The sequence below is a fragment of the Streptomyces sp. NPDC057010 genome, from assembly GCF_042673805.1.
Lineage (GTDB): Bacteria > Actinomycetota > Actinomycetes > Streptomycetales > Streptomycetaceae > Streptomyces.
Window position 1 is genome coordinate 1 of record NZ_JBHUSC010000029.1, and the last position, 55,083, is coordinate 55,083.

Here is a 55,083-nt window from a genome sequence, read left to right on the forward strand (position 1 = left end):
GCCTCGCTGCGCTCGGCGGGGCCCCGCTTCGCGGGGCAAGGCCGGCCTTCGGCGGGGGGCCCCGCGCTTCGCTTGGGCCTAGGGGAGCTCCCTCGCTGTGCTCGGGGGGCCCGCTTCGCGGGCCAGGGTCGCCCTTCGGGCGAAACCCCCCGCTTCGCTTGGGGGTTAGCGGAACCGCCTCGCTGCGCTCGGCGGGGCCCCGCTTCGCGGACCAAGGCTGGCCTTCGGCCGGGGCCCGCGCTTCGCTTGGGCCCAGGGAATCCCCTCTCTGTACTCGCGGGAGGCCCGCTCCGCGGACCAGAATCGCCCTTCGGGCGAAACCCCGCGCTTCACTTGGGGCGTGTCCGCTCGCGGACCAGAGCCAGCCTTCGGCCAGGGCCTCGCGCTTCGCTTAGGCCTGGGGAAGGACAGGAGTCCGCTTCGCAGACCAGGGCCAGCCTCCAGTCGGGTGCCTTCGCCACTCTTCGGACTAAGACGACTGCCTCGTTCCGTCTGTCACGGGACCACTCCCCGGAACTTGAGAAGGACCTCTAGTTCTGGGGTCAGTACAGAGCTGGCTTCCCCTGGTCAGTACCTGTGCTTTTGCTTCGTACAGGAGAGGTGCACCAGGGAGCTCCTGCTGACTGTTTGGCAGAGCCTCCGCTTTTTTCGGAAGTGGATTCTGGTTCTGCTTGGAGAGAGGTTCTTTTGGGGCTTTCTGTTGAGGTGACAACGAGGGTTTGTCAGGGACAGGGCAAAAGCAAGTGATGGGGGTGGGGTTTCGGGGTTGGGTCAGGAGGGGCCTTCGTTTGGGGCCTGGGGTGGCCTGGTCGTGGGGTGTTAACGGCGTTAATGATCGGATGGGTGGGTGATTCAAACTGGGTTGTGGATAGAGATGGGAAATCAGTCAGATTCCGTGGGGTTGGCGACTTGGTGTTGGGGGTGTGGTGGAGAGGCTCTTGGGGGTGTTGGGGGGTCAGGTTGGCGGGGATTGGCGCGCGTTGAAGACGGGCTTTCGTGCGCGCAGCGCGGCAGGGGACGTCCTATAGAAGGTACGGAGATGCGTTGTAGCAGGTCAGGCGGGGTGCGGGGGGAAAGTTATGTCCCCTCAGGAGGGACATAACTCGGGGGATGTGTCGCTGCTAGGGGGACAGAGCGCTTGCAAAATGTCAGTGGTACTGACGGTATTTGGGCTAAAACGTCGGGTGGGCTGACGTTTTAGGGGGGATGTGTCGGCGAACTGCGGGAGGGGGGAGCGGGGTTGGGTGAGGGGGTGGCGGGAAGGCGGTGGGAGGGGGGTGGCCGAGATGTGTCCCTCCTGGGGGGACACAAGACACGCCGAACGTCAACGAGCGTGACACTTGTGTCACCCTTGTTGACATACTCTCCCTGCAGATCAACGAAGTGGAGAGCAGCCTCGTGTCATCAGAGCCACAACGGCGTCGGCGGAGTCCGGCGGGTGCGCCGCGTCCTGATCTCCCCGTTGATGATGCGATCTCGGCGTGGAGTCAGCCGCTGGCTCCGGTCAAGGACCTGGACAGCCTGGCGAGGCGGTACCCGAGCCGGAAGCTGACGCTGGACGGCGAGCGGAAGCCGCTGGAGTTCTACGGGACGCAGAATCAGCCGAATGCGTTCTCGATGGACAGCCTGGAGTTCTTCCTGGTTATCGCCCAGTACTTCAGGGAAGCCTTGCCGTTGAGGCTGATCCTGCTGCTCATCGCGTGTCAGCGAGCGGGGGGGCGGATTCCTCTTACCCAGGAGGAGATGGCTACCATCCTGGACGTCAGTCGGACAAAGACGTCGGAGGCGCTGCACACCGTCATGTCTCATGGGATCGTCTTCAAGGTGCGGCGGGGCGTGTACCAGTTCAACCCGCCCTACAGTTACCGGGTGGCCGAGTTCATCCCTGGTACGGAGATGACGGGTGAGTTCGTGAAGGTGGAGCAGCACAGCACCATCTCGCAGATTCGCAGCGACACGAGCCTGCCGGACCTGGTGCGCTTCCCGTCGCTGGACCACATGCGCCAGGCCATCGAGGAACTGCGGGCCGAACGGGCCAAAGAGCGCGCTGCGCGTCGGCTGAGCCGCGCGAAGCGCACGGAAGAAGGGACAGCTCAGTGAGCACCTTGCGATTCGCTGCGGTCAACGCCGACGGGCTTCTCTCCGACCTCGACCTTCCGCCCGCGGCCTACCGTGTGCTGCTGAAGCTGCGTTCGCTGAGCGAGCCGGGTGGGCGGATCCTCATCGACCAGGCCACCGTCGGCGGGCTGCTGGAGCTCAGCCGGCCGAGTGTCAATGCCGCGCTGCGCAGCTTGGAGCTCGCCAAGCTGGTGCGAAAGGTGCGGAACGGGGTGTACCAGATCAACCCCATGCTGGCCGGGTACAACTCGTTCGAGGACGCTGTCGCCGCCGTGAACGACATGGCGGCCGATGAGCGGCTCGACGCGCGGGGCTATGTCGCCAGCTACCACCAGGCGGTGGCGGCGTATCAGGACCAGCTGGCCGAGCAGCGGAAGAAGCGGGCTGCGCAGGCTGCGGCGAAGAAGGCGGCCGAGTCGAAGCGGCGGAGGACGTTGCACGCCGTGGGATGAGTTTTGTTTGGTTCCGCCCTCGGTTGAGTGGTTCGTCGGCCCGTTGGTTCGGGTCGGCTGGGTGGGGTTGTGAGGGGGGAATGAGGGTCCCGGGGTATCCCGGGACCCTTTTGGGTTTTCAGGGGCTGTGGGGGGCCTTTGAGGGCCTTGTGGGGCCGCTGTTGGTGTTGCTTCGGGGTTAGAAGGCGAAGTCGACGTAGTCGATGTCCGTGAACTCGACCAGGAGGCTCGCGGCGCGGGCGCCGTTGTCCTTGAAGTAGATCTCCTGGAGGGCTTCGGCGGCGATCTGCTGGAGCTGGGGCTCGGCGGCGCCGGCTTCCTGGGCGGCGAAGAGGCGGGCCGCGTACTCCGGGGGGAGGTGCTGCGTGATGCGGCGCATGCGGCCGTCGTCGGTGGTGCCGGGGGCCGCGGTGAAGCCGAAGCGGGCGCGGGTCTCGATGACCAGGCCGGTCGTCTTGGCGGCCTTGGCGCGGGCGCGCTTGCGGACCAGGGGCTGCCAGCGGCGGCGTACCTCCGTTTCGAGGCGGGCGGCCAGCTGGGGCTTGGGTTGCTTGATCTGGTTTTTGACGTAGCGCTCGACGGTGCGTTGGGAGATGCCGAGGGTGGTGGCCACTGCCTTGGTCGACTTGAGCTGCTTCAGCAGGAAGCGCATCTGGGCACCCGCCGACTTGGGGATGGGGCGCGTGAAATGCAGTTCGTCGGCCCGGGTCAGGCTGTCGGAGATGTCGGACATTTTCTCTTACTCTCCGTCTGCCGCTGCGTCGTGGCCCTTGATGTGGCGGGCGGGGTTGAGGCCCTCGTCGAGCATCTGGACGGCCCAGAGGAGGGGTTGGGTGCCCTCGTGCTTGACCATGCCGGGGCTGACGCCCAGGCGGAAGCCGCCGGGGACGGGCTTTCCCTCGGGGGTGTGCGGGAGGAAGTCCAGGGGGCTGGGGCCGTCGGACAGGTAGACCGCGCAGTCGGAGAGGACTGCGATGGGATGGATGTCGGCTGCCTTGGCGAGTTTGAGCATCTTGCGGTGCATGTTGACGCGGGCCGTGGAGATGACGGCCGCGCGGATGTCGGGACGCCAGGTGGGGCGTTCGAGGGCGGGCCAGGGTTCGCCCGGGCGGTAGGCGGCGCCCTGGGGGCGTTCACGGAGCTTGCCGATGCCGCCCTTGACGGTGGACTTGATCGCCGAGAGGACGGATTTGGAGATTTGGGCTTCCGTGGGCGGGTTCGTGGTCGGGTACGTGTTGTGGGACATGGCCTCCAGGAACTCGGGTTCCGTGAGGGACGGGGTGACGCCCAGGTCGGCCATCGTGGCCATGTAGGCGTCGCGGAGGCGGGTGTACCAGGCGTCGAGGTACGGGCCGTTGTCACGGCGGAGCCAGGCCTCGGTGGGGCGCACGTCGTGGCCGAGTTCCTGGGCGTAGGCGAGGGTCGGGGTCGCGTACCAGGCGGGGCCGGTGGGGGGCTTGCCGTGGGGGGTGAAGGGGCTGGGGAGGCGGGGGTCGAGCTCGACGTCGAGGGAGGAGAGGTCCGCCAGCCAGCAGCCGGGGAGCTTGGGGTCGAAGCGGGGGGTGGTCGTGTGCGTTGCCGGGCCCAGGCCGACGACCAGGCGGTTCGCGGCGGCGGCGAAGGCCATGTTCACGTCGATGCCGACGGCGTGGGTGCGGGCGCACTCGGCGTCCGTGAGGAGCTGGGGGTCGCGGATCCAGTCGTAGGCCTCTTCGTCGAGGACCTGGTCCGGGGTGCGCTGGTGGGAGCGGGGGTAGAGGGCGGCGACGACGGGGTGTTCGTCGGGGGCCTCCGGGGGCGCCGGGTCGACGGGGCGGGTCAGGGAGCCGGGGAGGGGGGCCGAAACCCAGGTGTTGGTCGCCTCGTCGCGCACGGCGCGGGTGGGCGGGCGCAGGGCCGTCATGAGTTCGAGGCCCGTGACTGCGGTGGACCCGCGGGGGGTCAGGACGCGGGCGGCGTAGGTGGTGAGCAGTTCGGCGAGTGCGGGGGCCGGGAGGTCGGCGGTGTGCTCGCCCCATGCGCGGGGGTCCAGGGCGCCCCAGGGGAGGATCGCGAGCTGGACGCACTGGCGGCCGGTGGTGGGGGTGGCGGGGCGGTAGATGCGGGGCCAGGGGCCGAAGCCGCGGCGGGTGAGCTGCCATTTGCTCTTGGCGAGCTGCTTGAGGACGGGGTGGTTGTCGGGGAGGCGGAGGGCGCGGCGGTCGTCGAGGGTGAGGGGCAGGCCGAGGCTTTCCACGGCGGGGGCGGTGAGGACGAGGAGGGGGTCGCCGTCCTTGCCGTTGCGGTGGAGGCGGGGGGAGCGGAGGTTCGCCTCGGTGAGGGCCCAGGTGAGGAGGGCCGGGAGGCCGCCGGTGGTGGGGTGGTCGAGGATGAGGCCGGCGGTGGTGTGGGCTTGGCCGGTGCCGGTGAGGACGGCTAGGGGGCCGGTTCCTTCCAGGTGGGTGCGGGGGGTTGCCTTTGGCGGTGCCGCCGTTGTCGTTGTCGTTGCTGCCGCGGTGGTGGGCGTGGCCCGGTGGGGGCGGGGGGTTGGGTGGGGTGCCGGGGTGGGGGCCTGCGGCGCTGTTCCCCTACCCGCCCCTTCCCGAAACTGGGGCTCCGCCCCAGACCCCGGGGTGGGGTGGGGTGCCGGATCGGTGTGGGTGGGGGTCTGGGGCTCCGCACCGGACGCCGGGGTGGGGTGGGGTGCCGGTTCCGTGTGGGTGGGGGTCTGGCGCTCCGCACCGGACGCCGGGGTGGGGTGGGGTGCTGGTTCCGTGTGGGTGGGGGTCTGGGGCTCCGCACCGGACGCCGGGGTGGGGTGGGGTGCTGGCTCCGTGGCGGTGGGTGCCGGGGGCTCTGTCTCCGGGGGTTGGGTGGGTCGTTCGCGGGCCGGCCCGGGGGGCGGGGTGTTAACGGCGTTAACGGGTGCTGATTCCGTAGCCGTGCCTTCGTGAAGCTGAGCGTTAACGGCGTTAATGGCTGCGTTGAGGGGGTGGAGGGCTGAGAGGCCTTCCAGGAGGCGGGCGTAGGCGGCGCGTTTGGGGGGGCGGGGGGAGGTGCGGCCGGTTTCCCAGGAGGTGACCGTTTCGCGGCGGACGGCGAGTGCCTTGGCGATCTGGTCCTGGCTCAGGCCGGCGGCCTCGCGGAGGCGCTTGCGCTCGTCCGGGTGCGGGAGCGGGTCCTGGGCGACTTCTTCGAGCAGGGCGTCCACCGCTGCGAAGAGGGTCTCCTGCTCGTGGGCGTGGGCGTGGGCGTGGGCGGGGGCGTTGGTTGTTGGCTGGGTGTTGCGGGTGTTCGGCATCGGGACCTCCGTAGGGAGCTTATGTGAAACGCACCCTGGAACGCACATGAAACACACGTGGGGGCGTTAACGGCGTTAACGCCGTTAACGGCGCCAGTGCCATCAGCGCCCCCGGCGTGGGTGCCTCAGATGCGCAGCATGAGGAGTTCCGTGACGGCCTTGAGGTCGTCCGGGGTGAGGTGGGCCGTAAGGGCGTCCGCGATCGTTTCCGGGGAGAGCGTGGAGATGGTGATGCGGGGGGTGGGGGACGGGGGCGGAGGGGCGGGTGTGGTGGGTGGGGTTGGGGTGGGGGGCTTTGGGGTGGGGGGGTGGGTGCGTTGGCGGGGGGGATTGATGGATTCCTCTGCGGCGGCCTGCTGGGCCTCCTGGGGGAGGCGGCCGATGCGGCGGGCCGGTTCCACCTTGAGTTCGCCCGATTCGACCTTGTCCTGGAGGGTGGGGGTCAGGTTGAGGAGGGTCAGGCGCTGGGAGACCCAGGCCGGTGTCTTGCCGAGGCGCTTGGCGACCTGGGCCTGGGAGCCGTGGACGTCGACGAGTTCCTGGAGGGCGCGGGCCTGGTCCATGGGAGCCACGTCGACCCGGTGGATGTTGGCGATCAGGGCCGATTCGAGGATGTCGGAGGAGGAGGCTGCCAGGGCGTCGTTGACATGGATCTGGATGGTTTTCAGGCCCGCCAGGTGGGCTGCTGCCAGGCGGCGGTTGCCGTCGATGACGACGTACGGGGCGCGGCCCAGGCCGTCGGTCGCGCCCGGGTGGGCCTCCATGAAGGCCATGCGGGTGGCGACCGCGAGGGGCTGGAGCTGACCCCGGGCGGTGAGGGACGCCGCCAGTTCGTCGAGTTCCGTGAGGTCTTCGCGGAGGTTGAAGGGGTTGTGGGCGAGGGCCTCGATGGGGACCTCGGAAGGGGGAATCACCCCGGAGGTCGGAGCGCCCGTGGCCTCGGCGATGGCCGCGCGGCGGGAGCTGACGCCGACGGGCTGGGCGCGGGCGAAGGATGCCGAGACGCCGAGCTTGTCGGCCTTGCTGCTCATGAGATCTCCCGGGCGAGGGCGCGCAGGGCGACCGCTTGGTCGCCCTTGGGGGCGTAGACGAAGAGGGGCTGCTTCACGCGGACCGCTTCGCGCTGTTCCTTCAGGTCGGGTACGACGGCGACGACGCGCGGATCCTTTATGTCCATCCAGGCCTGGAGGGAGGAGGTCGCGATGTAGCCGCGCCGGCCGTCGTAGAGGTTGACCACGAGGCCGAGGTAGTCGATGTCCAGGCTGAGGTCGTCGCGGAGGTCGTTGATCTGGGAGGTGAGGAGGTCGTAGGCGTCCGCCGAGGAGTCCTCCGCCTGTACGACGATCAGCGCGCCGGAGGCGCCGGGCTGCTCGGTGTCGCGGCGGCGGCCGTAGTAGATGGCCGCGTCCATGCTCAGGCCGAGGCTCGGGGGGCAGTCGACGAGGATGACGTCGTAGTCGGACTCGACGGGGGCCAGGGCGCGTTCGAGGGCGGCCTCGCGGGCGCGGACGGTCGAGAGGCGGACGTCGAGGAGGAAGGCGTCCGTGCAGGCGGGGAGGAGGTGGAGGCGGTCTCCGAACCGCTCGTGCTCGATGGGCGCGATGAGGTCCTTGAGGGGGCCCTTGGCCTCGCCGGCCATGTGGCAGGTGAGGCTGTCGCCGCCGATGGGGAGGGGCTGCTGGCCCAGCTGCTTGGTGAGGTGGCCCTGGGGGTCGAAGTCGATGAGCAGCACGCGCATGCCCAGGCCCGGGAGGTCCTCCAGGTCCAGGGGAGTGGTGACCGCCGGGTCCGGCTGGCCGTCCTCGGTGGCGAGGCGGGCCAGTTGGCGGGCGATGCGGACCGGGTGGAGGGTCGCGGGGTCCTCGGCGAGGGCCTCGGCGGTGCCGGCGGTGACGGCGGTCTTGCCGACGCCGCCCTTCTGGTTGCAGACGATGATGCGGCGGACCACGGAGGGGCGTACGACGGAGGGGGCCGGGTTGAGCTCCAGCCAGAGCACCACGGACTGGGCGAGACCCTGGATGAGGGAGACGCCACGGTGCTTGGAGTCGGTGCGGAAGGACTCCCACTGGCCCGCCGGGAGCCAGGTGGAGAACGATTCGGCGCCGGAGGTGTCGACGGGGGAGGGGGCCGAGGCGAGGGCGCTCCACTGCGCGATGCCCTGGTGGACGGCGTCCTGGATGTCCACCCGCAGTTGGGCGGTGCGGATTTTCAACTCCTGGCGCAGCCACGGGGGGAGCTTGGAGACGACCTTCTCTCGGTCGCTCTGAGACGAGGGCGAAGTCATGAGAGGGACTTTACTAACGTTCTCGGGTGTTCGTGGGCGGCGCGCTTGAGTTTTGCTAACGAAGTTGTTGGTGAGGCGTGTGCGTGGTGTCGGTGAGTGCGCGACAGGGCGGCCTCGCACCCGCCGTAGCGAGCACCCCCGTGGTTCGCCACGGCGTGTGCGAGGCCGCCCTGTCGTTCGTTCTGGTGCGCTGGATGTGCCGTCAGCTGCCGGTAGTAGCCGCTTGCAGACCGAGTTCCGCCCGGCACTCGGGCGAGCCCGTCGGGTCGAAGTGGGGGATGCGGGGGGCGGGCACGATCCCGGGGAGGAGGAAGTTCCAGAGGTCGGTGATCCGGGTGTGCAGGTCCTCGCGGTTCGTGCGGACGTGCGAGGTGACCTGGATGCCGGTGAACGAGCCGACGAGGAACGTCGAGAGGTCGTGCACGTCGAGGGAGGGGAGTACGTCGCCGCGTTCCTGGGCCGGGGTCAGGCAGTCGCGGGCGGTGTCGATCCAGGTGTTGTACGGGGCCGGGTCCGGGTTGGTGAAGGAGCCGAACTCGATGACCAGGCGGATGCCGGCGCGGACGCGGACGTTGGTGCGCAGGCCGTACGCCATCTGGTGGGTGAGGTCGATGACCGTCTGGAGGCCCGGGTTCTCGATGGCGGGGACGCCCGCGGAGACCTGGAACTGCTCGTCCATCAGGGTGCGGGCGAGGGCTTCCTTGGAGGGGAAGTGGAAGTACAGGGCGCCCTTAGTGACTCCGGCGTGGCGGACCACGTCGCTGAGGCTGGTGCCCTCGAAGCCGGCGTGGTCGAAGGCGGTGGCCGCGCCGTCCAGGATGGCCTGGCGGGTGATCTCCGCGCGTTCCTGCCTGACCCTCGCCACGTGCGTTTCTCCTGGTGTGTTGGCTTGCCGTTGGCTTTGTGGTTGCGGCTGCCAGCCCTTGGGGCTTGTGCCGGGGTCAATCTAGGCAGGTCGGGGGGAAGAAAACCAGTCGCCCAGTACTTTTTGGGGAGGGGGTGGGGGGTGTTTGACGGAGTGTGGGGGATTTTGTGGTCGTGGGTGGGGTGCTGTGTTAACGGCGTTAACGCCGTTAACGGGGTGGCCTTCTTGCGCGTGCTTACGGCGTTGCGGTGTTAACGGCGTTAACGCCGTTAACACCGTTGAGCCTCCTCGTTGGGTCGGGCGTGTAGGCGGGGAGGGGGAGTGTGGTGGCGTTTTCCCCGGCCTTCAGCATCCAGTCGAGGATGCGGCGCCGGCCGAGGAGGCCGTTGCGCAGGCGCAGGCCGAGCTTCGTGCCGGGGGCGAGGAAGGGGCCCGTACGGTCGCCGCCCTTCTGGCAGCCCTGGGCGTAGGGGCGGACGAGGGACTCGTAGCGGGCGAAGGCGGCGCGGTGGTCGTGGGGTGAGCGGGAGAGCTCGCCGGCGAGGACGTACGCGGCGACGATCCCGGTGCCGGTGCCCATGCCGCCGATGGTCGCGCCGCAGGCGGCGTCGCCGACGAGGGCGATCCGGCCGGTGGACCAGGTGGGGACGTCGGCGCGGCTGATGGAGTCGAAGTAGAGGTCGTCGGCGTCGGCCAGGGAGTCGAGGAGGTGGCCGACCTTCCAGGGGAGGCCCGCGAAGGCCTGCTTGAGGATCGTCTTTTGGGCCTCGGGGTCGTGGCGGTCGTACGTGAGCTCGTGGGAGGCGAAGACGAGGAAGGCGGCGGCGCGGGTGGGGTCGGTGCGGGAGGCACTGATGCTGACCAGGCGGCCGGGGGTGTTGTAGCCGGTGGACCCGGTGGTGGGGGTGGAGGGGTGGGGGTTCGGGGTGGGGGCGGGGAGGGTCCAGGTGGCGGCGTAGTGGCCGAGGTGGGTGACGTGGTCGGACTCCGGGCCGAAGGCCAGGCGGCGGACGTTGGAGTGGAGGCCGTCGGCGCCGATGACGAGGTCGAAGGTGCGGGGTGGGGCGTGGCGGAAGGTGACGTCCACGCCGGTGGCGGTCTCGGTGAGGGAGGTGATCGAGTCCCCGAAGAGGTACTCGGTGGTGGGGAGGGAGGACTCGTAGAGGACGCGGGAGAGGTCGCCGCGCAGGACTTCGATGTCGCCGCCGGCGAACTCGGCGGGGAGGTAGAGCAGGGGGTTGTCGTCGGCGTCGACGAAAGTCATGGGGCTGCCGCCGGTCTGGATGCGGCGGAGCTCGTCGAGGATGCCCATGCGGTCGAGGACGGAGAGGTGGGTCTCACCGCGGAAGTCGACGGCCTGGCCGCCGGGGCGGAGCGTGGGGGCGAGTTCGACGACGGTGGGGCGGAAGCCGTGGCGGCCCAGCCAGTGGGCCAGGGCGGGGCCGGCGATGCTGGCGCCGGAGATGAGGACGGCGGTGGTGTTCTGGGGCATGGGCTGCTTCTCCGTTAACTGTGTCTGGTGGATACTGAATTTATAGTGTGTACGGTAGACGCAGTTTTTGTGCGAGCGCAAGGGGATCGAGCCGATGACGGACGAGCAGCGGGATGCGGGCGTGGGGGCGGCTGCGGTGCGGCTGTTGTGGGGGCCGCCGCCGGCGCCGCCGGCGCGGGGGCCGAAGCGGGGGCTGACGCTGGAGGGGATCGCCCTGGCGGGGGTGGGGATCGCCGACGCGGAGGGGCTGGGCGCGGTGTCGATGCAGCGGGTGGCCGGGGAACTGGCGGTCACGAAGATGGCGCTGTACCGGTACGTGCCGGGGAAGGCGGAGTTGGTGGCGCTGATGGTGGAGGCGGCGATGCCGGTGCCGGAGCCTGCCTTGCCGGTGCCGGAGCCTGCGGTGGTGGGGGCGGAGCCGCGGGGTGGGTGGCGGGAGCGGATCGGGGTGTGGGCGCGGGAGTTGTACGCGGGGTTCCGGCGGCATCCGTGGTTGTTGGAGGCGACGGTCGGGGTGCGGGTGATGGGGCCGCGGGAGCTGGGGTGGATGGAGCGGGCGCTCGCGGCGCTGGACGGGTGCGGGTTGAGCGGGGCGGAGGCGATGGATGTGGTGGTGCTCGTGTCCGGGCACGTACGGGGGATCGCGGAGCAGGAGCGGGCGGCGGGCGGCTTCGGGGGCGGGGCTGCGGAGGCGGGGCCCGATGCGCAGCTTGCGGTGATGTTGGGGGAGGTGATGCGGGTGCACGGGGAGCGGTTCCCGGCGCTCGGGGCGGCGTTGGCCTCGGTGGCCGAGCACGGGGGGCAGGACCAGGCGCTGGAGTTCGGGCTGGAGCGGATCCTGGACGGGGTTGGTCTGCTGGTGTCCCGGCGAGGGGGTGGTGGGTGAGGGGGCTGGCGTTAACGGCGTTAACGGCGTTAAGGCGGAGGGGTCGGGCGGACCGGGTGGTGGGAGGTCGGCCGACCGTTAACGGCGTTAATGGTCGGCGGTCCGGGTGGGAGCCGTTAACGGCGTTAACGCGTGGGCTCGGGGTGGGCATCGCCACGGGGAGCGAGCCTCGGGGCAGTGCGCGGTGCCGATACTGACGGGGCGGCGGGTGGTGTGGCGTTAACGGCGTTAATGGTGGCCGGGCGCGGGCGCGGGCGCGGGCGTTGGTCGTGGGGAGCGTTAACGGCGTTAACGGTTGGCTCGTGGAGCCGTTGGGTGTGGGCTTGTCGGGGCTGAGCGGCTACGGGTGGTTGGCGGCTGGGGCGGGGCGGCGTTAACGGTGGCCGCTGGCGAAGGCGCCTGGCGCTGGGGAGCGCTACCGAGTGCCGGGCCGGAGTCAACGGCAACAAGGGTGGGCTCGGGAGCGGAGAGCGGCCGGATGGCGGGTGCCGGAGCGTTAACGGCGTTAACGGTGACCGTGAGGGGGAGCGCCAGCGGTGGGTGGCGTTAACGGCGTTAACGGTGGCCGGGCGCGGGCGTTGGTTGTGGGGGAGCGTTAACGGCGTTAACGGTGGGCTGGACTGAGGCGAGGGTGTTGGGCTTGCTGCTGTCGGTTCGGTGGGCCGGTCGCGCTGGGCGGTGGGCGAGTTGTGAGGTCGAGGGCAGGCGCGGCGGTGGGTGCCGGAGCGTTAACGGCGTTAACGGTGACCGTGAGGGAGCCCAAGTGGTGGGTGGCGTTAACGGCGTTAATGGTGGGACCGGGGCGGGCCTGTTGTGGGGGAGCGTTAACGGCGTTAACGGTGGCTGGGATGAGGCGTCGGGGTGGGGCTTGGGGTCGGTTGAGGTGTCGCGGCTCGCTGGGGGGTGGGTGCGTTAACGCCGTTAATGGTGGGGTGGAGGGTGTCGGGCACAACCGAGAACGGTTGTGGTCGGCTGACCCGGCTGGGGCGGCAGGTTGGCGACTCGGCCAGCCGTTTGTGGAGGTCGGTCTCCGGGGGGGCCATTGCTTCGGCACGCGTGCCATGTCGGACAGACGGAGTGGAGCGCTCGGATGACGCTCCAGCTCGAACAGCGTGTCATTCGGCTGCCCTCGTACGTGACCGCGCCCGGGTTGCCGTTGAGCCAGGTCGTCCGGAAGGCCTCCCGGTTTCCGAGGTGCGCCGCGCCCAGCAGCTGGACGACGAGAGGGGTCGGTCAGCGGGTTCCGGGTCGTTCGTGCCTTGCAGCCGCCGTAGCCGTCGTCGTGGAACACCTCGCCCATCACTGCGAGGGGCCGGCCGGCGTTAACGGCGTTAACGGGTGGTCCAGCCGCCGTCCACCGAGAGGGTCGTGCCCAGGACGAACGATGCGCGGTCGCTGCAGAGCCAGGCGGCCGACTCGGCGATTTCGGTGGGGTCGGCGATGCGGGGGAGGGGGGCCGACTGGAGGAGCATCTGCTCCACCTCCGGGTTTTCCTTGAGCCAGGCGTCGATCATCTCGCTGCGGGTGGCGCCGGGGGCGATGGCGTTCACGCGGATGCCCTGGGCGGCGTACTCACAGGCGGCGGCCTTGGTGAGGCCCAGGACCGCGTGCTTCGACGCGATGTAGGTCGCCGTCACCGGGGTGGCCACCAGGCCGGCGGTGCTGCTGTTGTTCACGATCGAGCCGCCGCCGGTGGTCAGCATGGCGCGGATCTCGTGGCGCATGCAGTTCCAGACGCCGCGGACGTTCGTGTCCATGACGGTGTCGTACACGTCCTCGTCCAGCAGGTGCATGGGCTTGGGGGTCGCGCCGACGCCCGCGTTGTTGAAGGCCGCGTCGAGGCGGCCGTAGGCGGCGACGGCCGCGTCGACCGCGCGGGCCACGTCCTCGGTGCGGGAGACGTCGGCGACCACGTACTGGGCCTGGTGGCCGGCGGCGCGCAGTTCCTCGGTGAGTTCGGCGAGTTGGGGCTCGCGGCGGGCCACGAGGGTCACCGAGGCGCCCTCGCGGCAGAACACGCGGGCGGCGGCCGCCCCGATGCCGGCGCTCGCGCCCGTTATGAGGGCTGATTTGCCCGCCAGCAGCACAGAATTGTTCGGTCCCAGCGTCACCGCGTGACCGTAACACGGTGGAATGGGGCGTGTGATGAACAGTGATGTGCAAAGTGTGCTGGTGACCGGGGGTGCGGGCTTCGTCGGGGCGCCCGTCGTCGAGCGGCTCGTGGGGGAAGGGGTGCACGTGCGGGCGCTGGTCCATCGGGCCGATGTGCCGCCGGGGGTCGAGGGCGTACGGGGGGACCTGGCGCGGGGCGAGACGTTGCGCGGGCTGTGCGAGGGCGTCGGCACGGTGCTGCATCTGGCCTCGCGGATCGGGGGAACGGCGGAGGAGTGCCGGGCCGTGAACGTCGAGGGGACGCGGGCGCTGCTGGCGGAGGCGGAGCGGGCCGGGGTGCGGCGGATCGTGCAGCTGGGGACCGCGGCCGTGTACCGGGACGGGGCGCACCGGGGTGCGGCGGAGGGGGAACTCGCCGAGGAGCCGGAGTCGGTGACCAGTGTGACCCGGCTCGCCGGGGAGCGGCTGGTGCTGGAGGCCGGGGGGACGGTGCTGCGGCCCCATCTGGTGTACGGGCGGGGCGACCGGTGGGTGGTGCCCTCGCTCGTGCAGTTGCTGGCGAGGCTGCCGCACTGGGTGGACGGCGGGCGGGCCCGGATGTCCATGCTGTCGGTGGACGCGCTGGCGGATGCGCTGGCGGAGCTGGCCGTACGGGGAGACGGCGCGGGCGGTGTGCTGCATGCCGGTCATCCCGAGCCGGTGACCGCGCGGGAGCTGGTGGAGACGGTCGTACGGGAGCTCGGGCTGCCGCTGCCGGAGGGGGAGGTGGACGTGCCCGGGGCGCTGGAGTTGCTGGGGGGCCCGGGGGAGCCGGATCCGGTGTTGCGGCGACGGGTCTCGCTGCTGGCGGTGGACCACTGGTACGACAGCGGGCGGTTGTGGGGGCGACTGGAGGCCACACCCGGGCCCCGGTTCCCGGAGGCGTTCGGTCGGTACGCCGACTGGTATCGGGGAGAGGTCCTGGTGTGAGAACACCGGCGGGCGGCTAGGCGGCGCCGGTCACCGTGGAGTGGAAGACGGTGCGGCCCTCCTGGTGGCCGGTGACCACGACGCGGCCCGGGGAGACGACGGTGGCGTCGATCCAGCAGGGGGCGTCCAGTTCGGCGTAGTGGTGGAACTCGGTGGCGACGCCCGAGGGGGTGAAGGCGCCGGGGAGGTGGAGGGCGCAGGCGGCCTGGCGGGCGGCCTCGACGAGGACCATGCCGGGGTGGTGGTCGTTGGCGTGCTCGAAGAGGATCGGGTGGTCGAGGTCGGGGCTCAGCTGCCAGCGGTCGGGCCGGTCGGTGGGGGCGAGGACCACGTCGAACGGCAGCAGCCGGCCGACGGACGCGGCGGGCATGGGCGTACGGCGGGCCAGCGGACGGGCTAATCCCAGGAGGCCGCGGTCGCCGCGCAGCCGCCGGTAGGTGGCGGGGGCGACGCAGCTGAAGCGGGCCGTGCCCGAGCCGGCGACCTCGCCGTTGCGGCGGATGTCCACCTCCAGGAAGCCGGAGAAACGGTTCCCCTTCCAGCCGAAGCCGGTGCACACGGCGGTCATGTCGAGGTCGCTCGGGCTGCGGCCGATGCGCAGCCGCTCCGGCCGGGACGTGAAGTCGAGGCTCCAGAGCAGGACGTTGTGGCCGAGGGGGACCCCGTAGACGGCGTGACAGAGGTAGAGCCCCACCTGGCGGATGGTCTCGCCGGCCTGTACCGGGTCGTGGCTGGTGCCGTCGGCGCTGGTGAAGAAGGTGTGGGCGCGGGGCCACTGGCCGGCGAGGGAGAAGGCGTCGGCGCCGATGCGGTCGCAGCCGGTCAGGAAGACCTCCGCGAGAGAGCTGCGGTGGACGTACTCCCTGGGCACGGTCGTGGTCAGTCCGCGGGCGTCGTTGCAGCGCATCCATGGTTCCCCGGCCCCCGCTCCCGGCAGAGGGAGGACGGGCGCGTCGGTCTGGATTGTCAGCATGGTCATGGACTTCTCCCGCGGAGCCGTTTGACGGATAGGACGGGGTGGTACGCGACGCAAGATACGTACTCTCCGGTTTTGTTTGCAAGGTGCCACGAGGGAGCGGCTGTTGCCCGTGCACCGGCGTCAACCGGCGGGAAGCGGCTATTGCGGGTGGCCTTCATGACGCCGACCAGCGGATATCCGCGTGGGGGGTGCCGGCCGCGGCGCGGTCGGTCCCGTCCCAAGTGAGAGCCGGTGTTCCGGTCATATGCGCCGGTCCGACAGGGTGTCGGCACCCGCCGTTCAGTCAGGGGAATTCAGGCCAACAGCGGGTGGTTGGCATGGGATCGACCGTGCCCCCCGAACCATTGGCAGGCGGGGCCGGCCGTGCCAGACTCGGGGCCGCCGCCGGTGAGTTAAGAACCGGATGGGCGGTTTTGAAATGCAGGGCGTGGACACTCCGCTGCGCCCTGTCGCCGATACGCAACCGCCCAACCTGGAGAGCTTTGAGATGAACCGTCAGTGCCCGATTGCGATCGACGTCTCCGGTGCGGACGTGCACGCCGAGGCAGCCCTCATCCGTGAACAGGCGCCGGCGACACCGGTACTGCTGCCGGGCGGCGTGACCGCCTGGGCCGTCAACCGGCACGCCGACATACGCAGGCTGCTCGTGGACCCGCGGGTCTCGAAGGACGCGTACCGGCACTGGCCGGCGTGGATCAACGGGGAGGTCGGCGCCGAGTGGCCGCTGGCCATCTGGGTCTCCGTGCAGAACATGATCACCGCCTACGGCGCCGAGCACACGCGGCTGCGCAAGCCGGTCGCCAACGCCTTCACCTCGCGGCGGGTCGCCGTCATGCGGCCGCGGATCGAGGAGGTGGTGGACGGGCTGCTCGACCGGCTGGCCGCGCTGCCGCCCGGCCAGGTGGTGGACCTGCGCACGGAGTTCGCGCACGAGCTGCCGACGCAGATCGTCTTCGAGCTGTTCGGGATCCCGGAGCGCTCGTGGGCACCCCTGCACAAGATCATCAAGGGGTTCTTCGACACGACGATCACGGCCGAGGACGCCCAGCAGAACGCGGTCGACCTGGACGTCACGATGGCCGACCTCGTCGCCTACCGGCGGGCGCACCCCGGCGACGACATGACCAGTGCGCTGATCGCGGCCCGGGACGCGGAGGGGCGGGCGGGCGAGGACGAGGAGCGGGCGCGGCTCGGTGAGAAGGAGCTGGTCGACAACCTGATCCTGCTCTTCACCGCCGGATACGAGACCTCCGTCAACCTCATCTGCACGGCGCTGCACGAACTGCTGCGCAACCCCGACCAGCTGGCCCTCGTACGGGAGGGGCTCGCCTCCTGGGAGGACGTGGTCGACGAGGCGCTGCGGATCGAGTCGCCGGCCTCGTACGGGCTGCTGCGGTTCGCGGTGGAGGACATCGACATGGGCGAGGGCGTGGTGATCCCGCAGGGCGAGCCGATCATCGTGTCCTTCGGTTCGGCCGGGCGGGACCCGGCCGTGCACGGGGCGGACGCGGAGCGGTTCGACGTCACGCGGGAGACGCGCGGGCAGCACCTGTCCTTCGGGTTCGGGACCCACTACTGCCTGGGTGCGAGCCTGGCGCGGCTGGAGTGCGGGATCGCGGTGCGGCGCTACTTCGAGAGGTTCCCCGGGACGGCCGTGGTGACTCCGGAATCGGGGGAGCTGCCGCGGGTGGAGTCGTTCATCTCCAACGGGCTGCGGGAGTTGCCGGTGCTGCTGGGGGCCGCGTCAAAAGAAACCGAGCGACAGTGACTGATTGATCACGGGAGGGTTGCCCCTGGACTGCTTGAAAAAAATCGGACCTTCTGGTTGGTTTTAGTGGGGTGGTGGGATCCTGCATGTGGATCCCACCGGAACGACCCACGGACAACGGAGGCACCCGTGGCACGGCAGGAGCGTGCGGTACGTACGCGTCGCGCGATCTTGGAAGCGGCGGCGGCGGTCTTCGACGAGCGCGGCTACGACGCGGCCACCATCGCGGACATCCTCTCGCGGGCGGGCGTCACCAAGGGCGCCCTCTACTTCCACTTCTCCTCCAAGCAGGAGCTGGCCCAGGGCGTGCTCGACGAGCAGTTCGCCGAGGGCGGGGTGCCGCACCGGGAGAGCAAGCTGCAGGAACTCGTCGACGTCGCCATGGTGCTGGCGTACCGGATGAAGCGTGAGCCCATGCTCAGCGCGGGTGCCCGGCTCTCCCTGGGGCCGGGCATGCGCGAGATCTTCGGCGGGGGCTCGGTGCCGGGCTGGATCGAGTTCACGCGGAACCTGCTGGCGCAGGCGAAGGAGCAGGGCGAACTGCTCCCGCACGTGGATCCCGGCGAGACGGCCTGGATCCTCTCCGCCTGCTGGACGGGCGCGCAGATCTACTCGCAGACGCTGAGCGACCGCGAGGACATCGAGGAGCGGGTGGCCGCCGTCTATCAGCACATCTGCCCGAGCATCGCGACGCCGGCGATGCTCGGCAGGCTGGACATGGCCCCCGACCGGGGGGAGCGGGTGACCGCGGAGATGGCGAGCGGGCCCGGTCCCGGGTCGGTGAAGGAACCCCAGCCGGCGTTGTCCTGAGGCCGCTTCGTCCGGCGGGAGCCGGGCGGGTGGCGGGGAAGGGTCCGGGGTCGGGCCGGGGTCGGGCTGGGGTGCGGCCGGGGTGTGGCCGGGCTGGTTCCGGTTCCGGTTGGTTCCGGTGGGTTCCGGGTGGTCCGCTCCAGTGGGACGCGAGCCGGGCTCCAGTGGGGGCGCGGACCGTGACCCGAGATCTTGTATCCCCCATCTTTATACCCCCTTGGGCAAACCGCGTTGGCGGTTTGTGGAGACTCCATGGTCAAGCAGGAGCGTGCCGCACGCACGCGGGAAGCTCTGGTTCGCGCGGCCGCGGAGGTGTTCGCCGAGCAGGGCTTCGTCACCGCGTCGATCGCGGTGATCAGCAGCCGGGCCGGGGTGAGCGCCGGGGGGCTGCACTTCCACTTCGGCAGCAAGACCGCGCTCGCCCAGGCCGTCGAGGACCAGGCGGCGCAGGCGCTGCGGAGGGTCACGGCACGGGGGGCGGGGGTTCTGGCGGGGTCGGGGTCGAGGCCGGTGCCTGGGCCGGGTGCCTCCGGTGGCGGGAGCGCCCTGCAGGTCCTGGTCGACTCCACGCACGCGCTGATGGCCCTGCTCGCGGACGACGTGGTGGTGCGGGCCGGCTTCGGGTTGTGCGCGGACGCCTCCTGGAGCGGCGGGGTCGACCTGCGCCGGCAGTGGCGCCTGTGGGTCGAGGAGGCCATGGCGGCCGCGGCGCGGGAGGGTTCACTCGCCGAGGGGCTCTCCGCGCAGGACGCGGCGCGCGGGGTGGTGGCCGCGACCGTGGGGCTGGAGGCCCTGGGTGCGGACGAGCCCGAGTGGGTCGCGCCGCACACCCTCACCCGGTTCTGGACGCTGATGCTGCCGCGGCTCGCGGCGGGCGGGGTGCTGGGCGGGTTGGTGCCGGAGGGGTCGGCGGGATCGGTGGGGTCGGTGGGGGGCGTTGCGTCGGCGCCGGATGAGGGCTTCGGATCAGACTGATTGGTCTGGTTCTGGTGGGGTCGGCCGTGCTCCTGTGACCCTTGTTGAGGGGTGATTGAGCTCCTCTGGGGTGCGTCGAAGGGTCTCTTTTCCGCCTGAACTCCCAGTTCACAGTGGGTTCTTGAGTGGCGGTGGGGTATCGCTGGTTTCCAAAACAGCGCGACCGGTTTGATATTGACAAACCGTCGGTCCTGTTTTCTACTGGCGTTGCGACTCATCCAAGGACAGGGGAGTACGGCGTGGACATCGATGTACTGGGCGCTTTGGCGGTGCGGGAGAACGGAATCTCCATCACGCCGACCGCCCCCAAGCCCCGGCAGGTCCTGGCGCTCCTGGCCCTCCATGCCGATCAGGTGGTGCCCGTATCGGCACTGATAGAGGAGCTGTGGGCGGGCGAGCCGCCGCGCAGTGCGCGCACGACGCTGCAGACCTACGTGCTGCAGCTGCGTGCGCTGATCGCGACCGCGTTGGAGCGGGGTGCGGGTGAGGGTGAGCAGGTGGGGGCGGTGCGGACCGCCAAGGACATCCTGGTGACGCTGCCCGGCGGCTATCTGCTGAACAGCGGCGGCGGGACCCTGGACGTACGGGAGTTCGACCGGCTCGCCGGGACCGGCTACCGCGCGATGGACGCCGGGGACTTCCCCGGTGCGGCGCGGCTGCTGCGGGAGGCGCTGGCGCTGTGGTCCGGGCCGGCCTTCGCCGACGTACAGGGCGGGGTCCAGCTGGACATGGAGACCCGGCGGCTGGAGGAGACCCGGCTGTGCGCTCTGGACCAGCGGATCGAGGCCGATCTGCGGCTGGGCAGGCACCGGGAGCTGCTCGCGGAGCTGACGGTGCTGGTGACCCGGTACCGGACGCACGAGAACCTGCACGGGCAGTTCATGCTCGCCCTGCACCGGTCGGGGCGGCGGGGTGAGGCGCTGGACGTGTACCAGCGGCTGCGCGGGACGCTCGTGCGGGAGCTGGGGCTGGAGCCGTCTGTGGCGCTGCGGCGCCTGCAGCGGTCGATTCTGATGGCGGGGCCGGAGAGCCTGGCCGAGGCCGGTGCGGAGCCGGGTGGCGAGAGGCTCGTACGGGTCTGAGGGCTGGGGCCCGTTCCGGGTTGTGAGGGCTCGGGGCTGGGGCTGGGGGCGGGCTTTGTCGGCGGCGAGAGGAGACGGCTCGGTGCAGGAGAGGTCGGAGCGGACACGGAGGCGGCTGGTCTGCGCCGGGGCCGAGATGTTCCACCGGAACGGCTACGCCAACGCCACGTTGGGCGAGATCGCTGCCGCGGCCGGGGTGACGAAGGGGGCGCTGTACTTCCACTTCGCCTCGAAGGACGAGCTCGCGGAGGCCGTGCAGCAGCGGGGGTGCGCGCTGTTGCACGAGCAGGTGCGGGCGTTGCGCGAGGCCGGGGTCTCGCCGTTGCAGGCGCTGATCGACATCACGCACTGGCTGGCGCGGACGCTGCACGAGGAGCCGGCGATTCCGGCGAGCTTCCGGATCACCAAGGAGTGCGGCGGGGCGGGGCCGCGGGGGCCCGTCGGGGCGCGGGGCGCCGTCGGGGCGCGGCCGGTGGTCGTCGACTTCCACGGGGCGTGGATCTCGGCGGTGTGCTCGCTGCTGCGGTTGGCGCGGGACGCCGGGGAACTGCCGGTGGCGGGGCGTCGGTGGGAGAGCGCGGAGGCGTTGGTCGCGGCTGCGGCGTGCGGGATCGAGGTCATGTCGGGGACCGGGATGTCGTACGGGGAGTTGCGGGGGAAGGTGGGGGCGTTGTGGGCGATGCTGCTGCCGAGTCTCGTGGCCGACGGGCGGGAGCGGGAGTATCGGACTGAGGCGGAGTTCCTTGGGGCGGAGGCCGTGCGGATCGGGTTGTGAGGTGCCGGTGCCGGGGCTCGGCCCCGGGCCCCGCGCCTCAAACGCCGGCGGGGCTGGTTGTGGCTCCGCGGTGGGTGGTCCCTGCGGGTTAGGGATCGGGGCTCCGCCCCGGGCCCCGCGCCTCAAACGCCGGCGGGGCTGGGATTGGCTGCGCGTGGGTGGGTTTGTGCGGGTTGGGGATCGGGGCTCCGCCCCGGGGCCCGCGCCTCAAGCGCCGGCGGGGCTCGGATTGGGCCTGGGGGTTGGAGAGGGGCTTGAAAGGGGCTTGAGGAATCGGGGGGTCGGGGTGGGGTGGGGTTAGCGTGCCCCCGTGCTCGACGACTGGGGGAGGAGACCGTGAAGATTCAGGTTCTGGGTCCGTTGAGTGCCGAGGTCAACGGGGGGTCCATCGTTCCGACCGCCCGGAAGCCCAGGCAGATCCTGGCGCTCCTCGCCCTGTATCCCGGGCGGGTGATGCCGGTGCCCACCCTCATGGAGGAGATCTGGGGGACCGCACTGCCGCAGAGCGCCCTGACCACACTGCAGACCTACATACTTCAGCTGCGGCGGCGGCTCGGGACCGCCCTGGGGCCCGGGGCCGGGGGCGTGAAGGACGTGCTCGTCACGCGGCACGGGGGGTATCTGCTCCAGATCGAGCCCGAGTCGGTGGACGTGCACGAGTACGAGAGTCTCGTAGCCCGCGGGCAGAGCGACTTCGAGCAGGGCGATGACGAGAGCGCGGCCGCCACGCTGCGGGCGGCGCTCGCGTTGTGGCAGGGGCCCGCGCTGGTCGACGTACGGGCGGGGCCGATCCTCGAGATCGAGGTGATGAGGCTTGAGGAGAGTCGGCTCGTTGCCGTTGAGCGGCGGATCGACGTTGATCTGCGGCTGGGGCGGCACACCGAGCTGTTGGCCGAGTTGACCGAGCTGATCGCCCGGCACCCGCAGCACGAGGGGCTGCATTCGCAGGCGATGGTCGCGCTCTACCGGTCGGGGCGGCAGGCGACCGCCCTCGACGTGTACCGCAGGCTGCGGGGGCGGCTGATCGAGGATCTGGGCGTGGAGCCGTCGCCGCAGCTGCAGCGGCTGCACCAGGCGATGCTGACGGTGGATCCGGCGCTCGACGTGCAGGCGGGGCCCAAGCGGGGGTCGACGTTCGACCTGTACGCCGTCTGACGTCCGGCGTCCCCTCTGGCATGCTCGGCGTGTGAGCGATCTTGGCGACGGGTTTCGGGAGTTCCGGCTCGATGTGGCGCAGGCGGAGCTGGACGACCTGTCGGAGCGGCTGCGGCGGGTGCGGTGGCCCGACGGGCTGCCCGGGGTGGGGTGGGCGCACGGCATTCCCGTCGAGGAGATGCGTGCGCTGGTCGACCACTGGCGCGACCGGTACGACTGGCGGGCGGCCGAGGCGCGGTTGAACGCCTGGCCGCAGTTCACCGCCCTCGTCGACGGGGCGAGCGTGCACTTCGCGCACGTGAGGTCGCCGGAGCCGGACGCCGTGCCGCTGTTGATGACCCACGGGTGGCCCGGATCGTTCGTGGAGTTCCAGCGCGTCGCCGGCCCCTTGAGCGACCCCCGGGCGCACGGCGGGGATCCCGCCGACGCCTTTCACCTCGTGCTGCCGCACATTCCGGGCTTCGCCCTGTCCGGGCCGACCACCGAGACCGGCTGGGAGTTCAAGCGGGTCGCGCGGGCCTTCGGGGTGCTGATGGAGCGGCTCGGGTACGAGACGTACGGGGTCCAGGGCGGTGACTGGGGCGCCGCCGTTTCGCGGGAGCTGGGGCGGATCCGGCCCGAGCACGTCGTGGGCGTGCACCTGAACCTGCTGCCCGGGGGCGGGGCCACCGAAGAGCCCCGGCCCGAGGAGCTGGCCGCGCTGAGCCCGGACGAGCGCGAGCGGACGGTGGCCAGCTGGGAGCGGTACCGCAGCTGGACGCGCGAGCGCCAGGGCTACGCCGACATCCAGGCGACCCGGCCGCAGACCCTCGCGTACGGGCTGAACGATTCACCGGTCGGCCTGCTGGCCTGGATCGGGGAGAAGTTCGCCGAGTGGAGCGATCCGCGGTGCCCGATCGACCGGGACCAGCTGCTCACCAACGTGATGCTGTACTGGCTGACCGGGACGGCCGGCTCCGCCGCGCGGATCTACTACGAGCGGGCGCACGCCGACTACGCCGGGCAGCCGCCCGAGCCGTCGCGGACCCCGACCGCCCTCGCCGACTTCCCCCGGGACAACTTCGTCCCGCTGCGGCACGTGGCCGAGCGAACCAACCGCATCGTGCGCTGGACCTCCTACGACCGGGGCGGGCACTTTCCCGCGATGGAGGTGCCGGAGCTGCTGGTGGAGGACGTACGGGCCTTCTTCCGGACGCTACGGGCCTGACCGGCGGTCGGTCAGGGCTGGGCGGTGGCCGTACGGGAGATCGCGTCCAGGGCGGCGGGCCACGGGAAGTGGGGCGGGGCGTCCTGGCCGGGCGGGCCCGGGACGAAGCCGTTCTCGCCGAACAGGACCTCGACGCCGGCGGAACGCAGCACCGAGAGGGACTGCTCGAACTGGGGGTGCGCGGCGAGCGCCGTGTTCGTGCAGGGCACGGCGACGGCCGGAGTGCCCTTGCCGCTCGCCTCGGCGGCGACGCCGACGGTGAAACGGTCGGTGAGGCCGAGGGCCCAGGCGTTGACCGTGTTGAAGGTGGCGGGTGCGAAGAGCAGGGCATCGGCCGGCGGCCAAACGTCGTCCTCCCCGGGCAGCTTGTACTGCCAGCGCACCGGGTGGCCGGTCAAGGCGGCCAGTCCGTCGAGGCTTCCTGCCAGCCAGTGCGCCGCGGTGGGAGTGAGACCGAGGCACACGTCCCAGCCGCGGGCCTGGGCGTCCTCGATCACGTGAGCCACGTCGAAGACGGGCGGGGCGGCGGAGCAGAACAGGTACAGAATCCTCGTGGTCATACGGCAATATGATCATATTGCTTGACCTCAACCATGGTTGAGGGAGCATGATCGGATTCATGAGCGAACACGAAGTCGTGGCGATCGCCGAGGTCGTCGCCACCGTCGAACGCACGCAGCAGGCCAAGGACGCCGAGGGCTTCCTGGCCCTCTTCCACCCGGACGCGCTGTGGACCACCGCGCACGGGAAGGTCCTCATCGGATTCGACGCGATAGCCGAGTTCACGCGGAAGGTGCTGCCGGCGGCGAACTGGGACGGGAAGGTCACCTACGAGGTGGTGCACACCCAGTTCCTGCGGCCGGACGTGGCCGCGGTGAAGGTGCGGCAGGTCTACCACGGGGCGGACGGCAACGGCAGCGAGGGCGCGCCGCTGTACGTGATGACCCGGGGCGAGGACGGGCGCTGGCTGCTGACGGCATGCCAGAACACCCAGGTGGTGCCCGAGGACCCGGCCTAGCCGGCCGGTCCGGGGTCACCTCTTCGGCCAGCCGATGTCGTCGTCCGGCTTCTCCTCCTGGGCGGGACCGGACGACCGGAAGGCGGCCGCAGGGGCCGCGGTGTGTGCTGCGGGCGTCCGGGGCGGACAGGACGCGCGGGACGCGCACACCGATGGCCTCATCGTCGACTCCAAGGCGCTGAATTGCGGGAAGAGCGGGGGCGCCGGCCGGTACGGAGGCCGGATTTTGGAGAGTTTGCCTCCATGGGGTCGAGGATCGCTCGAGGAACACCTGAGGTGCGGACGAGGTCCGGACGAGACGGGCCGCGAATCCGTGGCAAAGGTTTGCCCGGCTGTTGCCGGGGACCCTACGCTCGGTGCCCGTTCCCGACAGATTCCTTGCCCGCGACCCGAGGGATGCTCATGCTGCGACAGCCCGCGTTCGGACACCGCCTGAGGAAGCTGAGGCTTGCCCAGGGCCTGTCGCAGACGGCGCTGGCCGGCGAGGGCATGTCCACCGGCTACCTCTCCCGCCTGGAGTCCGGGGCGCGCCAGCCCACCGACCGGGCCGTCGGGTACCTGGCCGGCCGGCTGGGCCTGGAGGCCTCCGACTTCGAGGAGCCGGCCACCGGCTCGCTGGCCCACGCCCTCACCCTCGCCGCGTCGACGGGGTCCCCCGACGCCATCGAGGCGCTCGGCCAGGCCCTGGCCGCCGAGGGCCACGAGAGCCCGGTACTGCGCTGGCAGGCGCTGTGGCTCCTCGCCCAGGCCGCCCGCGTGCAGGGCGACCACGCCGTGGAGCGGGAGCGGCTCGCGCACCTGGTCGCGCTCGGCGAGGAAGTCGGCGTCAGCGAGCTGCGCGTACGCGGCCTGACCCGGCTCGCCCGCTGCCTGCGCTCCATCGGCGAGATCACCCCGGCCGTGGAGGCCGCCGTCGAGGCCCACCGGATCGCGCTGCGCGAGGAGCTGGGCGTGGAGGACCGGGCCGCCGCCCTGCTGGCCCTCGTCTCCGTACAGGCCGAGTCGGGCCGGATGGGCGACGCCCGGATCCACGCGGACGAGCTGACCGCGCTCGTCGAGGGCCGCTCCGACGCGCTGTGGGCCGAGGCCATGTGGACCGCCGCCGCCGTCCGCATGCGCCAGGGCGACTACCCCGGGGCGCAGGCCTGCCTGGACGCCGCCCTGGAGCGGTTCAGCAGCCAGGAGGACCTGATCCTGTGGATCCGGCTGCGGCTGGCCACCGGCCGGCTGCACCTCCAGAAGATGCCGGTCGACCCCGCGCAGGCGCGGCGCCGCGCCGAGGAGGCCGAGGCCGCGCTCGCGTTCGTCGGCACACCGGCCCTGCGCCAGGACCTGACCGCCCTCAAGGCCGATCTCGCCTTCGCGACCGGCCGCTACGACGACGCGCGGGCCCTGCTCGGCGAACTGGCCGCCGACCAGCCGAGGATGACGTACCGCGGGCAGGTGCGGCTGGAGATCCTGCGCCACCAGCTGCTGATCCTCGGCGGCGACCCCTCCGGCATCCAGGGGCTGCGCGCCCTGGCCCAGCAGGCGCAGGAGGACGCCAACATCGACCTCGCCGCCGAGATCTGGCGGGTGCTGGCCGACGCGCTGACGGAGGCGGGGCAGGCGGGGCAGGTCGCGCAGGCCGGGTAGGCCCGGCTGCCGCTCCCGTCGACGGGGTTGAGGAAAGCTCTAGTCCCCTCGTGCAGGCTGGGCTCACCCGCACAAACGATCAGGGGAGGTGCCTCTCATGTCGTCGCAGCGCGTGCACGCGAGCGAGTGGACGGCGTGGATCGCCGCCCCCGCCGGTGTGGTCTACGGACTGCTGGCCGACGCCGTGCGCTGGCCCCTCCTGCTGCCCTCGCCCGTCCACGTCGAGCGGATGGACTTCGACGGCGTCCGGGAACGGCTGCGGCTGTGGGACGTGAAGGGCGAGCGGGTCCGGTCCTTCCACGTACGCCGGGTGCTGCACCCGCAGTCCAGGACCGTCGAGTTCGAGCAGGAGGACACCGCCCGCCCGGGCGTGCCCACGACCGGCACCTGGACCGTCGAGGCGCGCGGCGAGGCGGAGTCCCTGGTGACGCTGCGCCAGGAACGGACCCTGGAGGGCCTGCCCGCCGCCGGGACCGCCCGCAGCCGCCAGGAGTGGGAGGCGGAGCAGGCCGGGCAGCTCGCCCACCTCAAGGCGGTCGCCGAGCGCTGGGAGCGGCTGGACGAACTGCTGCTGTCCTTCGAGGACAGCGTGCACGTCGACGGCCCCGCCGAGCTGGTCTACGACTTCCTCCACCGCATCGAGGAATGGCCGCAGCGGGTCCCGCACGTGGAGTCGGCGCACGTGGTCGAGGACGTGCCCGGCGTGCAGATGGCCTCCGTGGACACCTGCGCCACCCCCGACGGGCGGACCGCCGCCACCCGGGCGGTGCGGCTGTGCTTCCCCTCCGCCGCGCGGATCGTCTTCAAGGAACTGGTCACGCCCGGGCCGATCGCCGCGCACACCGGCGAATGGTCCCTCGTCCCGGACGGGGACGGCGTACGGGTCGTCTGCGCCCGGCGGGTGATGCTCGCCGAGGACGCCGCCCGCAAGGTCCCGGGCGCGGCGGCGGCCGGCCTCGTCGAGGCCCGCCGGTACGTGCGGACGTGGCTGGGGCGGGCGAGTACCGAGACGCTGCGGCTGGCCAAGTGGCGGGCCCAGACCGGCGTGCGCCGGCTGCGATGAGTACGAGGAGGAGTCCGCGGATGGCACCGATCCAGGGCGCGGCGACGCTGACGGGGTCCGCCCCCTTGTACGTTCCCGGGCCGGAGGGCCCCTGGGAGGAGGTGGGCGAGCGGCTCGACGACGCGGGGCGGGCGGTCGTGTGCACCACCTGGGGCCAGTGGCTGACCGCCGTGCTGCTCGACCCGGCGCTGCGCCCGCTGCTCGGGGACGACTGGCCGCGCTTCCGGCAGACGCCCGCCGCGGCCGGGCGGATGCGGTTCGCCGTATCGCGCTTCGTCATGAAGTACGCCGCCGCCACCGCCCTCGAAGTGCCCGTGGACACCCTGGACCTGGGCTACGGGCCGGGCGGGCGGCCCGAACTGCGGGGGCCGGCCGCCGGGGTGGAGGTGAGCCTGGCGCACACCGGCGAGCTGGTCGTGGTCGGCGTCAGCCGCACCGGGCCGATCGGCGTGGACGCGGAGCCCGCCGACCGCGACATCTCCGTCGGGCTGCTGCGCGGCCACGTGTGCACGGCGGAGGAGGACGCCGCACTCGACGCGCTGCCCGAGGACGAGCGCCGGGCGCGGCTGCTGCGGCTGTGGACCCTGAAGGAGGCCTACACCAAGGCGCTCGGGCACGGGGGCCGACGGCGCTTCTCCACCTTCGGGTTCGGCCTCGACGGCGAGGGCCGGGTGGTCCTGACCGAGGCGGCGGACGCGCGGGCCGCGGAGCCCGTGGCCGGCGAGTGGAGCTTCGCCACCCACCTCGTCCAGGGCCGCTACCTGGTCGGCGAGGCGCACCGGCCGCGCCCCTGACCCGTCGGCCGGCGGGCCTGCCGGCCTGCCGGATAGGCGGCTAGGCGGCGAAGAGGTCGAACGTCGAGGTGTGCCGCGGTCCGGCGAGCACGTCGAGCTGCGGGTCGACGGCCAGCATGGCCTGGTGCAGGCGCTGCAACTGGGGTGACGGCTCCACGCCGAGGTCCTCGATCAGCCGGGCCCGCAGCCTGCGGTACACGTCGAGGGCGGTCGCCTGCCGCCCCGACCGGTACAGCGCGACCATGACCTGCGAGTGCAGTCCCTCGTGCTGGGGGTGGCGCGCGGTCAGCTCGGTGAGCTCGGCGATCAGTTCGGAGTGCCGGCCGAGCCGCAGGTCGGCGTCGATCCGCCGTTCCACGGTGACCAGGCGGCTCTCCTCCAGGCGCATCACCTCGATGTCGAGGATCGGCCCGACCCGTACGTCGACCAGTGCCGGGCCCCGCCACAGGTCCAGCGCGGCCCGCAGGCGGGCGGCGGCGACCTGGTCGTCACCCGTCTCGAAGGCGGCCTGGCCCTCACGGGTGAGGCGCTCGTAGTCGTGGACGTCGACGGTGTCCTCGGGGATCTGCAGCAGATAGCCGCCGTGCCGGGTCGCCAGCACGTCCTTGGCGCTGCCCGGGGCGTCGGGGCCCATGGCGGTTCCCAGCCGCCGGCGCAATTGGAGGATGTACGTCTGGAGGGTGGTCAGCGCGCTCTGCGGCGGCTGGGTTCCCCAGATTTCCTCCATGAGAGTGGGAACGGGTATGACCCGTCCGGGATACAGCGCGAGAAGCGAAAGAACCTGCCGCGGCTTTCCCGCGGTCGGAACGATGGAACCCCCGTTGACCTCGGCACTCAACGGACCCAGAACCTGAATCCTCACGGTCTCCCCTCCGCACTCGTCGAGTTACCAGGCATTTCTGCCACCGGTGGCGAAAGGAACCGCCCCCGTGCCGCGCACGCTAGCCGGGGTAGACGTTTTCCATCTCTTTTCTTTAGTGGAGTTCAAGCCACCTTCGGTTACGGCCAGTCGATCTGGGCGGTGGCCGGGGCGCCGGCGGCCGGGGCGCCGGCCGATGCGGGCGCGACCGGCCAGTCGATGTTCCCGCCGTCGGCCTGGGCGATGCCGCCCGCGGTGAGGACGGCGGCGGCGGCGAGAGCGGCGGTGGCGACAAGGCGGGCGATGTTCTTCATGGTGACTCCTCCGTGGCAACTGTTTGATTCTTCTTGGCAAGTCCTCTGCCAAGAAGCTTGGCAACGCCCGCTTGGAATTCGCTCGCCGATCGCTTGAGGTGGAGTGGAGAACCCCGCTTAAACGGCTCTGACCTGCAAGGAAATTGACGGGGCGGGAGTCCGGTGGGGCCTTGCCAAAGGTTGCCAAGGGGCCTGGAACTAGAGTCTCGCCTGAGTGGCCGTTGCCCGATATTGCCAAAACTGCCAAGCGCTGGGCAATGTATTGCCAAGCCTGTTGGCAATGCTTGGTACATCAGGGTCGTGGACGTGCCGCGGCCCCGACAGCGGGGGGAGGCCCCTGAAATGAACGCGCCGACGTACGACGGGGAACGAACGGCCCACCTGAACACCGCGGGCACGGGCAGCATGCCGGACGGGGTACGCGCCGTACTCGCCGACTGCACGGCCTTCGACGACCGCTTCGGGCCGGCCGCGCTCCGGGAGCGCCTCGGCGCCGTCCTGCACACGGGGATCCACGAACGCCTCGGCGGCCTGCTGGGCGTTCCCGCCGGCGACACGGTCCTCGCCACCGGCGCGGCCGAGGCGTTCGAGGCCTTCCTCTCCGGCACGGCCCTCGGCCCGGGCGACCGCATCTGGACCACCCCCCACGAGGGCGTCGCCCACCTGACCGCCCTGCACGCCCTGCGCGACCGCAGCCGGTGCCGGCTGGAGGTGGTGCCGCTGCGCGCGGACGGGGACCTCGACCTGGAGTGGATGCGGGACCACCTCGACGAGGACGTCGCCCTCGTCTCCGTCGCCCACGTCTCCTCGGCGTGCGGAACCGTCAACCCGGTCGAGGACATCGGCCGGCTCCTCGCCCCCCACCGGGCCCGCTACGCCGTCGACGCCTCCCACTCCGTCGGCCGGCTGCCCGTCGACGCCGCGCGCATCGGCTGCCACCTGCTCACCGCGGACGGCTGGAGGTTCCTGCGCGGTCCGGAGGGCATCGGGTTCGCGTACGCCGCCCCCGGCACGCGGGAAGGGCTCGCACAGGCCCCCGCGCCCGCCCCGGCCGCCGTCGCCGCCCTGCACGCCGCCCTCGCCCACCACACCGCCGCCGGCTCCCTCCCGTACGAGGACCTCCTGCCGCGGCTGCGCGCCGTCGTCGAGGGGACGCCCGGGATGCACCTGCTCGCCTCGGGACGGGAACAGGCCGGCATCCTCGCCTTCCGGCACGGCGAGATCCCGGCCGCGGCCATCCGCCGGGGACTGGCCCGGCGCGGGGTCGTCGTGTGGAAGACCGTCGCGGACGAGAACCCGCTCCACCCGGCCGGGCAGGAGGCGCCCACCGCGCTGCGCGCCTCCGTCCACCACGACAACACCGCAGCGGACGTCGACCGCTTCGGGCGGGCGCTCGCGGAGGTCCTGCGGGAGGAGCGGCTCGCCGCCGCCCCTGCCGAGCCGGTCCTCGCGGCCGCCGGCGCCGCCTTCGGCGCGCCGTCCCCCCACCTCGCGCGACCGGCCAGGCGGCGCGGCCACCTCACGCTGCACCGGGCGCCCTGAGACCCGCCATCGTCAGACCCGTCAGACCTGGAGGAGCAGATGACCATCACCGACGCGCCACCCCTGCCGGCCCTCGACCCGGCCGCGGAACTGGCCGCCATCAAGGCCCACGCGGTGGCCGGCCCGGACGAGCGGGCCACCGAACGGCAGCACGCCAAGGGCAAGCTGACCGCCCGCGAGCGGATCGGCCTGCTGCTCGACGAAGGGTCGTTCCACGAGATCGAGGCCCTGCGACGGCACCGCGCCACCGGTTTCGGGCTGGAGGGCAAGAAGCCCTACACCGACGGCGTGGTCACCGGCTGGGGCACCGTCGAGGGCCGCACCGTCTTCGTGTTCGCGCACGACTTCCGCATCTTCGGAGGCGCCCTCGGCGAGGCGCACGCCGAGAAGATCCACAAGGTGATGGACCTGGCCCTCGCGGCCGGCGCGCCGCTGGTGTCGCTCAACGACGGTGCGGGCGCCCGTATCCAGGAGGGCGTCTCCGCCCTCGCGGGTTACGGCGGGATCTTCCAGCGCAACACCAAGGCCTCCGGTGTGATCCCGCAGATCAGCGTGATGCTCGGCCCGTGCGCGGGCGGCGCCGCCTACTCGCCCGCGCTGACGGACTTCGTGTTCATGGTGCGGAACACCTCGCAGATGTTCATCACCGGCCCCGACGTGGTGCGTGCGGTGACCGGTGAGGAGATCACCCAGAACGGGCTCGGCGGCGCCGACGTGCACGCCGCGGTCTCCGGAGTGGCCGCCTTCGCCTACGAGGACGAGCCGGCCTGCCTGGAGGACGTACGGCACCTGCTCTCGCTGCTGCCCGCCAACAACCGCGAAACACCACCCCGCGAGGCCACCGACGACCCGGCCGACCGGCGCACCGACGCGCTGTCCTCCCTCGTCCCGGCCAACCCGCAGCAGGCGTACGACATCCGCAAGGTCATCGAGGAGGTCGTCGACGACGGCGAGTACTTCGAGGTCCAGCCGGCCTGGGCCACCAACGTGGTGTGCGCGCTCGCCCGGATGGACGGGCACGTCACCGGCTTCGTCGCCAACCAGCCCGCCAGCCTCGCCGGGGTGCTCGACATCCACGCGAGCGAGAAGGCGGCCCGCTTCGTGCAGTTCTGCGACGCCTTCAACATCCCGCTGGTCACCCTCGTCGACGTGCCCGGCTTCCTGCCGGGCGTGGACCAGGAGCACGGCGGGATCATCCGGCACGGCGCCAAACTGCTCTACGCCTACTGCAACGCGACCGTCCCGCGGATCTCGCTCGTCCTGCGCAAGGCCTACGGCGGCGCCTACATCGTCATGGACTCCCGCTCCATCGGCGCGGACCTCGCGCTGGCCTGGCCGACCAACGAGATCGCCGTCATGGGCGCCGAGGGCGCGGCGAACGTCATCTTCCGCCGGGAGATCGCCGCCGCCGCCGACCCCGACGCGATGCGCGCACAGAAGATCAAGGAGTACACGGCCGAGCTGATGCACCCCTACTACGCCGCCGAACGCGGGCTCGTCGACGACGTCATCGACCCGGGCGAGACCCGCTCGGTGCTCGTCGGGGCGCTGGCCATGCTCCGTACCAAGTACGCCGACCTGCCGTCGCGCAAGCACGGCAACCCGCCCGTATGACGGCCGGGCAGGCGGCGGCCGCGCCCCACGCGCCCCACGCGCCCGGCGCGCCGCAGACGTGGCGGATCGTCGGCGGGGATCCCGACGCGACCGAGACGGCCGCCGTCCTGGCGGTGCTGACGGCCCTGCTGCTGAACCGGTCCGGCGCGCCGCAGGCGGAGCCGCCGCGCACGGTGCCGGCCGGCTGGGACCGCCGCGACCGAGCCCCGGCCGGCGCGTTCCGCCAGGCCGGCAGCTGGCGGCAGCGCTAGGCCGTCTCTTCCGGATCTGGCCTGACCCGCGCCGCCCGGCACCGCACCTCGCCGCGTTGTCGAGGCACCCAAGTACGTCCAGTAATCGGGAGCCTCTCCGCCTTGCGATGCACGGCACCGGACGACGCGGGCTTAACCGGCAAGATCCGAAAGAGACGGCCTAGGACGCCCCGCAGGTCGCGTGGGGGCCGCCTCCATCCCACTTCAGCCGCGCCACGAGTTCCCTGCGAGACGCTCCAGAAGTAGAGGCGAGCGACGGAGGGATGAGGATGACGGTGAAGGCGATGGACAAGGCCCCCGAGCGACCCGTGGCCCTGGTCACCGGAGCCACCAGCGGCATCGGACTGGCCATCGCCCGGGACCTGGGCGCCCGAGGGCACCGGGTGTTCCTCTGCGCCCGCACCGAAGCCAAGGTCAAGGAGACCGTCGCGGACCTCCAGGCCGAGGGCCTGACCGTGGAGGGCGCGGCCGCCGACGTCCGCGACCGGACCGCAGTGCAGGGCCTGGTCGCCGCGGCCGTGGCGGCGTACGGCGCACCCGTCAGCATCCTGGTCAACAACGCGGGCCGCAGCGGCGGCGGCGCCACCGCCGGCATCACCGACGAGCTGTGGCACGACGTCATCGACACCAACCTCAACAGCGTCTTCCTGCTGACCCGCGAAGTGCTCAACAGCGGTGGCCTCGGCGCCGAGCCCTGGGGCCGCATCATCAACATCGCCTCGACCGCGGGCAAGCAGGGCGTGCTGCTCGGCGCCCCCTACTCGGCCTCCAAGCACGCCGTCGTCGGCTTCACCAAGGCCCTCGGCCGGGAGCTCGCGCCGACCGGCACCACCGTCAACGCGGTCTGCCCCGGCTACGTGGAGACACCCATGGCGGCGCGCGTGCGCAGCGGCTACGCGCAGGTGTGGGACACCACCGAGGACTACGTCCAGGAGCAGCTCGAATCGAAGATCCCGCTCGGCCGCTACTCCACGCCCCAGGAGGTGGCCGGCCTGGTGGGCTACCTGACCACCGACCTGGCCGCCTCCATCACCGCCCAGGCGCTCAACGTGTGCGGCGGGATGGGGAACTACTGATGCCGTCCGCCGCCCCGGGCGGGGTCGGGGGCGGCGGCGGGCGTGCGAGAGGGCCCCGGACGGTCTACCGTCCGGGGCCCTCTCGGCCGCTCGTGCCCCGTCCTTCACAGGACGGACGGCGACCCCGACACGTCCCAGGCGAGGGCCTGCGGGGCGATCCCGGCGGACCGCCAGTCGGCGAGGACCGCGCCGTCCACCGGCTCGTCCGACAGCAGGACGTGGCGCAGGGCCGGCAGGCCGGTCCCGGCCGCGCGCGCCGCCACGGTCAGCCGTGCGAACGCGGACGGCAGCTGCGTCACCACCGTCACCTCCTGCTCCGCGAGCAGCCGGGCGAAGGCGCGCGCGTCGCGGGCCGTGTCCCGGTCCACGACGACGGCGCGGCCGCCCGACAGCAGCGGGCCCCACATCTCCCGCATGCCCAGGTCCAGGCTCATGGAGTGGAAGTACGTCCACACGTCGTCCGGGCCCGACTCCAGCATCGGCACGCAGGCGTCCACCCACGACAGCACGTCCATGTGGGACACCGGCCGCACGGCCAGGGCACGGCCCGGGCCGCCGCCCGTGGGCAGCGCCATGAAGGCCGTCTTCGGCGGGATCTCGCGGCGCATCGCCATCTCCGGCCGTACCGCGATGACGAACCGGCCCGCCTTGGCCACCGGGATCTCGTCGCGCAGCAGTCCACCGTCCGAGACGACCATCTCGGCGCCGGCGTCGCGCATCAGGAACTCCTGGAGCCCCGCGTTGTGTCCGGGCTCCAGCGGCAGCACCGCCGCCCCGGCGCGCAGTGCGCCGACCACGGCGCCGGCGGCCGTGCAGGAGCGCTCCGCGCGGACGGCGACGGCGGAGCCGGGGCCGGTCCGGCCCGACAGGCGCCGCGCGATGTCGTCGGCCAGCCACTCCAGTTCGAGGTAGGTCGCCTCCCCCTCCGCGTCCCGGGCGGCGACCCGGCCCGGATGGCGGGCGGCCGAGGCCGAGAAACGGACGTCGATGCGGTCCCGGCGCGCGGGCCACTCGCCGGCCGGGTCGAGCCCGATCCGTCCGAGCAGACCCGCCAGGTCGGCGGACAACCGGTCGAGCTCCGGATGATCCGGAGTGGCGTTCATGCGGCCTCCCAGCGGCGGGTCGTTACTCCAGGGCCCGATGGTGCCGGGGGAGACATGAGAACCGCTCAAGTCCTGCCGTAGAGGAGCGGTCGGGGCAGGGTCGGGAGCGGATCGGGGGCCGGTCGGGGGCCGCTCAAGACCTCCTCAACGGCCGGTCCACGAGGGGTCGAAGACCGCTCGGGACGCCCTGGCCCGCCCTCTGGAGGCATGCCTACGATTCTCGGGCTCATGCCGAAGCCACATGCTCCCCGTCGCGCTCCGGGCGACCACCCGTAGACGCACGCATATGGAACTGAGCTTTGTGGCTATGGCCCGTCTCGCGAGACTGGACTTGACTGTACTCATGACTCAGAACGCGCAGAACACGCAGATCACCCTCGTCATCGGCGGCACCGGCAAGACCGGCCGGCGCGTCGCCGAGCGGCTCACCGCCCTCGGCCGCCAGGTGCGCATCGGTTCCCGCAGCGGCTCGCCCGCCTTCGACTGGAACGAGCCCGCCACCTGGGAGCCGGCGCTGGAGGGCGTCGACCGGGTGTACGTGACCTACTACCCCGACCTCGCCTTCCCCGGTGCCGCCGAGCAGGTCGGCGAGTTCGCCAAGGTGGCCGTTGCGAAGGGCGCCCGCCGCCTCCTGCTGCTGTCCGGCCGAGGCGAGGAGGCCGCGGCGGTTGCCGAGGACAACCTGAAGGCCTCCGGCGCGGACTGGACGATCGTCCGCTCCAGCTTCTTCGCCCAGAACTTCTCCGAGAGCTTCTTCCTGGACCCCGTACTGGCCGGCGAGATCACCCTGCCGACCGGGGACGCCGTGGAGGCCTTCGTCGACGCCGAGGACATCGCCGACGTCGTGGCGGCCGCGCTGACCGACGACAAGCACATCGGCAAGACCTACGAGCTGTCCGGCCCGCGCCTGCTGAGCTTCAGCGACGTGGCCACCGAGCTGTCGAAGGCCACCGGGCGCGAGATCAAGTACGTCTCCGTCACCAACGAGGAGTACCGGGCGGTGCTGCGCGAGCACGGCCTCCCGGAGGACTTCGCCGACCTGTTCACCATGATCCTCGACGGCCGCAACGCGCACCTCGTCAACGGTGTCGAGGAAGCCCTGGGCCGCAAGCCCAGGGACTTCGCGGACTACGCCCGCGAGGCCGCGGCCACCGGCGTCTGGAACGTCTGACGGCGCGCATTGCTCACCACCCGCTCCATCCCTACCGCTCCTTGACCGGGCGGCGACTCTGGTACGGCCGCCGCCCGGTACTCGGGGCCACAGGAGGTTCCCATGCCCACGCCCCGGACGTACTCCAGCGAACACGGACTGGAATCCCTTCCCCCGTACTTCCACGGATTCGCCCTGATGCACATCGCCATGCGACGCGACGCGGCCCGGCTGCGCGCCGCGGCCCCGGCGTGGAACGGCGCGGGAGCCGAGTGGTGGCAGCGGCTGCGCGAGGTCATCGAATGGCACCACACCAGCGAGGACGACGTCCTGTGGCCGGGACTGCGCCGCCGGGACGCCGACTTCGACGCGCAGGCGCGTGAACTGCACGAGGACCACGAGGAGCTGGACGCCGCGATGGCCGCCGTCTCCACGGCGATCGCCCGCCGCGGCGACGACCTGGTCCGGGCCGCGCAGACCTTCGAGGGCGTGCTGCGCGACCACCTCCGCGACGAGGAGCGCATCGTCTTCCCCGTCTTCGAGCGCCTCGGCGAGCGGGCCTACCTGGCCGAGGAGCGCAAGGTCGTCTCCAGCGCGCCGATGCGCGTGATGACGTACCTCCAGCCGTGGATGTTCGACGGCGCGTCCCAGCAGTCGGTCGCGCACGTCTCCGCGACCATTCCGCCGCCCGTCCGCCTGATCGGTGCGACGCTGCTGCAGAAGCGCTACGCACGCACGTTGAAGGGAATCCTCAAGTGACCGGCACGACGACGCAATCCGTGACCCTGGTGGCCGCCACCGTGGGCACCGGCCTGATGGCCGGGCTCTACTTCGCCTTCGACATCTCGGTGATGCCGGGCCTGGGCCGCGGCGACGACCAGACGTACGTCACCGCCATGCGCAACATCAACGAGGCCATCGACAACGGCCTGTTCGGCCTGCTGTTCCTCGGCGCCTTCCTGGCCACCGGGGTGGCGGCCGCCCAGCAGCAGCGCGGTGGCCGGCCGGACGCGGCGCGCTGGGGCTGGCTGGCCTTCGCCCTCTACGGGCTGTCGCTGGCCGTGACCGCGGTCGTGAACATCCCCCTCAACAACCAGCTCGCCAAGGCCGGCGCCGACGCCGCCGCGGCCCGCTCCCGCTTCGGCGGCCGCTGGACCTCCGGCAACATCGTCCGCACCGTGGCCTGTACGGCGGCGCTGGCCGCCCTGGGCCGGGCGCTGACCCTGCACGGCCGCGGTTCGGCGGCGTAGGACCCCCGCGTACGGCGCCCGCTCTCTTTCCGTCCCCCGCGGGAGAGCGGGCGCTTCGCGGCGTTGTTCGAGAGGATGTGGGACATGGACACGCTGACCGGTCTGCTGGAAGGGCCCAAGGCCCGTGGGGCCTTCCTCCTCAAGTCCGTCTTCAACCCGCCCTGGTCGCTGCGCGTCGAGGACCGGGCCCCGCTCTCCGTCGTCACGATGGTGCACGGCGACGCCTGGCTGGTGCCCGACCACGCCGCCCCCGTCCTGATCCGGCCGGGAGACGTGGCCGTCGTACGGGGCCCCGACCCCTACACGGTCTCCGACGCACCCGGCACCCCCGTGCAGATCACCGTCGGCCCCGAGCAGCGGTGCAGTACGGAGGAGGGTGAGGACGTCACCGACACGATGGCGCTCGGCGTGCGCACCTGGGGCGACTCTTTCCAGGACGCCGGCTCGGCCGTGATGCTGAGCGGCACCTACCAGGCGCCGAGCGAGATCGGCCGCCGGCTGCTGAGCGCGCTGCCGACCATCCTGGTCCGTCCGGCCGAGGCCGCCGACAACACCCTGGTCACCCTGCTGACTTCGGAGATCTCCAAGGACGAACCGGGCCAGGAGATCGTCCTGGACAGGCTCCTCGACCTGCTGCTGATCGGGGTCCTGCGCACCTGGCTGGCGGCGCCCGGGAGCGGCGCCCCTTCCTGGTACCGCGCCCAGAGCGACCCGGTGGTGGGCCCGGCGCTGCGGCTGCTCCACGAGAACCCGGCCCACGGCTGGACCGTCGAGGAGCTCGCCCTGAAGGTCGGCGTCTCGCGGGCCTCCCTGGCCCGCCGGTTCGCCGAGGTCGTGGGCGAGCCGCCGGTGGCCTACCTGACCGGCTGGCGCCTCGCGCTCGCCGCCGACCTGCTGCGCGAACCGGACGCCACGGTCGCGACGGTGGCCCGGCGCGTGGGCTACGGTTCGGCCTTCGCCCTGTCGACGGCCTTCAAGCGGGTCCGGGGCATCAGTCCCCAGGAGTTCCGCACGGGCAGCGGCCCGGCCGCCGCCCCGGAGGCGGCGCAGCCACCGCGCACGGTGGTGCTGCCGGTTCGCTGAGTCCCGTGCTCAGGCCTTCGGTCCGAGGACCTCCTTGACGAGCCTCTGCGTCGCCTTCTGGAACGGCACGGCCAGGGACATCTCGGCATCGTCCACGTAGTTCACCGCGGCGGTCAGGGTCCTGGAGCCGTCGGGCGTGCTGTACATCAGCGCCGCGTGGCCCGTGATGCCGCCGTTGTGGGTGATGACGGTGCCGCCGCCGTCCGTCTCCTGCACGAGCACCCCCAGGCCGTAGCCGACTTTGGGATGGGGCGTGCACATCTCGGCCAGCAGCGGGGCCGGCAGGAGCTCGCCGCGCATGAGAGCGGAGATGAACGTGTGGAGGTCCCGGGTGGTCGAGACCATGTCACCGCCGGTGGAGATCCAGGAGGGGTTCTGGCGGGTGACGTCGACCGTCTTCTCCCGGCCGGCTTCCTCGTACCGGTAGTAGGCGTGGGCGTGCGGCTCGGGCATCTCCTCCCGGGTTTCCGGCAGCAGGGTGTCCGACAGCCCGAGCGGGTCCAGGATCCGGCGCTGCATCTCCTCGGCGAGCGAGCGGCCGGTGACCTCCTCGATCAGCAGCCTGACCAGCACGTAGTTGGTGTTGGAGTAGCTCCAGTCCGTTCCCGGCTCGAACCGCGCGGGCTCGGACAACGCCAGCCGCACCAGCTCCTGCGGCAGGTAGGTCGTGAAGCGGTTGTCCGCCCATTCCTTGCCCTTGACGGGGATACCCGGCGCGAAGGACCCGTCGTCGTAGTACTCGCCGGTGAAGTTGAACACGCCGCTGGTGTGCTGCAGCAGCATCCGTACCGTGATCCGCCGGTCCAGCCCGAAGTCGGGCAGGTGGTCGGCGACCTGGTCGTCCAGCCCGATCCTTCCCTCGGCCACCAGTTGCAGCACCAGGGTCGCCGTGAAGGTCTTGGTGTTGCTGCCGATCCGGACCCGGCCGTTGGCCGGCGGCTTGGCGCTCCCGCCCAGCTCGGCCACCCCGGCGCGGCCGACCCACTCGCCCCGCTCGTCGTTCACGCGCAACTCCAGCCCGGTGAAACCGGAGTCGACTATCTCCTCGATGGTCTTCTGCAGCTCGGTGGTCCCGTGGGGCGTGTTCTTCATGACGGGTGCTCCTCGGAGGCTGGGGGGTTGGGGGTCAGAGGGTGCGGGCGGTGATGTTGCCGTAGGCGGTGGTGGCCTGGATGGCGAGGTCGGGGGTGCCGTTGGTGTTCTGGAGTGCGTTGTGGATGCGGCCGTATCCGGTGCCGGCGTCGAGGGAGGCGGAGGTGCCGCGGGCGGCGCCGATGGTGATCTCGCCGTGTTCGGTGCGCAGTTCGACGGTCCCGGTGGTGGCTTCGGTGATGTGGAGGTCGCCCTTGTGGGTGGTGATGCGGGCGGGTCCGCCGAGGCGGCCGAGGGTGATGTCGCCGGCCTGGAGGGTGAGGGTGGCGGCGGCGGTCTCGTCGAGCTTGACGGTGGCGTGTGCGCCTTCGAAGGTGACGTCGCCGAGGCGGCCGACGCCGCGGAGCTCGCTGCTGGCGGCCTTGGCCTGGACGCGGGAGCCGGCCGGCAGCTGGACGGTGACCTCGACGGCACCGGAGTTGCCCAGGATCCGGTTCTTGGCGGGCGCGGCCTCGATCCGCAGGACCCCGTCGGTGTAGGCGATCTGGATCTGCTCGGCGGCCTTGACGTCGCGGCTCTTGGAGGCGTCCGCGGGCAGGACCTCGACGGTGGTGTCGGTGCGGTCGGCGGCGATGAAGCGGATCCGGCCGGCCGGGATGTCGAGGACGGCGGCGATCGGGGCGGGGGTCTGGAACTTCTGCATGACGGCTCTCCTTGATCCAGCTTGCTGCCGGGGCGTTTCCGACGAGAGAAACGCTACGTTGCCTTCAAGGATTCATCAACGACTTCGTTGCATGCAGATGATGTTTATGCCGTTCAGAGCCATGAAATCATTGCAATGGCCTTCGCGATTAACGCAATAATGAGCGTCGGAGCGTTGCAATGAATTGAACGTGAATGCAATGTCAGGAACATCGTCAATGCTGAAGGTGACAACGACCGAGCGTGTTCTCCGTGCCAAGCCGGCACGGATCGCGGGCGAGGGCGTCAATACGCTCCCCGCAGACTGACATTTGGAGCGAGACCTGGCCCTGGCCGAGCTGGTGGCCATCCTCGCCGGCTCGTACCGAACGGAACGGACGCACTGTGAGCCTTCGCCACATCGACCCGAAGCAGCGCGGCTTCCTCATCGTCAACTCCCACCCGGACGGGGCCGCTGAGACCGTGCACCGGATGTGGGAGCAGATCCCGCCCCGCACCGACAGCAGCAGCCCGGTGGTACTGCTCCTCGGGCACAGCGCCGGGTACGGGCTGGCCACGCTGCTGACGGGGCTGCGCCGGCACGGGATCCGGGGCGTGGGTGTCGCCTTCGAGGGTGCGGAGACCGAACGGCGCACGGCAACGGCCGGCTGGTACCGCACCGCGGCCGCCGACGCCCTGGCCCGGGCCGCCGGCCGCGACTTCGTGTTCGTCAACACCGATGCGTTCTCCCAGGCGGGCAAAGAGCAGGTGCTGGACCTGGTGGAGGAGCGGTACGGCAAAGTCGACTACCTGATCTACAGCCTGGCGGCTCCGCGCCGCACCGACCCGGCGACCGGCACGGTCCACCACTCGGTGATCAAGCCGCTTGGCGGGCGGTACGAGGCCCCGGCGCTGGACTTCTCCGGTCACATCCCGAAGGTTGCACAGGTGACCCTGGAGGCGGCCACCGACGAGGAACGGCACGCGACGGAGCAGGTGATGGGCGGCGCGGACTGGCGGCTGTGGGTGGATGCTCTGGCCGGGCGCGGCCTGCTGGCCGAGGGATTCACGACCGTGGCACTCTCCTACATCGGCTCGGAGCTGACGGCGCCCATCTACCGGCAGGGCACCATCGGTGCGGCGAAGGAGGACCTGGAGCGCACCGCCGGGCACCTGGACGCCGAGCTGGGAGACGCCGGCCGGGCGTTCACCGCGGTTGCCGGCGCGGCCGTGACGCAGGCGTCGAGCGCGATCCCGTCCATTGCCCTGTACACGGCGTTCCTGCGGACCGTACTCGGAGACGGGTTCAGGACGACGGCCGAGCAGGCCGGGGAGCTGTGGGAGCAGCTGACGGGAGCGGCGCCGCTGGTTCTCGACGAGCAGGGCCGCATCCGGCTGGACGGCTGGGAGTTGGACGACGTGGTCCAGGGCCGGGTGCGCGAGCTGTGGGCGGACCCGGAGGCCGGACTGGAGCGCGCGCAGGGCGGGGCGGACTGGTTCATGGGACAGATCCGCGAGCTGTACGGGTGGGGTGTCGAGGGTGTCGACTACGCGCGGCCCGCCGAGACGACCGTGGCCTGGCCGGCTCCCGGGCCCTGAGCCACCAGGTCTACAGCGCGAGTTCCGCGACCGTCTGGGCGCCGCTCAGTTCGCCCGTCGGGCGGAAGCCGAGGCCGGCGTAGAAGGGGGCCGGGGTGCCCGGGCCCGTTTCGTACGTGACGTACGCGCGGGTCGTGCCGCGGCGGCGGAGTTCGGTGGTGACGGCCTCGACGGCGAAGCGGCCGTAGCCCTTGGCCTGGTGGGCGGCGGAGATGTTGAGGCGCCAGATGCCCGAGCGGATGTCGGTCGGGTTCTCGGCGGGGTTCCAGGCGATGTCGAGGAAGGCCATGACGAAGCCGACCGGCTCGTCGCCGTCGACGATGAGCCGGGGCCAGGCGACGCCGGGGTGGACGTACGCCTCGGCCAGGGACTTGACCACCGGCGAGACCAGGTGCTGCTGGTCGGGGCGGACGGATATGGCGCAGGCCGCGTCGATGTTGTCGGCGGTGACCGGGACCAGGCGCAGAGACGGAGATGTGGTGCTCATGCCCGGACTCTACGAGGGCACGGGAACCGGGGTCAGCGCGGGTGCCGGGGCGCGGACCGGGCGGGTTACCGCGGTCAGGACCAGGTCGGGGCCGGCCAGCCAGCGGAACATCGTGCTCAGACCGCGCAGCGAGGAGCGCAACGGCAACTCGTACCGCCTCCATCCGCTTGCGGCGAAGTACGGGACCCCGGGATCCATTTCGAGACGGGTGTCCTTAAGCGGGTGGCCCGTACCGGCTGGTGGTTTCTCGCCTCGGCTCCTTGAACCAGTCGCTCACTGCCCCCCGAGGTACACCCGGGTGATCCCGCCTCCCAGGTCCTGGAGGGTGATGCCGATGGTCTGGAGCATGGCCCTGCGCTTGTCGCCGACGCACGGCGGGCACACGCTGCCCGTGCGCGCGTTCGGCACGGTGTCGGGACTGGGCAGACCCAGGTGTGCGAACGACACCGGGGCCGGGGGCTCCTTCGGAGGCAGCGGAGTTTGGGACTTCAGCGGCTGGTCGAGGCGCAGATCGGCTGCGATCGCCTCGGCCTCGGCGTGCGGCACGGTGAAGGAAAGGAGGTAGCTGTCGGCGTCCCAGCCGTCCACGCCCGCCCCCTTCACGTCCTGGGCGTCTGCGGGAATCTGCACGCGCAGGTACGCGGCCGCTTCCTTGCCACCCACGCCCTCCAGCCATTGCGGGACGACAGCCTGGTCGTCCTTCGGTTCCGGTACCCAGCCGGCGGCGATACCCAGCCCCACGGCCGTCATGGCCACCACGGCGACTCCGACCCCGACCGCGACCGTTCTGCGTTTCACCGGTTCTCCTCCTCGCCGCGGGACGGGTCACTGCGCGTACCATCACGGCCCGCGTCCCCCGGCGGCGCCACTTCCGCAGCAGGTGCATCGAAATCGTACGCAGTCGCCCTTCCGGGGCGCGCTTGCCTGGCGAGGTGCGCAGCGCGCCGGGTGCGCTGTCAGCGCGGCCGACCGCGGCCCGTGGACGTGGAACGTCCTACGAAAGCGTGGACGCGGAGGGTGCCGCCGTGGGGGTCAGCGCGGGTGCCGGGGTGCGGGCCGGGCGGGTTACCGCGGTCAGGATCAGGTCGGGGCCGGCCAGCCAGCGGCCCTCGTACACCGGGTGCACGGGCGGCGGGATCGGCGGGTGGAGGGTCGTCGTGAAGGTGCCCTCGGGGGAGAGGGTGAGGGTGGCGTCGCGGAAGCCGAGCCAGATGCCGGTGGCCGGGTACCAGGCCTTGTACGCCGCCTCCTTCGCGGAGAAGAAGATGCGGTCCCAGGGGAGGGAGGGGTCCGCCCCCTCCAACTCGGCCAAGTGGGTTCGCTCGGCCGGGGAAGTGATCAGGTTGAGGACGCCCTCGGGGAGCGGGCCCGCCGGTTCCGCGTCGATGCCCACGGCCGCCATCGAGGAGGCCGGGGCCGCGACCGCCGCGCGGTAGCCCTCGCAGTGGGTGATGCTGCCGACCACGCCCGCCGGCCACTGGGGGGCGCCGCCCGGGCCGGGGAGCAGGGCCACGGGGTGCCGGCCGAGGTCGGCGAGGCAGCGGCGGGCGCAGGCGCGGGCCGTCGCGAACTGGCGCCGCCGCCGCTCCCGGCGGCCCTCCATCAGGGCCGCCTCGGCCGGGAACAGCGGAGCGGGCGCCGCGTCGTCGAAGGCTTCCGATGACGTGACGCCCGGGGGGAGGAGTTCCTCGATCATCGCGAGGCGAGCTCCGACACCGCCGAGACCGCCAGGAGCGGGCGTTCCAGCGGGAGCATGTGGCCCGCCTCCGGGACGCGTTCGAAACGGGCGCCCGGTACGACCTCCGCGAGGGTCTCGGCCAGGGCGATGTCGATCACCTTGTCGAGCTCGCCGTGCAGGACCACCGCCGGGACCGTGACGGACCTCAGCGCCTCGCGCACGTCCCAGCCGCGGGTGCAGCGGAAGAACTCCGCCCGGACGTGGGGGACCGCCGCGGCGAACAGCTGCCGGTTGACGTCCCGGACCACCGGGTCCACCCCCTTGCCCATCGTGGAGCCGAGCAGTTTGCGGCCCAGCCACGGACGGCGCAGGGCCTTGGAGAAGACGGCGCTGCCCATCATCTTCACCTCGCTGTCCGGGGTGTCCTGGCCGTGCGCGGCCGTGCCCAGCAGCACCAGCCCGCGCAGCCGGGACGCCGACGGCGAGGTGGCCGCGTACGAGAGGGCCGCGAAACCGCCGCCCGAGTGGCCGACGATCACTGCCTCCCGCGCGTCCGTCTCGCCGAGGACCGCCGCCAGGTCCCCGCTCAGCCGTTCCACCGAGACCGGCGTACGGCCCAGCGTGGACGCGCCGTGACCCCGCTGGTCGTACAGGACCACCCGGTGCCCGGCCCGGATCAGCCGGTCCGCGACGGTGCCCCAGACACGGCGGGTGTGCGCCCAGCCGTGCACCAGGACCACGTCGGCGGCCGCGGGCGTGCCCGCCAGCGGGGCGAGGACGGTGACCGCGAGGTCGGCGCCGTCGTCCGTACGGACCGTCAGCTCGTGCGTGGTCTCCGCAGCCGTGGTCACCGCGGCACCGCCGACAGCTGCCGGCCCAGCGACTCGAAGGCCGCGAGGGTGGCCTTGGAGTGCTCGGCGCCCAGGTCCGCGACCTTGGACAGGAGCTTCAGCCAGCCGTGGGGGGTGCCGACGAAGTGCATGGAGATCCGGGTGCGGCCGTCCGCCAGGGGTTCGAGGCGGAAGGTGCTGGGGCCGCGGAAGACACCGTCCACGTACTCGATGTCCAGGCGGCGGCCGGGCTCCACCGCCACCGTGCGCGAGGTGAAGCGCAGCTTCAGCCCGCCCTTGTCGGAGCCCTTGGTGTGCACCGTGACGCCCACCTTGCCGCCGACCTCGTCGGGGGCGCCCGAGACCGTGGTGAACGTGTTGGCCGGCACCCACCACTTCTCGGCACCGCGGAATTCGGCGACGAGCGCGTCCCAGACGGCGTCCGCCGGGGCGTCGATCACCGCCTCGTCGATCAGGTCGTACGTCGTCATGCCCAAGCCTCCAGTGGGATACGGGGAAACGTCCAGGAAAAAAGAGCGGCGGGGACGGGGTCCCTCTCCCCGCCCCCGCCGGGACTCGTCACGCTCGGTAGGGCTGCTGCCGTCAGGCGAAGAAGCCCTGGCCGGGCGTGAAGAGGTTCTTGGGGTCGTACTTCGCCTTGGCGTTCTGGAAGCCCGACCAGCGGTTGCCGAAGTGGGCCTTCCAGTCGTCCCGGGTCATGTTCGGGATCGAACCGACCAGGTAGCGCTTGGCGCCCATGGCGCGCGCGATCTCGTACAGGCGGCGGTTCTGGGCGAGCATGCCCTGGATGTCCGCGCCCGGGTTGGGGAAGCGCAGCAGGTCGAAGAGGTAGCCGACCGACTCGTTCGGCTGGACCGCCAGCGGCCGCTTGATCTTCGAGGTGAAGTACGGGTAGAAGAGCAGGAACCCGCCGCCGAGCGAGTCGGCGTTCAGCTCGCGCTCCACCTGCTGCATGAAGGCCTTCGTCTTCGACGCCGGCAGGAACATGCTCAGCCACGGCTTGGGCTGGTACCAGTGGCCGGACTCCTTCAGGTACGCCTCGTACGCGTCGAGCCGGAACATGTACTCCCGGTACGTCACGTCCTCGATGACCGCGTCGGCCCGCACGTCCTTGAGGTCGCCGATCAGCGCGTCGCGGTTCGGCGGGGTCGTGTCGTAGGTGGCGCCGACCTCCATCTTGTAGCGCCAGCCCGAGCCGTCGGGCTTCTGCAGCATCTCGCCCGCGTGGACCTGGAACCGGCCGTCGGCCAGCACCTTCTCCGAGTCGGCGAGGTACGTCGCCACGTCGTTGTAGAAGAGGCTGAAGATGACCGAGCGCTTCGGCGCCGGGATCAGCTTGACGTTGACCCGGACGATGATGCCGACCTGGCCGCCGCCCGACAGGGCCGCGTTGAACAGGTCCGGGCGCAGCCACGGGGTGGCCGTGACCAGCTTGCCGTCGCCGGTGATGATGTCGATGGCCTGCACGGTGTCGCACAGCAGGCCGTGCTTCTGCACGGTGCCGCCGATGCCGCCGATGCTGATGGTGCCGCCGACCGAGATGTACAGGTAGTCGGGCAGCGCCGGCGGGGTCTTGCCCAGCGCCAGGGTGGCGTCGGTCAGCTGGCCCCACGTCACACCGGCCTCGACCACGGCGTAGTTCTCGCCGATGGAGAGGATCTTCGACATGCCCTTGGCGTCGATGGAGATGCCGCCCGGGACCCGGGCCTGGCCGTACACCGAGTGCGACTCGATGTCGGCGCCCGTGCCGCCCTGGCCGTTGACCGCGACCTTGATGTTGTTGGCCCGGGCGTAGTTGACGATCTTGACGATGTCGTCGATGTTGCCCGGCCGCAGGACCGCCCACGGCTTCACGCCGTCCCACAGGTGACCGAAGTCGTGGCCGAAGGAGTCGAGCGTGGCCGGGTCCGTCGTCAGGGTGCCGGCCAGACCCGGAACCGGGACGACGTTGGCGTTGCCGGCGGCCTCGGCGGCCGTCGCCCAGCTCTGGTCGACCGTGTTCCAGCCGACGACCGCGACGGCGGTGGCGGCGATGCCGCCGAGGATCCTGCGCCGCGACGGCTGCGCGGCGTCGCCCGAGGTGGTACCGGCGGTGGTTCTTGGGGTAGTGCTCATCTGGGTACGTCTCCCGATTCCCATGGCGTGGCGTACTACTGGTGAGTTACCGGCTTGCCGGTGCGCACCTGCGAGGCGAGCTGGTACTCGCTCAGGTCGAAGCGCTTGGTGGCGCCGCGGAAGCGCCAGGTGTAGGTGGGCCAGATCGACGGGTTGCGGCCGCTGGCGTCCAGGTACCAGCTCTGGCAGTTGCCCGCGTTCCACACGGTGCCGTCGAGCTTGGCGTCGAGCGCGTTGTTGTACGCGTCCTGCGCCTCCTGGCGGACCTCGACGCTGGCCAGGCCACGCTTCTCGATCTGCTTCAGCGCGTCGAGGACGTAGGCGATCTGCGCCTCGATCATCACGACCTGGGAGGAGTGCCCCAGCGTCGTGTTCGGGCCCAGCAGCATGAAGAGGTTGGGGAAGCCGGCGATGGTCGTGCCGCGGTGCGCGGACATGCCGTCCTTCCACGCCTCGCGCAGCTGCACGCCGCCCCGGCCCCAGATCCGCTTCGCGACCGGGCGGTCGGTGGCCTGGAAGCCGGTGCCCAGGATGATGGTGTCGACCTCGCGCTCGACACCGTCCTTGCCGACGATCGACTTGGCGCGGACCTCGGCGATCCCGTCGGTGACCAGGTCCACGTTGGGCTGCTGGATCGCCGGGTACCAGGTGTTGGAGAAGAGCAGCCGCTTGCAGGCCATCACGTAGTCGGGCGTGAGCTTGGCGCGCAGCGCCTCGTCCGGGACCGACTTCGTCAGGTGGTCGCTGGCCATCTTCTGCATCTTCCCGGCGACCTTCGGGCGGGCCATCACGAAGGCCAGGATCTCCCGGCCCCACATGTTGAAGTTCCGCCGGAAGTTCTGGTAGCCGGGCAGCGAGCGCAGCAGCTTGGCCTGGAGCGGGGTGGTCGGCTTGTCGTTCTTCGGGCCGACCCACGGGGGCGTGCGCTGGTAGAGGTCCAGGTGCCCGACCTCGGGCTGGATCTGCGGGACGAACTGGATGGCCGAGGCGCCCGTACCGATGACGGCGACGCGGCGGCCGGCCAGCTCGTGGTCGTGGTCCCAGTTCGAGGAGTGGAAGACCTTGCCCTCGAAGTCGCCCAGGCCCTTGATGTCCGGCACGGCCGCCTCGCTGAGGTAGCCGGTGCCGGTGACCAGGACCTGAGCGGTGTAGTCGCCCTGCGAGGTCTCGATCTTCCAGTGCCGCTCGCCGTCGTCCCAGCGGGCGGCGACCAGCTCGTGCCCGAACCGGATGTGCGGGCGCACCCCGAAGCGGTCGGCCGTGTCGCGCAGGTACGCGTACAGCTCGTCGCGCTTGCCGAAGGTGGACTTCCAGTTCGGGTTCTGGGCGAAGGAGAACGAGTAGAGGTGGGACATGACGTCGCACGCACAACCCGGATAGCTGTTGTCGCGCCAGGTGCCGCCGACCTCGTCGGCCCGCTCGAACACCAGGAAGTCGTCGATGCCCGACTGCAGCAGTCGGATGGCGGTGCCCAGGCCCGAGAAGCCGGTGCCGATGACCGCGACCCGCAGGTGGCGGGTCGGGCCGTGGCCACCGGGACGCGTCTCGGTGCCCGTGCGGGCCCCGCCGTCCTTGGCCGGTTCGAGAATGCTCGTCACGTCGGCCTCCTTAACGGCGCGTGATGGTGACGCGGAAGTTGTTGAAGAACTTGTCCTCGAGCGTGTACGCGAAGATGTCGAGGTAGCGCTCGAAGCGGGAGACGACCTCCTCGCCCTCCAGGGCCACGGCCTCGTCCCGGCGCTCGGCCAGCAGGACCAGCCAGGCGCGGCAGGCCATCGCGAAGGACTCGCGCTCGTTGACGACCTCGTCGATCTCGAAGAGGCCCTCGGCGGCGGCGCTCAGCTCGTGCAGGTGCGGGATGTGGCAGCCCTCGAACTCGGAGCGCTGGAGGAACTTCAGGTCGTCGAGGAGCGCGCGGTTCATCGGCAGCGCCTCGGCGGTCATGGTGTGCAGCACGAACTTCGCGCCCGGGTTCAGGGCGTTCGCGACCTGCTGGAAGAAGTACCGGTAGCGCTTGGTGCGCTCCTTCGGCGGCAGGTTGGAGGAGACGAAGTGCTCCAGCGCGTTGATGCAGAACGCGGCGTCGTACTTCTCGCTGTCGTCGGCGACCTTGTAGTCGGCCCAGCTCTGGACCAGCGTGGTGATCTTCGGGTTGTTCAGCCCGTCGATGAACGCTTCCTGGGTGCGGGACAGGGTCAGGCCGACGGCCTGCTCCGCGCCGTGCACGGTGGTGAGGCGGTTGAGCATGGTGCCCCAGCCGCAGCCGATGTCCAGGACGCGCTTGGTGGAGCCGGCCTTGACGCCCGCGAGCTCGGCGAACTTGTCGAGCTTGCGCTCCTGGGCCTCGTCGAGAGTGGCGACCAGGTCCTCGCCGTCTTCCCAGTAGCCGCCGGAGTACATCATCGTGGGGCCCAGCAGGAGCCGGTAGAAATCGTTGCTGACCTCATAGTGGTGCCTGATCGCATCGACCTCGGGGTCCACCGACTTGGGGGCGACCGTTGTCATCCTGATCCTCTTTCCTGCGTGTCCGGCGGGCCGTGTTTTCCGAATTCGCGTCGAGAAAACCGGATGCCCCGCAAGGCGTGCGCAAGACGGCCCGCATTCGCGATCCGGCGCCGTGTTGCGCGTTCCTTGCGGGGGCGGGGCTTTCATCACTCTCGAAAACCAGACACGCACTGCCGAGTTGCATTGCCGAGAGAGGACCGACCCCATGTCGCTGCCCACCATCGAAGAACTGGCGAGCCAGCTCGAGGCCGTCTCGGGTGCCGCGGAGGTCAGCCCCGACGCCCCGCTCCAGCACATCGCGGACGTCGACTCGCTGGACCTGATGGAGTGGCTGTACGGCTTCCAGAACCAGTACCCGCACATCCCGGCCGACGAGTCGCTCTTCGCCGACCTCGACGACACGACCACGCTGCGTGACGTGTACGCGAAGATCGTCGATCTCGTCCCGGCTCAGGCGTAGCGAGGGGTGACGTGACCGGCTTCGACATCACCGGGTGGGGCATGTCCGTACCCGAACGCATCGTCACCAGTGCCGAACTCGCCGAGCGCTTCGGCGTGGACGAGCACTGGGTCGTCAGCCGCTGCGGCATCCGCGAGCGGCGGGCGGTCAACCCGGGGCAGACCACCGCCTCCCTGGCCGTCGAGGCCGGCCGGCGCGCGCTGGACAAGGCGGGCCTGACCGGCGCCGACATCGCCCACCTCATCGTCGCGACGGCCACGCCCGAGCAGCCGTCGCCGGCGACCTCCGCGTTCGTCCACCACGAACTGGGCATCGCGGGCAGCGCGCACGACGTCAACTCCGAGTGCGCGGGCTTCGTCTACGGGCTGGTGTCGGCCATGGCGCTGATCGCCATCGACCCCCGCCCGATCCTGCTCATCGGCTCCGACACCCACACCCTGACGGCCAACCCGGCCGACCGGGACCTGTCCATCCTCGTCGGCGACGGCGCGGGTGCGATCGTCCTCCAGCCGGGTCCGGAGAACCGGGTCAAGGCCTGGAACCTGGGCGCCGACGGCTCCTGCACCGGCTCCCTCAAGGTGCTCGCCGGCGGCAGCCGGATGCCCACCACCCAGGAGACGCTGGACGCGGGCCTGCACTACGCGCAGATCAACGGCAACGAGATCTACCTCAACGCTGTCCGCTACACCGTCCGCACGGTGCGCGAGACGCTGGAGAACGCCAAGGTGGACGCGGCCGACATCGACCACGTCGTGCCGCACCAGGCGAACATCCGGATCATCAACTCGATCCTGTCGCACACCGGGCTCCGCCAGGAGGCCCTGATCACCAACCTCCAGAAGTACGGGAACACCGCCTCGGCGTCGATCCCGATCGCGCTGACCGAGGCCCTCGACGAGGGCCGCATCAAGGCCGGCGACAAGGTCCTGCTGGCCGGCTTCGGAGCCGGTATGACCTGGGGTTCGATCCTGATGGAGTGGGGCGGTGTCGCGGCATGAGCAAGAACGGTGCGGGCGTGCGGCCCGAATCCCCGGTCGCGCTCGTGACCGGCGCCTCGGGCGGCCTCGGCCAGGCCCTGGCGCTGGAACTGGACGCGCTGGGCTGCCGGGTCGCGGTCCACTACAACAGCTCCCGGGAGGGAGCCGAGGCCGTACGGGAGAAGCTGACCAACCCGTCGGTGCTGGTCACCGGTGACGTCGGTTCGTGGGAGGCCACCCAGGCCATCCACGCGCAGATCTCCGAAGAGCTCGGCCCGGTGGACGTGCTCGTCAACAACGGGGCCATCCGCAAGGACAGCCTGATGGCGATGCAGAACCCGGCGGACTGGGCGCAGGTCATCCAGACCAACCTGATCGGCTCGTTCCACACCGCCCGGGTCTCGGTGCCGCACATGCTGCGGCAGCGCTGGGGCCGGGTGATCAACATCGTGTCCCCGTCGGGCATCATCGCGACGGCCGGCCAGACCGCCTACTCGGCCTCCAAGGCGGGGCTGATCGGCTTCACCCGCACCCTCGCCTCGGAGTGCGGCCGGCGCGGGGTGACGGTGAACGCGCTGTCCCCCGGCTTCATGATCACCGGCATGACCAACACCCTGCCGGACCGGGTGATCGAGGGCATGGAGGACAAGGCCCCCATCCCCCGCTTCGTCACGGTGGAGGAGGTCGCGCGCAGCGTCGGCCTCTTCCTCGACCAGGACTGCATGACGGGCCAGGTCATCAGCATCGACAGCGGCGTATCCATCACCTGATCCCCCGCCGCTCACCCCGGCCCCGGCCTTCCCTTCCCCCCACAGGGAGGCCGGGGCCGCCCGTCGTCGGCCCCCTTCCCGCGGGGGAGCCGGCGTACGGGCATGCCTGAGGGCACCTCCGGGCACGCCTCCGGGCACGCGAAGGCCGCCGCCACGCACAGCGTGGCGGCGGCCTTTCGCCGTTGTCGGATCAGGCGGCGGGCGAGGACGCCACGCCGTGGGTGACGCAGCCGTGCTCGGCGAGCGAGCAGGGGCGTGGCACCGGCACGCGGTGGTCCACCTCGAAGACCCCCATCAGCACCGGGTCCAGGCAGGTGAGGGAGGGTGCGGCCGCCCGGGGTTCGGGGGTGCGCAGCAGTTCCAGGTACGCGGCCTCCGTCTCGGGCGCCGGGTCGATGCCCAGCTCCTCCGCCAGCACCTCACGCAACTGCTGGTAGCTGCGCAGCGCTTCCGCGCGGTTGCCGGCCCGGGTGTGGGCCGCCATCCGGCAGCGGTAGGCGCTCTCCCGGAACGGGGCGCGGCGCACGGCCTCCTCCGCGTACCGCAGGGCGTGGTGCTCGTCGCCCAGCGCGGAGGAGGACAGGCTCGCCGTCTCCAGTGCCTTCAGGCGCAGCTCCTCCAGCTGTTCGCGCATCGCGTTGACCCATTCGCCCTCGTGGGAGGGCAGGAACGAGCCGCGCAGGTTCGACACCGCGCCGGCCGCGAGCTGTTGGGCGACCGCGTAGGCGCCCTCCGCGTACGCCTCGGAGGCCTCGGTCACCGCGGTTTCCGCCACCTCCACGTCCACGGCCACGTCCTGCGGCACCCGCAGGAGGTAGCGGCCGCCCTGTGCGACCAGGGGAGTGACCCCCGGCTGGTCCTGCGGTGTCGTGACGAACGTACGCACCCGGCTGACGAGGCTGCGCAGTGCGGAAGCCCAGGTGTCCGGGAGGCCCTCGGGCCAGATGGTCTCTGCCAGTTGGTCACGGTCCGTGCCCTCGGCCCGCTCGATGAGGAGCCGGGCGAAGGCAACCTGCGCCTGGGCGCTCGAGAGGTGTTGAGGCGGTGCTCCGTCCGGCTCGATCGTGACAAGACCTATCAGTCTGATCAGCACTATGCACTCTCCGAAACGGTCGCTTCCGGCCGTGTCCCCCATGGTGTCGTGCGATTCAGAGGATACCGGCGGGCCTTCTCGGGATGTCAACAGCGGCCCGCAAACATTCCCTTCCGAATAAAACCCCAGGTCCGGGCATCCTTTTTCGCTTTTCGAGCGCGGCTGTGGTCCCGCTCCGGGCGCGCTGTGGTCCCGCTCCGGTCCGGCTCTTGCGCCGCTATTGCGCCCCCCGAGCCTTAATGGAATTCCACTAGAGCCCCGCCGGAAAAACAGCGGGGCGCCGATGGAGTTCCGGGACCGCCGGACGATCGCGATGAGGAGAAGCACGTGAACGCATCCGCCGCCTGGGACCGTCTCGAACCGAAGCTGGCGTACTTCCGCGACCGGGTCCGGCACCTGGAGTACGAGCCGGGCCGCAAGAACAGCTTCGTCGCCTACACCGCCGAGCGGGACTCCGCCTATGCGGACCAGGACGGTCGCCGGCTGCTGATGATGTCCGGCTACTCCTACCTCGGGCTCGCCGGCGACGAGCGGGTCGTAGCGGCCGCCAAGGCCGCCGTCGACCTCTACGGCACCGGCAACCACGGCGTGCGGGCCCTGGCCGGCACCACCCCGCTGCACGAGGAGCTGGAGGCCGAGGTCGCCAAGGTCGCCGGCCGCGAGAAGGCCCTGGTCTTCGGCTCCGGGTACGCCGCGAACACGGGCACCGTCGGCGCGATCGTCGGCCCCGGCGACACCGTCTTCATCGACAAGTACGACCACGCCAGCATCGTCGACGGCTGCAAGCTCTCCGGCGCCACCGTCACCCGCTTCCGCCACAACGACGTCGCCCACCTGGAGCGCCGCCTCGCCGCCGCCCCCGACACCGGCGTACGCCTCGTCATCGTCGACAGCGTCTACTCCATGGACGGCGACATCGCCCCCCTGGTCGACCTGCGCAAGGTCTGCGACGCCCACAACGCGCTGCTGATGGTCGACGAGGCACACGCGCTCGGCGTCATCGGCGCCACCGGCAAGGGCATCGAGGAGCACTTCAACTACGAGGTGAAGGTCGACGTCAAGCTCGGCACCCTCTCCAAGGCCATCCCCTCCATGGGCGGCTGGGTCGCCGGCTCCGCCGACTTCATCCACCACCTGCGCTACGCGGCCCGCCCCTTCCTCTTCTCCGCCGCCCTCGGCGGGGCGCAGACCGGCGCCGCCCTGGAGTCCCTGCGGATCATGCAGCGCGAGCCGGAGCGCGTGCGGTTCATCCAGCGCGAGTCCGAGCGCTTCCGCGGGCTCCTCAACGAGGCCGGCATCTCCACCGTCGACAGCGAGACCGCGGTCGTCCCCGTCATCGCCGGTTCCGACGAGTCCGCCTACGACCTGGCGACCGTCCTGCGCAAGAACGGCGCGATCGGACTGCCGGTGGTCACCCCCGCCGTCCCCAACGACCTGGCCCGGCTGCGCATCGCCATCACCGCCGCGCACACCACGTCCGACCTCGACTTCGCCGCCGAGGCCCTCATCAAGTCGGCCCGCGAGTGCCGGATCATCTGACCGCCCTCGCGACGACCGCTCAGACGCCTTAGGGAGCAGACATGCCTGGACCGTCCAGGGGCAGTTCGGCGCAGCCGCCCGTAGCCATCACCGGCATGGGTGTGGTCACCCCCGGCGGGTGCACCCCGGACGAGCTGTGGCACACGCTGCGGGCCGGCCGGTCCACCGCCGCCGAGCTCACCCACATCGACCTCAGCCGCCACCGGGTGCGGATCGGCTGCCGCGTCCGCGGCCTCGACGGCCTCGCCGGGCTCGTCCCGGCCAAGGAAGCCCGCCGGATGGACCCCTTCGCCCACTACGGCACGGCCGCGGCCCTCGCCGCCCACCTCGACGCGGGATCGCCCACCGTGGAGTCGGGCCGCACCGCCATCGTCGTCGGCAACGCCGTCGGCGGCCGCGCCACCAGCGACCTGGAGTCCGCCCACTTCACCGAAGGCGGCCCGGCGCGGGTCAACCCGCTGATGCCGCTGATGACGATGCCCAACGCGGCCGCCGCCCAGATCGCCATCCGGCTCGGCTGGACCGGTCCCGCCCTGACCGTCGCCAACACCTGCGCCAGCGGTGCCGACGCCATCGGCCACGCCCTGATGCTGCTCCAGACCGGCCGCGCCGACCTGGTCATCGCGGGCGGCACCGAGCACACCCTCACCCCGGTCACCCTGGCCGGCTTCGGGAACCTGAGCGCGGTCTCCTTCCGCAACGACGACCCGGAGCACGCCTCGCGCCCCTTCGACAAGGACCGCGACGGCTTCGTGATGGGCGAGGGAGCCGGGTTCGTCGTACTGGAACGGCTGGAGGACGCGAAGGCGCGCGGGGCGAAGACCTACGGGATCGTCGCCGGCTACGCCGCCACCGCCGACGCCCACCACCTCGCGATGCCGCTCCCCGACGGCGCCGGAGCCGCGGCCGCCATGGCCGGAGCCATCGCCGACGCCGGCCTCGACCCCTCCGACATCGTGCACGTCAACGCGCACGGCACCTCCACCCCGTACAACGACCGGTCCGAGGCCGCCGCGCTCACCAAGGTGTTCGGCACCGCCCAGCCGCCCGTCACCGCCCCCAAGTCGGTCATCGGCCACCTGATCGGCGCCGCCGGGGCCGTCGAACTCATCGCCACCGTGCAGGCCATGCGGCACTGCGAGGTGCCGCCCACCGCCAACCACGAACAGCTGGAGCCAGGAATGGACATCGACGTCGTCCACGGCGCACCGCGCGCCGTGCCCTCGGGGCCCGCGATCACGAACTCCTTCGGGTTCGGCGGCCACAACTCCTCCG

At 71.4% G+C, this 55,083-nt stretch carries 53 protein-coding genes (1 of these 53 only partly in view); 29 read left to right on the plus strand and 24 right to left on the minus strand.

Features of this window, described 5'->3' with window-relative positions; translation table 11 throughout:
• The first annotated feature begins 1,383 nt into the window (after positions 1-1,383).
• Positions 1,384-2,100 carry a hypothetical protein gene (locus tag ACFTXQ_RS23010; RefSeq protein WP_382643604.1) on the plus strand — a complete coding sequence of 239 codons (717 nt, stop codon included), beginning with the start codon at positions 1,384-1,386 and terminating at the stop codon, positions 2,098-2,100.
• On the plus strand, positions 2,097-2,570 hold the full coding sequence (locus ACFTXQ_RS23015; protein ID WP_215016079.1) for a MarR family transcriptional regulator: 474 nt from the start codon (positions 2,097-2,099) through the stop codon (positions 2,568-2,570). Before ACFTXQ_RS23010 ends, ACFTXQ_RS23015 begins: the two co-directional genes overlap by 4 nt.
• A 178-nt stretch (positions 2,571-2,748) precedes the next feature.
• Here the strand turns inward: ACFTXQ_RS23015 and tpg are convergent, their stop codons facing one another.
• The 6 genes from tpg to ACFTXQ_RS23045 form a co-directional block, all read right to left on the minus strand.
• Positions 2,749-3,303 carry a telomere-protecting terminal protein Tpg gene (tpg, locus tag ACFTXQ_RS23020; RefSeq protein WP_382643606.1) on the minus strand — a complete coding sequence of 185 codons (555 nt, stop codon included), beginning with the start codon at positions 3,301-3,303 and terminating at the stop codon, positions 2,749-2,751.
• A gap of 6 nt (positions 3,304-3,309) precedes the next feature.
• The gene (gene tap, locus ACFTXQ_RS23025) at positions 3,310-5,850 is read right to left on the minus strand and encodes a telomere-associated protein Tap (RefSeq protein ID WP_382643608.1); all 2,541 of its coding nucleotides are present in this window, start codon (positions 5,848-5,850) and stop codon (positions 3,310-3,312) included.
• Positions 5,851-5,975: 125 nt separating this feature from the next.
• Positions 5,976-6,881, minus strand: coding sequence for a ParB/RepB/Spo0J family partition protein (locus ACFTXQ_RS23030; RefSeq protein WP_382643610.1), 906 nt, complete (start codon positions 6,879-6,881; stop codon positions 5,976-5,978).
• Complete coding sequence (locus tag ACFTXQ_RS23035; RefSeq protein WP_382643611.1) at positions 6,878-8,134, minus strand: ParA family protein; 1,257 nt, start codon at positions 8,132-8,134, stop codon at positions 6,878-6,880. Before ACFTXQ_RS23035 ends, ACFTXQ_RS23030 begins: the two co-directional genes overlap by 4 nt.
• Positions 8,135-8,336: 202 nt before the next feature.
• Positions 8,337-8,999 carry a ScbR family autoregulator-binding transcription factor gene (locus ACFTXQ_RS23040; protein ID WP_382643613.1) on the minus strand — a complete coding sequence of 221 codons (663 nt, stop codon included), beginning with the start codon at positions 8,997-8,999 and terminating at the stop codon, positions 8,337-8,339.
• A gap of 235 nt (positions 9,000-9,234) precedes the next feature.
• Positions 9,235-10,491, minus strand: a complete 1,257-nt coding sequence (locus ACFTXQ_RS23045; RefSeq protein WP_382643614.1) for an FAD-dependent monooxygenase — start codon at positions 10,489-10,491, stop codon at positions 9,235-9,237.
• Positions 10,492-10,585: 94 nt separating this feature from the next.
• On the opposite strand from ACFTXQ_RS23045, the gene ACFTXQ_RS23050 reads away from it, so the two are divergent.
• Positions 10,586-11,377 (plus strand): TetR/AcrR family transcriptional regulator, encoded by a 792-nt coding sequence (locus ACFTXQ_RS23050; RefSeq protein ID WP_382643616.1) that lies wholly within the window; start codon positions 10,586-10,588, stop codon positions 11,375-11,377.
• A 1,331-nt stretch (positions 11,378-12,708) separates the two neighbouring features.
• Here the strand turns inward: ACFTXQ_RS23050 and ACFTXQ_RS23055 are convergent.
• A complete protein-coding gene (locus ACFTXQ_RS23055; protein WP_382643618.1) occupies positions 12,709-13,488 on the minus strand; it encodes a glucose 1-dehydrogenase in 780 nt (259 codons plus the stop codon).
• A 61-nt stretch (positions 13,489-13,549) separates the two neighbouring features.
• On the opposite strand from ACFTXQ_RS23055, the gene ACFTXQ_RS23060 reads away from it, so the two are divergent.
• Positions 13,550-14,458, plus strand: a complete 909-nt coding sequence (locus ACFTXQ_RS23060; RefSeq protein ID WP_382643620.1) for an NAD-dependent epimerase/dehydratase family protein — start codon at positions 13,550-13,552, stop codon at positions 14,456-14,458.
• Between the two features lie 16 nt (positions 14,459-14,474).
• Here ACFTXQ_RS23060 and ACFTXQ_RS23065 read toward each other — a convergent pair whose 3' ends face one another.
• On the minus strand, positions 14,475-15,437 hold the full coding sequence (locus tag ACFTXQ_RS23065; RefSeq protein WP_382643621.1) for a ScbA/BarX family gamma-butyrolactone biosynthesis protein: 963 nt from the start codon (positions 15,435-15,437) through the stop codon (positions 14,475-14,477).
• A gap of 487 nt (positions 15,438-15,924) precedes the next feature.
• Here ACFTXQ_RS23065 and ACFTXQ_RS23070 point away from each other — a divergent pair, with 487 nt between their 5' ends.
• The 7 genes from ACFTXQ_RS23070 (at position 15,925) to ACFTXQ_RS23100 (ending at position 23,209) form a co-directional block, all read left to right on the plus strand.
• Positions 15,925-17,205 (plus strand): cytochrome P450, encoded by a 1,281-nt coding sequence (locus ACFTXQ_RS23070; RefSeq protein ID WP_382643623.1) that lies wholly within the window; start codon positions 15,925-15,927, stop codon positions 17,203-17,205.
• A 129-nt stretch (positions 17,206-17,334) separates the two neighbouring features.
• Positions 17,335-18,015, plus strand: a complete 681-nt coding sequence (locus ACFTXQ_RS23075) for a ScbR family autoregulator-binding transcription factor (protein WP_382643625.1) — start codon at positions 17,335-17,337, stop codon at positions 18,013-18,015.
• A gap of 252 nt (positions 18,016-18,267) precedes the next feature.
• Positions 18,268-18,990, plus strand: coding sequence for a TetR family transcriptional regulator (locus ACFTXQ_RS23080; RefSeq protein WP_382643627.1), 723 nt, complete (start codon positions 18,268-18,270; stop codon positions 18,988-18,990).
• 239 nt (positions 18,991-19,229) lie between these two features.
• Positions 19,230-20,072, plus strand: coding sequence for a BTAD domain-containing putative transcriptional regulator (locus tag ACFTXQ_RS23085; RefSeq protein WP_382643629.1), 843 nt, complete (start codon positions 19,230-19,232; stop codon positions 20,070-20,072).
• A gap of 82 nt (positions 20,073-20,154) precedes the next feature.
• Positions 20,155-20,847: a ScbR family autoregulator-binding transcription factor gene (locus ACFTXQ_RS23090; protein ID WP_382643631.1), complete on the plus strand. Its 693-nt coding sequence runs from the start codon at positions 20,155-20,157 to the stop codon at positions 20,845-20,847.
• 336 nt (positions 20,848-21,183) lie between these two features.
• Positions 21,184-22,002, plus strand: coding sequence for a BTAD domain-containing putative transcriptional regulator (locus ACFTXQ_RS23095; protein ID WP_382643633.1), 819 nt, complete (start codon positions 21,184-21,186; stop codon positions 22,000-22,002).
• 31 nt (positions 22,003-22,033) lie between these two features.
• Complete coding sequence (locus ACFTXQ_RS23100) at positions 22,034-23,209, plus strand: epoxide hydrolase family protein (RefSeq protein ID WP_382643635.1); 1,176 nt, start codon at positions 22,034-22,036, stop codon at positions 23,207-23,209.
• Positions 23,210-23,220: 11 nt separating this feature from the next.
• Here ACFTXQ_RS23100 and ACFTXQ_RS23105 read toward each other — a convergent pair whose 3' ends face one another.
• Positions 23,221-23,769 carry a flavoprotein gene (locus ACFTXQ_RS23105; protein ID WP_382643637.1) on the minus strand — a complete coding sequence of 183 codons (549 nt, stop codon included), beginning with the start codon at positions 23,767-23,769 and terminating at the stop codon, positions 23,221-23,223.
• 59 nt (positions 23,770-23,828) lie between these two features.
• On the opposite strand from ACFTXQ_RS23105, the gene ACFTXQ_RS23110 reads away from it, so the two are divergent.
• The 4 genes from ACFTXQ_RS23110 to ACFTXQ_RS23125 all read left to right on the plus strand — a co-directional run bounded on the left by ACFTXQ_RS23110 (position 23,829) and on the right by ACFTXQ_RS23125 (position 27,719).
• Positions 23,829-24,227, plus strand: a complete 399-nt coding sequence (locus ACFTXQ_RS23110; RefSeq protein WP_382643639.1) for an SgcJ/EcaC family oxidoreductase — start codon at positions 23,829-23,831, stop codon at positions 24,225-24,227.
• A gap of 402 nt (positions 24,228-24,629) precedes the next feature.
• Complete coding sequence (locus ACFTXQ_RS23115) at positions 24,630-25,862, plus strand: helix-turn-helix domain-containing protein (RefSeq protein WP_382643641.1); 1,233 nt, start codon at positions 24,630-24,632, stop codon at positions 25,860-25,862.
• Between the two features lie 97 nt (positions 25,863-25,959).
• Positions 25,960-26,925 (plus strand): SRPBCC family protein, encoded by a 966-nt coding sequence (locus ACFTXQ_RS23120; protein ID WP_382643643.1) that lies wholly within the window; start codon positions 25,960-25,962, stop codon positions 26,923-26,925.
• Between the two features lie 20 nt (positions 26,926-26,945).
• Complete coding sequence (locus ACFTXQ_RS23125) at positions 26,946-27,719, plus strand: 4'-phosphopantetheinyl transferase family protein (protein ID WP_382643645.1); 774 nt, start codon at positions 26,946-26,948, stop codon at positions 27,717-27,719.
• A 40-nt stretch (positions 27,720-27,759) separates the two neighbouring features.
• On the opposite strand, the gene ACFTXQ_RS23130 is transcribed toward ACFTXQ_RS23125, so the two are convergent.
• The gene (locus ACFTXQ_RS23130; protein ID WP_382643647.1) at positions 27,760-28,581 is read right to left on the minus strand and encodes a BTAD domain-containing putative transcriptional regulator; all 822 of its coding nucleotides are present in this window, start codon (positions 28,579-28,581) and stop codon (positions 27,760-27,762) included.
• Between the two features lie 137 nt (positions 28,582-28,718).
• Entirely contained in the window at positions 28,719-28,892 is a 174-nt protein-coding gene (locus tag ACFTXQ_RS23135) for a hypothetical protein (RefSeq protein WP_382643649.1), read from the minus strand.
• 342 nt (positions 28,893-29,234) lie between these two features.
• On the opposite strand from ACFTXQ_RS23135, the gene ACFTXQ_RS23140 reads away from it, so the two are divergent.
• From ACFTXQ_RS23140 to ACFTXQ_RS23155, 4 genes are all read left to right on the plus strand, one after another.
• A complete protein-coding gene (locus ACFTXQ_RS23140; protein WP_382643651.1) occupies positions 29,235-30,434 on the plus strand; it encodes an aminotransferase class V-fold PLP-dependent enzyme in 1,200 nt (399 codons plus the stop codon).
• Between the two features lie 39 nt (positions 30,435-30,473).
• Positions 30,474-32,048: an acyl-CoA carboxylase subunit beta gene (locus ACFTXQ_RS23145; RefSeq protein ID WP_382643653.1), complete on the plus strand. Its 1,575-nt coding sequence runs from the start codon at positions 30,474-30,476 to the stop codon at positions 32,046-32,048.
• Positions 32,045-32,299 carry an acyl-CoA carboxylase epsilon subunit gene (locus ACFTXQ_RS23150; RefSeq protein WP_382643655.1) on the plus strand — a complete coding sequence of 85 codons (255 nt, stop codon included), beginning with the start codon at positions 32,045-32,047 and terminating at the stop codon, positions 32,297-32,299. The genes ACFTXQ_RS23145 and ACFTXQ_RS23150 overlap by 4 nt, the downstream gene beginning before the upstream one ends.
• 269 nt (positions 32,300-32,568) lie before the next feature.
• On the plus strand, positions 32,569-33,375 hold the full coding sequence (locus ACFTXQ_RS23155) for an SDR family NAD(P)-dependent oxidoreductase (protein ID WP_382643657.1): 807 nt from the start codon (positions 32,569-32,571) through the stop codon (positions 33,373-33,375).
• Positions 33,376-33,479: 104 nt separating this feature from the next.
• On the opposite strand, the gene ACFTXQ_RS23160 is transcribed toward ACFTXQ_RS23155, so the two are convergent.
• Positions 33,480-34,478, minus strand: coding sequence for an AMP-binding protein (locus tag ACFTXQ_RS23160; protein WP_382643659.1), 999 nt, complete (start codon positions 34,476-34,478; stop codon positions 33,480-33,482).
• A gap of 343 nt (positions 34,479-34,821) precedes the next feature.
• On the opposite strand from ACFTXQ_RS23160, the gene ACFTXQ_RS23165 reads away from it, so the two are divergent.
• The 4 genes from ACFTXQ_RS23165 (at position 34,822) to ACFTXQ_RS23180 (ending at position 37,961) form a co-directional block, all read left to right on the plus strand.
• On the plus strand, positions 34,822-35,649 hold the full coding sequence (locus tag ACFTXQ_RS23165) for an NAD(P)H-binding protein (RefSeq protein ID WP_382643661.1): 828 nt from the start codon (positions 34,822-34,824) through the stop codon (positions 35,647-35,649).
• Between the two features lie 102 nt (positions 35,650-35,751).
• Positions 35,752-36,387, plus strand: coding sequence for a hemerythrin domain-containing protein (locus ACFTXQ_RS23170; RefSeq protein ID WP_382643663.1), 636 nt, complete (start codon positions 35,752-35,754; stop codon positions 36,385-36,387).
• Positions 36,384-36,878 (plus strand): DUF1772 domain-containing protein, encoded by a 495-nt coding sequence (locus ACFTXQ_RS23175; RefSeq protein WP_382643665.1) that lies wholly within the window; start codon positions 36,384-36,386, stop codon positions 36,876-36,878. The genes ACFTXQ_RS23170 and ACFTXQ_RS23175 overlap by 4 nt, the downstream gene beginning before the upstream one ends.
• An 84-nt stretch (positions 36,879-36,962) precedes the next feature.
• Positions 36,963-37,961: an AraC family transcriptional regulator gene (locus ACFTXQ_RS23180; RefSeq protein WP_382643667.1), complete on the plus strand. Its 999-nt coding sequence runs from the start codon at positions 36,963-36,965 to the stop codon at positions 37,959-37,961.
• 9 nt (positions 37,962-37,970) lie between these two features.
• Here the strand turns inward: ACFTXQ_RS23180 and ACFTXQ_RS23185 are convergent, their stop codons facing one another.
• Together ACFTXQ_RS23185 and ACFTXQ_RS23190 are read right to left on the minus strand one after the other, a co-directional pair.
• Positions 37,971-39,053 carry a serine hydrolase domain-containing protein gene (locus ACFTXQ_RS23185; protein ID WP_382643669.1) on the minus strand — a complete coding sequence of 361 codons (1,083 nt, stop codon included), beginning with the start codon at positions 39,051-39,053 and terminating at the stop codon, positions 37,971-37,973.
• 34 nt (positions 39,054-39,087) lie between these two features.
• On the minus strand, positions 39,088-39,756 hold the full coding sequence (locus tag ACFTXQ_RS23190) for a DUF4097 family beta strand repeat-containing protein (RefSeq protein WP_382643671.1): 669 nt from the start codon (positions 39,754-39,756) through the stop codon (positions 39,088-39,090).
• A gap of 383 nt (positions 39,757-40,139) precedes the next feature.
• Here ACFTXQ_RS23190 and ACFTXQ_RS23195 point away from each other — a divergent pair, with 383 nt between their 5' ends.
• Positions 40,140-41,333: an enoyl-[acyl-carrier-protein] reductase FabV gene (locus tag ACFTXQ_RS23195; protein WP_382643673.1), complete on the plus strand. Its 1,194-nt coding sequence runs from the start codon at positions 40,140-40,142 to the stop codon at positions 41,331-41,333.
• 10 nt (positions 41,334-41,343) lie between these two features.
• On the opposite strand, the gene ACFTXQ_RS23200 is transcribed toward ACFTXQ_RS23195, so the two are convergent.
• The 9 genes from ACFTXQ_RS23200 to ACFTXQ_RS23240 form a co-directional block, all read right to left on the minus strand.
• Complete coding sequence (locus ACFTXQ_RS23200) at positions 41,344-41,820, minus strand: GNAT family N-acetyltransferase (RefSeq protein WP_382643675.1); 477 nt, start codon at positions 41,818-41,820, stop codon at positions 41,344-41,346.
• A gap of 9 nt (positions 41,821-41,829) precedes the next feature.
• Complete coding sequence (locus tag ACFTXQ_RS23205; RefSeq protein ID WP_382643677.1) at positions 41,830-42,018, minus strand: hypothetical protein; 189 nt, start codon at positions 42,016-42,018, stop codon at positions 41,830-41,832.
• Between the two features lie 75 nt (positions 42,019-42,093).
• The gene (locus ACFTXQ_RS23210; RefSeq protein WP_382643679.1) at positions 42,094-42,618 is read right to left on the minus strand and encodes a hypothetical protein; all 525 of its coding nucleotides are present in this window, start codon (positions 42,616-42,618) and stop codon (positions 42,094-42,096) included.
• Positions 42,619-42,814: 196 nt separating this feature from the next.
• On the minus strand, positions 42,815-43,516 hold the full coding sequence (locus ACFTXQ_RS23215; RefSeq protein WP_382643680.1) for a 4'-phosphopantetheinyl transferase: 702 nt from the start codon (positions 43,514-43,516) through the stop codon (positions 42,815-42,817).
• Positions 43,513-44,349 carry an alpha/beta fold hydrolase gene (locus ACFTXQ_RS23220; RefSeq protein ID WP_382643682.1) on the minus strand — a complete coding sequence of 279 codons (837 nt, stop codon included), beginning with the start codon at positions 44,347-44,349 and terminating at the stop codon, positions 43,513-43,515. Before ACFTXQ_RS23220 ends, ACFTXQ_RS23215 begins: the two co-directional genes overlap by 4 nt.
• Positions 44,346-44,819: an SRPBCC family protein gene (locus ACFTXQ_RS23225; RefSeq protein WP_382643684.1), complete on the minus strand. Its 474-nt coding sequence runs from the start codon at positions 44,817-44,819 to the stop codon at positions 44,346-44,348. The genes ACFTXQ_RS23220 and ACFTXQ_RS23225 overlap by 4 nt, the downstream gene beginning before the upstream one ends.
• A gap of 112 nt (positions 44,820-44,931) precedes the next feature.
• Positions 44,932-46,464 (minus strand): FAD-binding protein, encoded by a 1,533-nt coding sequence (locus ACFTXQ_RS23230; protein WP_382643686.1) that lies wholly within the window; start codon positions 46,462-46,464, stop codon positions 44,932-44,934.
• A 35-nt stretch (positions 46,465-46,499) separates the two neighbouring features.
• Complete coding sequence (locus ACFTXQ_RS23235) at positions 46,500-48,062, minus strand: flavin-containing monooxygenase (protein ID WP_382643688.1); 1,563 nt, start codon at positions 48,060-48,062, stop codon at positions 46,500-46,502.
• 10 nt (positions 48,063-48,072) lie between these two features.
• Positions 48,073-48,969 carry a class I SAM-dependent methyltransferase gene (locus tag ACFTXQ_RS23240; protein WP_382643690.1) on the minus strand — a complete coding sequence of 299 codons (897 nt, stop codon included), beginning with the start codon at positions 48,967-48,969 and terminating at the stop codon, positions 48,073-48,075.
• Between the two features lie 205 nt (positions 48,970-49,174).
• On the opposite strand from ACFTXQ_RS23240, the gene ACFTXQ_RS23245 reads away from it, so the two are divergent.
• The 3 genes from ACFTXQ_RS23245 to ACFTXQ_RS23255 are packed head-to-tail and all read left to right on the plus strand — an operon-like array spanning position 49,175 to position 51,176.
• Positions 49,175-49,429 carry a hypothetical protein gene (locus ACFTXQ_RS23245; RefSeq protein ID WP_030390264.1) on the plus strand — a complete coding sequence of 85 codons (255 nt, stop codon included), beginning with the start codon at positions 49,175-49,177 and terminating at the stop codon, positions 49,427-49,429.
• Positions 49,430-49,440: 11 nt separating this feature from the next.
• Positions 49,441-50,427 (plus strand): 3-oxoacyl-ACP synthase III family protein, encoded by a 987-nt coding sequence (locus ACFTXQ_RS23250; RefSeq protein WP_382643693.1) that lies wholly within the window; start codon positions 49,441-49,443, stop codon positions 50,425-50,427.
• Positions 50,424-51,176, plus strand: a complete 753-nt coding sequence (locus ACFTXQ_RS23255) for an SDR family NAD(P)-dependent oxidoreductase (protein WP_382643695.1) — start codon at positions 50,424-50,426, stop codon at positions 51,174-51,176. The genes ACFTXQ_RS23250 and ACFTXQ_RS23255 overlap by 4 nt, the downstream gene beginning before the upstream one ends.
• A 190-nt stretch (positions 51,177-51,366) precedes the next feature.
• On the opposite strand, the gene ACFTXQ_RS23260 is transcribed toward ACFTXQ_RS23255, so the two are convergent.
• The gene (locus tag ACFTXQ_RS23260) at positions 51,367-52,269 is read right to left on the minus strand and encodes a BTAD domain-containing putative transcriptional regulator (protein WP_382643697.1); all 903 of its coding nucleotides are present in this window, start codon (positions 52,267-52,269) and stop codon (positions 51,367-51,369) included.
• A 327-nt stretch (positions 52,270-52,596) separates the two neighbouring features.
• Between ACFTXQ_RS23260 and ACFTXQ_RS23265 the strand changes: the two genes are divergently transcribed.
• Positions 52,597-53,808 (plus strand): aminotransferase class I/II-fold pyridoxal phosphate-dependent enzyme, encoded by a 1,212-nt coding sequence (locus ACFTXQ_RS23265; RefSeq protein ID WP_382643699.1) that lies wholly within the window; start codon positions 52,597-52,599, stop codon positions 53,806-53,808.
• A gap of 41 nt (positions 53,809-53,849) precedes the next feature.
• Positions 53,850-55,083, plus strand: partial view of a beta-ketoacyl-[acyl-carrier-protein] synthase family protein gene (locus tag ACFTXQ_RS23270; RefSeq protein WP_382643701.1) — the 5' portion only. 20 nt of this gene lie beyond the right edge of the window; the window shows 1,234 of its 1,254 coding nt (coding positions 1-1,234); the start codon lies at positions 53,850-53,852; its stop codon lies off the right edge, out of view.

Coding starts and splice junctions, on each gene's coding strand:
- tpg (WP_382643606.1), bottom strand. CDS start 3,303: ATGTCCGACATCTCCGACAGCCTGACCCGGGCCGACGAACTGCATTTC.
- tap (WP_382643608.1), bottom strand. CDS start 5,850: ATGCCGAACACCCGCAACACCCAGCCAACAACCAACGCCCCCGCCCAC.
- ACFTXQ_RS23030 (WP_382643610.1), bottom strand. CDS start 6,881: ATGAGCAGCAAGGCCGACAAGCTCGGCGTCTCGGCATCCTTCGCCCGC.
- ACFTXQ_RS23035 (WP_382643611.1), bottom strand. CDS start 8,134: ATGACTTCGCCCTCGTCTCAGAGCGACCGAGAGAAGGTCGTCTCCAAG.
- ACFTXQ_RS23045 (WP_382643614.1), bottom strand. CDS start 10,491: ATGCCCCAGAACACCACCGCCGTCCTCATCTCCGGCGCCAGCATCGCC.
- ACFTXQ_RS23050 (WP_382643616.1), top strand. CDS start 10,586: ATGACGGACGAGCAGCGGGATGCGGGCGTGGGGGCGGCTGCGGTGCGG.
- ACFTXQ_RS23065 (WP_382643621.1), bottom strand. CDS start 15,437: ATGACCATGCTGACAATCCAGACCGACGCGCCCGTCCTCCCTCTGCCG.
- ACFTXQ_RS23070 (WP_382643623.1), top strand. CDS start 15,925: ATGAACCGTCAGTGCCCGATTGCGATCGACGTCTCCGGTGCGGACGTG.
- ACFTXQ_RS23080 (WP_382643627.1), top strand. CDS start 18,268: ATGGTCAAGCAGGAGCGTGCCGCACGCACGCGGGAAGCTCTGGTTCGC.
- ACFTXQ_RS23105 (WP_382643637.1), bottom strand. CDS start 23,769: ATGACCACGAGGATTCTGTACCTGTTCTGCTCCGCCGCCCCGCCCGTC.
- ACFTXQ_RS23110 (WP_382643639.1), top strand. CDS start 23,829: ATGAGCGAACACGAAGTCGTGGCGATCGCCGAGGTCGTCGCCACCGTC.
- ACFTXQ_RS23115 (WP_382643641.1), top strand. CDS start 24,630: ATGCTGCGACAGCCCGCGTTCGGACACCGCCTGAGGAAGCTGAGGCTT.
- ACFTXQ_RS23120 (WP_382643643.1), top strand. CDS start 25,960: ATGTCGTCGCAGCGCGTGCACGCGAGCGAGTGGACGGCGTGGATCGCC.
- ACFTXQ_RS23125 (WP_382643645.1), top strand. CDS start 26,946: ATGGCACCGATCCAGGGCGCGGCGACGCTGACGGGGTCCGCCCCCTTG.
- ACFTXQ_RS23135 (WP_382643649.1), bottom strand. CDS start 28,892: ATGAAGAACATCGCCCGCCTTGTCGCCACCGCCGCTCTCGCCGCCGCC.
- ACFTXQ_RS23140 (WP_382643651.1), top strand. CDS start 29,235: ATGAACGCGCCGACGTACGACGGGGAACGAACGGCCCACCTGAACACC.
- ACFTXQ_RS23145 (WP_382643653.1), top strand. CDS start 30,474: ATGACCATCACCGACGCGCCACCCCTGCCGGCCCTCGACCCGGCCGCG.
- ACFTXQ_RS23150 (WP_382643655.1), top strand. CDS start 32,045: ATGACGGCCGGGCAGGCGGCGGCCGCGCCCCACGCGCCCCACGCGCCC.
- ACFTXQ_RS23155 (WP_382643657.1), top strand. CDS start 32,569: ATGACGGTGAAGGCGATGGACAAGGCCCCCGAGCGACCCGTGGCCCTG.
- ACFTXQ_RS23160 (WP_382643659.1), bottom strand. CDS start 34,478: ATGAACGCCACTCCGGATCATCCGGAGCTCGACCGGTTGTCCGCCGAC.
- ACFTXQ_RS23165 (WP_382643661.1), top strand. CDS start 34,822: ATGACTCAGAACGCGCAGAACACGCAGATCACCCTCGTCATCGGCGGC.
- ACFTXQ_RS23170 (WP_382643663.1), top strand. CDS start 35,752: ATGCCCACGCCCCGGACGTACTCCAGCGAACACGGACTGGAATCCCTT.
- ACFTXQ_RS23180 (WP_382643667.1), top strand. CDS start 36,963: ATGGACACGCTGACCGGTCTGCTGGAAGGGCCCAAGGCCCGTGGGGCC.
- ACFTXQ_RS23185 (WP_382643669.1), bottom strand. CDS start 39,053: ATGAAGAACACGCCCCACGGGACCACCGAGCTGCAGAAGACCATCGAG.
- ACFTXQ_RS23190 (WP_382643671.1), bottom strand. CDS start 39,756: ATGCAGAAGTTCCAGACCCCCGCCCCGATCGCCGCCGTCCTCGACATC.
- ACFTXQ_RS23200 (WP_382643675.1), bottom strand. CDS start 41,820: ATGAGCACCACATCTCCGTCTCTGCGCCTGGTCCCGGTCACCGCCGAC.
- ACFTXQ_RS23205 (WP_382643677.1), bottom strand. CDS start 42,018: ATGGATCCCGGGGTCCCGTACTTCGCCGCAAGCGGATGGAGGCGGTAC.
- ACFTXQ_RS23215 (WP_382643680.1), bottom strand. CDS start 43,516: ATGATCGAGGAACTCCTCCCCCCGGGCGTCACGTCATCGGAAGCCTTC.
- ACFTXQ_RS23225 (WP_382643684.1), bottom strand. CDS start 44,819: ATGACGACGTACGACCTGATCGACGAGGCGGTGATCGACGCCCCGGCG.
- ACFTXQ_RS23230 (WP_382643686.1), bottom strand. CDS start 46,464: ATGAGCACTACCCCAAGAACCACCGCCGGTACCACCTCGGGCGACGCC.
- ACFTXQ_RS23240 (WP_382643690.1), bottom strand. CDS start 48,969: ATGACAACGGTCGCCCCCAAGTCGGTGGACCCCGAGGTCGATGCGATC.
- ACFTXQ_RS23245 (WP_030390264.1), top strand. CDS start 49,175: ATGTCGCTGCCCACCATCGAAGAACTGGCGAGCCAGCTCGAGGCCGTC.
- ACFTXQ_RS23255 (WP_382643695.1), top strand. CDS start 50,424: ATGAGCAAGAACGGTGCGGGCGTGCGGCCCGAATCCCCGGTCGCGCTC.